Origin of the sequence: Gottschalkia acidurici 9a, from assembly GCF_000299355.1 — a bacterium.
Taxonomy (GTDB): Bacteria; Bacillota; Clostridia; order Tissierellales; family Gottschalkiaceae; genus Gottschalkia; species Gottschalkia acidurici.
The window spans coordinates 1,787,814-1,845,484 of the sequence record NC_018664.1 but is presented as its reverse complement, the minus strand read 5'-3'; the positions used below and the strand labels follow the sequence as shown (position 1 = coordinate 1,845,484).

The window sequence follows — 57,671 nt, the reverse complement described above, 5'->3', positions numbered from 1 at the left end:
TGGAACACCGTTATCTATAATACAGACTTTACTACCATCAGTTACTATATCTTTAGCTCCTGTCATTGCTATAACTGTATCTAAATTTGACGCAATATTTTTAATAATACCCTCATCAATAATAGTATCGTCCATAGAATCAACACCTTTAATATTACTAGACTCACCACCTATAGCTTTTATTTCTGCCATATTTCCACGTATTACAGAAAACTTAATTTCTTCTAATAGTCTATTAACAGTCTTAGTTCTTAATTCGGTTGCTCTTATACCTACAGGATCTAATATAACGGGTATATTCAAAGAGTTTGCTCTTTTTCCTGCCATTATCATAGATTCTATAGATCTTGAATTTAATGTACCTATATTAATAACTAATGAAGATGCTACTGAAACCATTTCTTCTACTTCATGCACATCATCAGCCATTACAGGAGAACCGCCTATAGCTAAAACTATATTTGCACAATCATTTGCAGTTACATAATTTGTAATATGGTGAACTAGAGGATTGTTATTTCTAACTTCTAATAGGAGCTTACTGACTTCTATCTTCATCTAAAATACCAGCTTTCTTATATAGACTATAAAAATGATTAGTAGGGCCAACACCTTTACCTATATCTAAAGAATGCTCTATTGCTAAACTTATATAGCTTTTCGCATTTCTAACTGAAGATATTATATCGTGCCCTAGAGCTAAGTTAGACGCTATAGAAGACGACAGTGTACATCCAGTTCCATGAGTGTTTTTAGTATCTATTCTTTCACCATGAAACAAATAAAACTCATTTCCATCAAACAATATGTCTGTAGCATCGTCTTCTAAATGACCACCCTTTATTAACACATTTTTACAACCAAAAGAATGCATTATTTTAGCTGCTTTTTTCATATCTTGTATATTATTAATCTCCATACCAGTTATAGCCGTAGCCTCTGGAAGATTAGGAGTAACTACTGTAGCAATAGGAAGAAGATTTTCTATTAAAGCTTTTTTAGCTTCAGGACTAAGTAAGTCAAATCCACTTTTAGAAATCATAACGGGATCTATCACTATATTACTAGGATTATATTCTCTTAATTTTTTTGAAATAGCCTTAATCGTAGGAACCTTAGACACCATTCCAACTTTAACTGCATCTACTTCTATATCTTCAAATATTACTTTAATCTGACCTTCTATAATATCATCTGTAATATCTTGTATTCCAAAAACCCCCTGTGTATTTTGAACAGTTATAGCAGTTATAACACTCATCCCATATACACCATGTGCTGAGAAGGTCTTTAAATCTGCTTGAATACCAGCTCCACCAGAACAATCAGATCCAGCTATAGTTAAAACATTTTTCATAATTTATACCCCCTTGAAATTTAGAAATTTATTTTTTGATAATAGAACTTTTAAAACCACATATGCAATTATACTTCCAACTACAGTACTCATCATAAAAGGTGTTATAAAGAAGAATACAGAAACATTTTGACCAAGTATAAAAGTAGATATAGGATATGCTATTAGTGCACCTAGGACACCTGTACCCAAGACTTCGCCAATTAATGCCCCACCTAAAGACCTGGTATATTTAAAAGCTAAACCTGATAGAAACGCACCTACCATACTGCCAGGAAATGCAAGTAGAGAGCCTGTACCCCATGAGACTCTAATAAGAGATGTTATGAATGCATTTATTACTGCATAAAATGGTCCTAAAGTTACCCCACAAACAACGTTTATTATGTGCTGAACAGGAAAACATTTAGATGGTCCAATAGGAATATATATTAGATTGGAACTAAGTGCTCCTATTGCAATAAGTAGTGAAGATAAAACTAATTTTCTTGTTTTCAAAAAAACTCCCTCCTTTATTTTATAAGCAAATAAAAAACTCCTTAAAGATATAGAGCAGATGATCCTATACCTAAAGGAGTTTAATGACAAACATAAATATAATAGTCTAAAGTATATTTATATAAAATAGACTTCCGCATGTTTTGTTATTTATTTTCCTACGCTGGTATTATCCAGATCAGGTATAAGGGTCAAAGACTTAGGGGTCTTTTTCTCAGCCGACCATATTCAGCTCCCCATATTAATAGTTTATATAAATTTTAACATTAAGAAAGATGTAAATCAAGCAAACTGAAAAATATATATAATATAGAAAAATAATATTAATTTAGTATAAAGAATAAAGGCAATATATTAGTTAGTAAAAGCAAGAACTGTGTGATATAATCTAATCGGAAGACATGAAATAAAGATACATAAATACGGTTGGAAGATGTTGAAATTAGTTATATATTATGATAAAATTTTAACTTGGTATGAGTAAAAATATAAAGGACAAGGAGAGAGCACAAGAATGAGAGAGTATAGTGTATTCGATATACTTGGACCTATAATGATAGGACCGTCAAGTTCACACACAGCAGGAGCAGCTAGATTAGGTAAAGAGGCTAGAAATATAGTTGGGGATGATTTTAAAGCTATAAAATTTTACTTACATGGCTCTTTTGCTGAAACTTATAAAGGTCACGGAACTGATAGAGCACTAGTAGCTGGAGCTCTAGGAATGGAACCAGATGATGAGAAACTTAGAGATGCTTTAAATATAGCTAAAGAAAAAGGCATAGATATTGAATTTATACCTACGGATTTAGGAGAAGACAAGCACCCTAATACAGTTAAGATGATATTTACGAAGAATGATGGAAGTGAAGTAGAAGTATTAGGATCATCTATAGGTGGGGGAAATATACAAATATTATAATACTAAAATAAAAACTCTTTAGGAGGTCAATAGATAATGTTTAACTTTAGATATGGACATGAGTTAATTGAATTAACTAAAAAGCATAACAAAAAAATATCAGAAATTACAATAGAGAGAGAAATCGAATTATACGGATTAACTAGAGAACAAGTAATAGATAGAATGAAAGCTAACTTAGAAGTTATGAGATCTTCTGCTACAAAGGGATTGAACGAAGAGGTTAAAAGTGTTGGTGGAATTATAGGTGGAGATGCTAAAAGAGTTATGGACTACATTAAGTCAGGTAAGAAAACTCTTTGTGGAGATACAGTTAATAAAGCAGCTGCAATGGCTTTATCATCATCAGAAGTAAATGCTTCTATGGGAAAAATATGTGCTTCAGCAACGGCAGGATCGTGTGGAATAGTACCGGCTGCTGTATTGACAGCTGCAGAAGTATACGGATCAACTGAAGAAGAAATAATAAATGCACTATTTACAGCTTCAGGAGTAGGTATAATAATAGCTACTAACGCAACTGTTTCAGGTGCAGAAGGTGGATGTCAGGCTGAGTGTGGAGCTGCTGCTGCAATGGCTGCTGCTGCGATGGTAGAAATGGCTGGAGGTACACCAGAACAAGGATTACATGCAGGAGCTGCTGCCATTAAAAATATATTAGGACTTGTTTGTGACCCAATAGCAGGACTAGTTGAAGCACCATGTGCTAAGCGTAACTCATCAGGAGTTGTAAATGCTATGATATCAACAGACCTTGCAATGGCTGGAGTAAAAAGCGTAATTCCATTTGATGAAGTTGTAGAAGCTATGTATGAAGTGGGTAAATCATTACCAATGGAATTAAGAGAAACAGCACTTGGTGGAGTTGCTGCTACTAAAACTGGTAAAGAATTAGAAAGAAAAATATTTGGTGATAGAAACTAATAAGAAGAAAACAGTCTCGACATAGACTGTTTTTTATTTTTCTATTTAATTGAAACAATCATTATACCAAAAATTATTAATGCAGCTCCGAATATTCTGGTAGGTGTGAGTTCCTCGCCTAAAAACAAGGTAGATACTAACATAGTCACTAGTGGCGAACTAGCCATTATAGTAGTTACTACAGATATATTTCCTTTTTTTATTGCAGCATAATATGCTAAGTCTCCAACTAGAGTAGCAAGAAGAGCTTCTATTCCAATTAACACCAATGCATTAAATGATAAACTTTTTATTTGATTAAAATTATCATTCACTCCTAATAAACTCGCTACAAAAACAGATGCCATTAAAGTTCTTATTATTAAACCAGGTAAAGGATTAACATTACTCAAACCTACTTTAGCAAAAACTGGAGCTATTCCCCAACAGATCATTCCAAATATAGACAACCAAAAAACCACAAAAATTCCTCCCTCAAACTGGTACATATATAAACCTACTAGTTTAATAATTATTCTCTAATTTAATAATTATGACTAACTTAAATTAAACTAAAGAACATGTATATTTTTATTAGAAAGTAGGAAAATATATAACTAGTGTAATATAAAATGAAGTCAGATAGGGACTATATGGAGAATGATAAAAATGAAAAGAAAACATTGTTTATTATTTACATTAATAATAACTTCTCTTTACCTAACATCATGTAATGTTAAAAGTTCTGAAAAAGAGCTAGATATAGATAAAGAAAGTATAAAAACTAAGATAATTACAGACGATATAGAAAAAAAGGCATCTAGTAAATCTGAAAAGTCCGAAAAAGTAAATAAACTTCCATGGGAAAAAAATGAGGAGTTTAAAAAAGCTATAGAAAAAATAGAAACAAGAGTTCTGATGAGTGCATATCGTACAGTTTTAAGAGATCCTCTACCCGGTGAAGAGTATAATGTGCATCTAGCTGCTAAGTCACTTGCTGGTATAGTTGTACCTCCTGGAGCTGTATTTTCTCAAAATGCTAGTATAGGACCTTACACTGAATCTAAAGGATACAAAAAAGGTCCAACTTATATGGGACCTAAAATAACTACAACTGAAGGCGGAGGAGTATGTAAGATTGCATCTACTCTATATAATGTAGCAATATATAGTAACTTAGAGGTAGTTGAAAGATACAATCATACAATGCCAGTTCCATATGTTCCATATGGTCAAGATGCTACTGTAGCCTATGGGTTTAAAGATTTAAAGTTTAAAAATAATACTGACTTTCCTATACTTATATGGGCTGAAGGTATTGAAAACAGACTGTATATTGGATTTTATGGTAAGGAAAAGCCTCCTAAGGTAGAATGGCATCATGAAACCTTAGAAATAAGAGAAGCCAATATTCAGTATATAAATAATCCTAAACTAAAGAAAAATGATGAAAAGATGATTATAGAAGGAATGGATGGAGCTTTAATAAAGTCTTGGGTAACTATTGAAGATGAGACGGGAAACATAAAAACTAAGAACTTAAGAAATAGCTCATATTTACCAATGCCATATGTAATAGAAACAAATAAAGAAAAGTAGAATATACCTCCAATATTTCTAATAACAATGTCTATGTGAGAAATTATTGGAGGTAAAAATATGACTAATAATAATCGATCGTTTAAGTTATTTTTAACTAGTCAAGTCACTTCAAGCTTAGCAGCTTCTTTTCATTTTATTGCTGTAGCTGCATTACTTATTAAATTAACTGGATCGGGTACATCTGCTAGCTTTGCAGTGGTTTGTACTCCAATCACAAGTTTTTTATTATCACCTTTTGCAGGAAGTATTGGAGATCGATTTAATGAAAAATATATACTCGCAATCTTAGAGTTTTTAAAAGTTATAATAGCAATAATATTTATACAAAGTCAAAATATCATGACCATATATCTCTTGATGCTATTAATAGCAGCTATTGAAATCTTATGCGGACCTCCTAAAAAGAAAATAATTACTAAATTATTAAAAGCTGAAGACATAATGACAGGTAACTCTATACTGACAGGAATAACTGGATTTACTTTTATATTAGGACCAATTTTATCAGGTATTATAATAGATAAGCTAAATATAAATATTATCTTTCAAATTAATATAATTCTTTATTTACTATCTTCGCTAATACTGTTATTTGTTAAGAATAAAACATATAAATCTAAGCTATACGGAAAAGAAATTAAAGTTAGTATGTATGATGATATAAAAAAAGGATTTGAATATTTTAAATCTAACAGTAACCTAAAAGAAATAGTAATTATTAGCACAATAGTTAACATAGCTATAGCATCCATAAATGTAGCTTTTTATCCTTTTGCCTTTGACATATTAAATGTAGATAGTAAAACATGGGGAATTATGATGTCTGTCTTTTATGGAACAAATTTAATAACTATGTTTATATCTATATCATTAAAGAAAATAGTTAATAAGTTACAAACGTTAATAATATATAGTATCTTAGTGTCACTAGCTATAGTTTGGATATTATATAGTCTATCAAATAGCTTAAGTATAGTGTTATTATTACAATTTATAGAAGGCTCGCTTATATCTTTTATTACTATAATTATAAATACAAGACTCCAAGTTACTGCTAATAGACAATTTATAGCACGTGTATCAGGGATAAATGATGTTTTTAATAATATAGGAAAATTAACTGCAATAGTTTGTACATATGGTATACTATCATTTTATTCTGCTAGAGTTGTTTTTATATTAAACTTTGCTATTATATTCACTTATGTCAACTATAAAATATTTGTATCAAGGAAGAATTAAGGGTACTTGCACTAAAAGAAACAAAGGTCATACAATAGTATGTAGTTTATATCATGTATGAAAGGTGGTAATATATTTGAATAATCAAAATGAGACTCCGTTATTTGATGCAGTAAAAAAGTATGTAGATGATGGGGTTACACCATTTCATGTACCTGGACATAAACATGGTAGAGGAATAAGTGAATTAAGAGACTATATAGGTTCAAAAGCATTAAATATGGACGTAAATGGAATGGCAGATTTAGACTATTTTAACAACCCTACAGGAGTTATATATGAATCTGAAAAGTTATTGGCAAGTGCATTTGGAGCAGAAGAAGCCTTTTTCTTACTGAATGGAACAACATCTGGAATACATGCTATGATAATGAGTGTTTGTAAGCCCGGTGACGAGATAATAATACCTAGAAATGCACATAAATCAGTGATTGGTGGAATAATATTGAGTGGTGCAAAACCAGTATATATATATCCGGAGGTTAATGATGAAATAGGTATAGCAAATGGAGTAACTGTTGAAAAAGTTGAAAGAGCTATAGAGTCACATCCAAATGCAAAAGCAGTTCTTATAATAAATCCCACATATTATGGTTACACATCAGACATAAAGTCAATAGTAAAAATTGCTCATGAAAAGAATATGTTAGTACTAGTCGATGAGGCTCATGGACCCCATATGCATTTTCATGATGCCTTACCATTAACAGCTATGGAATCAGGTGCAGATATGAGTGTAATAAGTATGCATAAAACATGTGGTTCACTTACCCAAAGCTCTGCTCTTCTAATAAGGAATAAGAAGATTAGTCCAAGGAAAGTAAGAGATATTTTAAATTTAATATATACATCAAGTGGTTCATATTTATTAATGTGTTCTATAGATATAGCTAGAAAGCAAATAGCTATTAAAGGAAGAGATATGCTAGAAAATACTTTACAAATAGCTAGATGGGCACGTGAAGAAATAAATAAAATAGATGGCTTATATGCATTTGGAAAAGAACTAATAGGAAAGTCAGGTTGCTTTGACTTTGATGAAACAAAACTTAGTATAAACGTTATAAAAATGGGATATACAGGCTATGAGCTTGAGTCTATACTTAGAGAAGAATATAACATACAAATAGAGCTGGCAGATTTAAATAATATACTTGCTATAATCTCTATAGGTGATAGATTAGAAGATATAGAGAAGCTAGTTAAAGCTTTAAAGGATATATCTTTAAAAAATAAAAAGCAAATCTATAATAAAGTAGAGTATATACCTGCATATACGTCTAATATGATTTCACCAAGAGAAGCATATTATATGAATAAGAGATTATTGAAGCTTTCTGAGTCGGAAGGAAAAATAGCTGGTGAGATGGTAATGGCTTATCCTCCAGGAATACCTGTAATTTGTATTGGCGAAGTAATAACTAAAGAAATAATTGATTATATAAATATATTAAAAAATGAAAAGTGTCAGTTGCAAGGAACTACGGATCCTTTAGTTAATCATATTAAAGTTTTAGATTTATGATTCAAGTAACTAAGAAAATTATTTATAACTCACTTGATTATATAGGGTATAATAGTACTGACTAATGAAAATAAGGAGAGATAAAATTGTCAAGAATACTTGAAAAATTAGAACCTAAAGAGGTATTTGGATTTTTTGAAGATATATCACAAATTCCCAGAGGATCTAAAAATGAAAAAGATATAAGTGATTATTTAGTTGACTTTGCAAAGCAAAGAAACTTAGAAGTTATACAGGATGAAGCACTAAATGTAATAATTAGAAAATCAGGAACTGTTGGATACGAAAATTCACCAATAATAATATTACAAGGACACATGGATATGGTTTGTGAGAAAAATATAGGGACAGATCATGACTTTATGAAAGATCCTTTAAAACTTAAAATAGAAGACGACTTTATAATGGCATCTGGAACAACTTTAGGTGCGGATAATGGAATTGCAGTGGCATACGCTTTAGCGTTACTAGATTCGAAAGATATACTTCATCCCCCACTAGAAGTGCTTATAACTACAGATGAAGAAACAGGCATGACTGGGGCAATAGAGTTAAATCCTGATAATTTAAAAGGAAGAATTCTTTTAAATATGGATTCAGGGGAAGAGGGTATTCTTTTAACTAGCTGTGCAGGTGGAATAAGAAATTCAATTGAAGTTCCTGTAGATAGAGAAAATATAGATGATAGTTTTATAGGATATAATATAAAAGTAAGAGGATTAAAAGGTGGTCATTCTGGATCAGAAATAGACAAAGAAAGAGGAAATTCTAATAAAATAATGGGTCGTGTATTAAACAAACTAAACTCTAGTATACAATTTAAATTGGTTGAGATAAGTGGTGGTGCAAAATCAAATGCTATACCTAGAGAATCAGACTCTCTAATTTTAATAAAAGAATCAGACGAGAAAAAGCTTGAAGAAACTATATTATCTTTAGAAAGAACAATAAAAAATGAATTTAAAGCTTCTGATCCGGAAATAAGAATATATTTAGAAAAAGATGAAAAAATATATAAAGAAGCTTTTTCAGATAAATGTACTAAAAAAATTATAGCTTCTTTAGTGTTACTTCCAAATGGGGTTCAATCTATGAGTATGGATATAGAAGGACTAGTTCAAAGTTCTAACAATGTAGGAGTGGTAACTACTACGGAGAGATCAGTTACAATAGAAAATGCTATAAGAAGTTCAATAGATTCACTAAAGTTTGAAATAGTAGAAAGAATAGACATGTTGGCAAATTTATTAGGTGTAGAATCTGAAAGTGGAAGTAGTTATCCATCATGGAGTTACAAAGAAGACTCTTACATAAGAGATATATTTATAAAATCATTTAAAAACAAATATGGAAAAGATCCAAAGGTAACAGCGATTCATGCAGGACTTGAATGTGGCCAGTTCAGTGAAAAGTTTAACGGTGAGATAGATATGATATCTTTTGGACCAGACATGTTTGATATACACACTCCAGATGAAAAGTTAAGCATATCTTCTACTAAGAGAACGTGGGATCTTCTATTAGAAATATTAAAATCAATTAAGTAAATTTAAAAACTCGATGTATTAATTAAATTATGGTATAATTTTTAAGTAAAGATTAAAACTATTAGTTAAGAAATAAATTCATGAGAAGAAGGAGATTATAAGATGAGTGAAAACAAAACAAATGATTGTGGATGTGAAGAAGAACTAAGTATAATGCATTTAGTTCTTGATGATGATACAGAATTAGACTGTCATGTTCTAGGAATATTTGAAGTAAAAGATAAAGAATATATAGCACTAGTTCCACAAGATGAGGAAGAAGTATTATTATATGAATACAAAGAAACAGAAGATGGTGTAGAGCTAGATAACATAGAAGATGATGAATATGAATTAGTGGCTCAAGCATTCGATGAAATATTTGAAGAAGGATTTGAAGATGAAGGATGCGGATGCGGAGAAGGATGCGACTGCAACCATTAATTAACAAAAGCACTATCAAAATACAGATAGTGCTTTTATTATATCTATACTAAATGAGAAAAATATATAAATACTATATACTAATTCTTTAAAGTTTTAGGAGGATGAAAATGACAAGGGAAATAGAATTTGCTCAGGATTTAATTAACTTTATATATGATAGTCCGAGTGCTTTTCATGTTGTTGAAAATATTAAAAATATACTATTAGATAAAGGATTTCAAGAATTAAAACTAAGAGATAGATGGAATGTTCAGAGAGGAAGAAAGTATTTCACTACAAAAAATGATTCATCTATAATTGCGTTTACAGTGGGAGAAGGAAGCTTAGAGGAGCATGGATTCAGAATTATAGGATCACATACAGACTTTCCTAACTTCAAAATCAAACCAAATCCCGAAATAGTGTCAGAAAAATCATATTTAAAATTAAATACAGAGGTATATGGTGGACCTATTTTAAATACATGGTTAGATAGACCACTTTCTATAGCTGGAAGAGTCACATTAAAATCTGAAGACGTTCTATATCCAGTAAGTAAAAATATAAATATAAGAAAGCCTTTGATGATAATTCCAAACTTATCGATACATATGAATAGAAATGTAAATGAAGGAATAAAGCTTAGTAAGCAAAAAGACATGTTACCATTAGTCTCAATGATTAATGATAATCTAGAGAAAGATAACTTCTTAATAAACTTATTATCTGAAGAATTAAATGTAAGCAAAGAAGATATAATTGATTTTGATTTATATTTATATGAATTTGATAAGGGATCCATAGTAGGTTTAAACAATGATTTTATATCTTGTGGTAGACTAGACAACTTAGCAATGGTACATGCAAGCATAAATGCTTTGTTAGAAGCCGGAGTTTCAAAATCTACAAATGTAGCAGTTTGCTTTGATAACGAAGAAATAGGAAGTAGCACAAAGCAGGGAGCAGATTCACCTATGCTAAAAACTATATTAGAAAGAATATCTATCTCACTAGGAAAAGACAAAGAAGATTTCTATAGATCTCTTTACAGCTCTTTTATAATATCTGCAGATATGGCTCATGCAGTCCATCCAAATTCACCAGAAAAACATGACTTAACTAACAGGCCTATATTAAATAAAGGTCCAGTAATAAAAATAAGTGCTAATCAATCCTATACCACGGATAGTGATTCTAATACTGTGTACGAGCTTATATGCAAGAACTCAGGAGTACCAGTTCAGAAGTTTGTCAATCACTCAGATCAGAGAGGCGGATCTACTATAGGACCTATAAATTCTACACATCTAGATATACGTTCGGTAGATATGGGAAATCCTGTATTGGGTATGCATTCTATAAGAGAGCTTGGTGGAGTAGATGATCACTATTATACGAAAAAACTTTTGAAGAGTTTTATAGGATATAGTTTAAAAAATGATTAAGATTACAAGAATAGAGAGACAAAAAAATAATAAAGAGAGATATTCAATATATATAAATGAGGAATATGGCTTTAGTGTTCATGAAGATATCTTAGTTAGATATACGCTTGCTAAAGGAATGGAACTAGAAAAAGAATTTATAGATGAAGTATTGAGAAAAGAAGAACAATCACAGGCTAATAACTATGCACTAAGGTTATTAAGTTATAAAATGAGAACGGAAAAAGAAATATGGAATAGAATGATAGAAAAAGAATATCCTAGAGAAGTTATAGAAGCTACGATAGACTATTTAAAAGAATTAAAATATATAGATGATGAAGAATATACTAGAAAATTTATTAAGGATAAAGTAAACTTGAAGAATATAGGAAAAGAAAGAATAAAAAGAGAACTATTCAATAAAGGAATAGATAGTAAAACAGTAAATATAGAGTTAGAAGAATTGGTAGATGACGAAGAGCAATATGATAAAGCTATGGAGATAGCAGTAAAAAAATTAAATACAACTTATAAAAATGATGATAAAAATGCTAGATATAGAAAATTAGGTGGGTTTCTTCAAAGAAGAGGATATTCAATGGACATAGTCATGAGGATTTTAAGAGAGATTCTATAGTTTTCTATATACGAATGAGGTGATTTTATGAACTATAAATTAGTGGCTATAGACTTGGACGGTACACTATTAAATGATGAGAAAAAAATAACAGATGAAAATAAAGCAATATTAAATGAACTGTCCAATAGAGGAGTAGAAATAGTAATAGCTACGGGACGTAGATATTATTCAGCTAAAGAGTTGATATCCCAATTAGATATAAGTCCTATAGTTATGGCAAATAACGGTACTATAGTTAGACATGTAAATGACGATAGCTTAATAACGACTAGATACTTTGATAAAAATGATTTTTTTAACCTTATAAAGGAAAGTAGGGAGCGAAAATTACATGCTATAGCTCATGTGGATCATTATAGCGAAGGCTATGATGTGTTACTAGAACTAGAAAAAAATGATAAGAGATATCGTGACTATTTAGGAGACATAGCTAATAGATATAAAGTAATTGATGATTTTTTGAAATACTCAGACCCTAAAGCATTAGCTATTGTTTATGCGGGAGAGTTAGAAAAATTAAAAGATTTTCATAAAAGCTTAATAGAAAATTACAAAGGAAAGTATAATCCATATCTTATGTATAGTTTTAAAAAAGTAGGTCCTATGTTAGAAATCATACATGCTAAGGGCTCAAAGTGGATATCCCTAATAGAATACGCTGAGAGTAAAGGGATACAGAAAGAAGAAATTATAGCTATAGGTGATGATAATAACGATATAGAAATGATAGAAAATGCAGGACTAGGGATAGGTATGAAGAATGCAACTAAAGAAGTTAAAAAAGTATCTAATATTATAACTTCTAAAACAAATGATGAGAGTGGAGTAGGTTATACTTTGAAAGAAGTATTTAAATTATAGAGGTCGATTTTAAGACCTCTTTATTTTTTTATAAATTTTCATTGACATATGGGGTAAATAATAGTAAAATACAATAAAACACATCATCGCTTTAATTAGATGAAGTGATAAAGCAAGGGGTTGAATATCATATGTTTAAGTTTCAAACTCCTCAAGGAGTAAAAGACGAGTTATTTAACGAATACGAAAAAAAGCAGAGAATAATTAAACTTATAAATGACACTTTTAAAAGTTTTGGATATAGAGAAGCATTTACACCTACTATTGAATATTATGATATATTTTCATCTATAAAGAGTACAGTTTTGAAAGATGAAATGTTTAAACTTATAGATAAATCAGGTGAAATACTAGTTCTTAGACCAGATGTAACTATACCGATAGCTAGGATGGTAGCAAATAACTATAGAACTTGTAAGAAAAATTTTAAAGTATTTTATAATCATCAAGTATTTAGAATGAACAATGAAGATAGAAGAGAGTTTGCACAAACAGGGGTAGAGTTCTTTGGAAGTAATAGACCAGATGCAGATGCAGAAATAATTAGTATAGCTATAAAAAGCTTACTCAAAGTAAATATAGATTTTCATATAGAAATAGGTCATGCAAATTATTATAAAGGTTTGTTAGAAGAGATGAATATAGATAGTGAAGAAGTAGCTTTACAACTTAAGGAGCTAATTGAAAATAAAAACTTTGTAGAGTTAGAAAGGCTAACTATAGACCTGAACTTAGATGAAAAAGTAAAGAATGTTATGGTTCAAATACCGAAACTATATGGAGACTTTGAAGATGTACTAAAGTTAGCTAAAGAGTTATGTTTGAATGATAAGATGTGTAAAGCTGTAGATGATTTAAAAGAAGTTTATGAAATTATTAAAGACTACGGGTATGATAAATATATTTCTGTAGATTTAGGACTTATCAATCACTTAGATTACTATACTGGAGTAATCTTCAAAGGATATATGGCTAAACATGGTGACATTATCTTGAGTGGTGGAAGGTATGATAAACTTACAGAAAATTATGGAGAGCATATACCAGCTACAGGGTTTGGTATAACTATAGATGAGCTTATCAATGGGATGGAAAAGCAAAATGGACTGGACACTAATAATTATTATATAGATTATAAAGTAATATATAAAACTGAAGATAGAAAAGAAGCATTTAAACTAATGGAATTATTAAGAGACAGTGACTTTATAGTAGAGAGCGATACATTAAATGAATCATTAGAAGAAATAACGAGAGACGATTCAGATATAAAGAGAATTTTAATACTTGATAAAGATGAGCTGGAGATTATAGATAGGGAGAACAATGCTAGACTAAACATAAAGTTAGAAGAATTTATTAAAAACTTATAAACAAGGGCAGGTGATACTTTGGAATATTTAAATATAGCTATAGCAAAAGGAAGACTAGGAGATAAAGGATACGAATTGCTTAAAAAAATAGGTTTAGAATGTAGAGAATTTGAAGAAGATTCTCGAAAACTTATATTAACTAGTGAAGAAAATAAAGTTAGATATGTTTTAGTAAAGGCAGTAGATGTTCCTGTATATGTTGAAAGGGGAGCTGTAGATATAGGGATAGTAGGGAAAGATACTATAATGGAAGAAGAAAGAAATTGTTATGAAATAGCAGATTTAAACTTTGGTAAATGCAAATTTGCTGTTGCAGCATTAGATGGATATACGATAGATCCATCTAAACCATTAAGAGTAGCATCAAAGTATACTAATGTAGCAAGAAAACACTTCCTATCTAAAGGGATGCAAGTAGATTTGATAAAATTAAATGGTTCGGTAGAATTGGCGCCACTAATAGGACTGTCTGATGTGATAGTGGATATAGTAGAGACAGGAAGAACACTAAAAGAAAATGGGCTAGTAGTTATAGAGGATATACATCCAGTGAGTGCTAGAATGATAGCAAATAAAGTTAGCTTTAAAATAAAAAACAATAGGATTAAGAAGATCATGGATGATTTAAATAAGTTAATTGAAAAGGAGAGTTGAAAATGATAAAGATAATAAATACTCTAGATGAAAATGGAAGTGTAGAAAAGGAAATAGAAACTCTTTTAAATAGAAGCCAATTAGAATTTGGAGAAGTAAATAAGTCAGTGGAAGATATAGTACTAAATGTTAGAGATAATAAAGACAGTGCTGTCTTAGAATACACAGAAAAATTTGATGGAGTACGTCTAGAAAGTCTACTGGTAACGGAAAAAGAAATAGAGGAAGCATATAATGATTGCGATAAAGAACTTATAGAAGCGCTAGAAGAAGCAAAACAAAATATATGGGATTATCACTCAAAACAACTTAACAATTCGTGGATAGATAATAGTAAAAAAGGAATAATGTTAGGTCAAGTATATAATCCAATCGAAAAGGTAGGTATATATGTACCAGGGGGAACAGCTCCATATCCTTCAACTGTTCTTATGAACGCTGTGCCAGCTAAAGTTGCAGGAGTTGAAGAAATAGTTATGGTAACCCCTCCAGGAAAAGACGGAAAGGTAAACAAACATATACTAGCATCAGCTAAGATAGCAGGTGTAGATAAAATATTTAAAGTTGGAGGAGCACAAGGAATAGCTGCACTAGCTTTTGGAACAGAGACTATTCCTAAAGTATATAAAATAGTAGGACCGGGAAATATTTATGTTGCAATAGCTAAGAGATTAGTTTACGGATATGTTGATATAGATATGATAGCAGGACCAAGTGAAATATTAGTTATAGCTGATGAAACTGCAAATCCAGAGTATGTTGCAGCAGACCTATTATCACAAGCAGAGCATGATACACTAGCTTCATCAATACTTGTGACTACTTCAGCTGAAATAGCTGAACAAGTTAAAGAAGAACTGAGAAAACAAACAGAAGTATTATCAAGAAAAGATATAATAGAGAAGTCTTTAAAAGACTTTGGAGCTATAATAGTTGCAAAAGATTTAGAAGAGGCTATTAAACTTTCAAATGCAATAGCACCAGAACATTTAGAACTAATGGTTCAAAATCCATTTGAAATAATAAGTGAAATCAAAAATGCAGGAGCTATATTCCTAGGACAGTACTCACCAGAGCCACTTGGAGACTATTTTGCAGGACCAAATCACACACTACCGACAAGTAGTACTGCTAAATTCTACTCCCCATTAAGTACGGATGATTTCGTTAAAAAATCAAGCTTAATATACTATAATAGAGAAAACTTAGAGAAGAACAAAGATAAGATAATAAAAATAGCAGAATCAGAAGGTTTAACGGCACATGCTAACTCCATAAGAGTTAGATTTAAGTAGGGAATCAAATTTAATGTTTCCTATGAGTGGTGCGAGATGAGCTTATGCTCGGATAATAACATAGTTAATCTTAAGCAGGTGATTGGACACTTTAAATTGACCTCATCTGTTTAAGATCTTAATGAATCAAGTGTTAACAATATAGCAAGAAAGGAAGAAATATAAATTGAGAACTTCAACAAAGTTAAGAAAGACTTCAGAAACGGATATTAAAGTAAGTCTTAATATAGATGGAACGGGAAAAAGCAATATAAACACAGGAATAGGCTTCTTAGATCATATGCTAATTCTTTTCTCAAAGCATGGATTATTTGACTTAGAAGTAAAGTGTGAAGGTGATTTACACATAGATGGGCATCACACAGTAGAAGATATAGGAATAACTTTAGGGCAAGCTTTTAAAGAAGCAGTTGGAGATAAAAAAGGAATAGTTAGATATGCAGATACACTTACACCGATGGACGAATGTTTATCACTAGTAGTATTAGATTTAGGAGGAAGAGCATATCTTGCTCTTGATGTAGAGTATTCGAGAGATAAAGTAGGAGACTTTGATACTGAATTAGTAGAAGAGTTTTTTAGGGGATTTGTAAATCACTGTGAGATAAATCTGCATATAAAAATGCTAAGCAGTGGAAATACACATCATATGATAGAGTCTATATTTAAAGGGTTTGGAAGAACACTTGATAAAGCAACTAGAATAGATGAAAGAATTGAAGGAGTTATGTCTACAAAGGGAGTGATTTAGGATGATATCCATAATTGACTATGGAGTAGGAAATTTAAATAGTGTACACAAGGCATTAGAAAAATTAGGTTTTCAAGTTAATGTAACTAATAATATTCAAGAAATTAATAATTCAAAAGCAATAATACTACCAGGCGTAGGTGCATTTAACGATGCCATGGAGAATTTAAAAAAATCTAATTTAATTCAGTGTATACGAGAAAATGTAGACAAAGGAAAGCCACTCCTAGGAATTTGTTTAGGAATGCAATTATTATATGAAAAAAGTTTTGAAGATGGAGAATGGGAAGGACTTGGTTTTTTAAAAGGTGAAGTAGTTAAGTTTAATGAAGATGTTAAAATTCCACATATGGGATGGAATAGACTTAAGATAAATAAAAACAATGATGTTTTAAAATATATAAAAGAAGAAGACTATGTTTATTTTGTACACTCATATTATGCAAAATCAAATTTTGATGAGGTAATAGCATATAGTGATTATGGAGTGAAGGTACCAGGAATTGTTTCACGTGGAAATATATATGGTATGCAGTTTCACCCAGAAAAGAGTGGAGATGTAGGTCTAAACTTATTAAAAGCTTTCGGGGGGATGATAAAATGATAATATTTCCTGCTATAGATATGAAGGATGGAAAATGTGTAAGACTTAAGCAAGGAATGTTTGATGAGGTAACTGTATTTGGAGAAAATCCAGTAGAAATGGCTAAAAAGTGGGAAGAAAAAGGTGGAGAATTTCTTCATTTAGTAGATTTAGATGGAGCTAAAGATGGAGTTCCTAAAAACTTAGATATAATTAAAGAAATCTGTAAAAATATAAATATACCTATACAATTGGGTGGTGGAATAAGAAATAAAGAAACTGTAAAATTACTTCTAGAAGCTGGAGTAAATAGAGTCATACTAGGTACAGTGGCAATTAATAATATAGGTCTATTAAAAGAACTAGTAAATGAATATGGTGAGAAGATAGTAGTCTCTATAGATGCTAAAGATGGATTAGTAGCAGTAGATGGATGGATAAATGTAAGTGAAGTAAAATCTATTGATTTAGTGAAAGAATTAGAATCTATAGGAGTAAAAACTATAGTATATACAGATATATCTAAAGACGGTATGATGGCAGGACCAAATTTCGAAATATATAAGACTCTACAAGAATGCGTAAATATAGATGTAATAGCTTCTGGTGGGGTAAGCAGTATAGAAGATATAAGAAAATTAAAAGAGATGAATATGTATGGTGCTATAGTAGGTAAAGCACTTTATACTGGAGATATAGAACTAGAAAAAGCATTGGAGGTTTAAAATATGTTAACTAAAAGAATAATTCCGTGCTTGGATGTACGAAATGGTAGGGTAGTTAAGGGAACAAAATTTAAAGATATTAAGGATGTAGACGATCCAGTAGAACTAGCAAAATACTATAACGAACAAGGTGCAGATGAATTGGTATTTTATGATATAACGGCTAGTCATGAAGAAAGAAGCATAATGCTAGATATAGTAGAGAAAACAGCAAAAGAAGTATTCATTCCATTTACAGTTGGTGGAGGAGTAAATACTATAGATGACTTTACTACTATATTAAGAGCAGGAGCAGATAAGATCTCTATAAACTCATCAGCAGTTAAAAATCCAGAACTTATAAAAGAGGCAGCATTAAAATTTGGTTCACAATGTGTGGTTCTTTCTATAGATGCTAAAAGAGTAGAAGAAGAGGGTAAATGGAAAGTGTTTATAAATGGAGGAAGAACAGATACTGGATTAGATGCTATAGAGTGGGCTAAGAAGGGTGTAGAACTTGGAGCAGGAGAGCTGGTAATAAATAGTATAAACACGGACGGAGTAAAAGACGGATATGATATAGAGCTTATGAGAGCAGTAGCAAAAGAAGTGAATGTTCCTATAATAGCTTCAGGAGGAGCAGGAAAAAGAGACCATTTTTATGATGTATTAAGTGAAGGTGAGGCTGATGCTGCACTAGCAGCTTCTGTATTCCACTTTAAAGAAATACTAATACCAGAACTTAAAGATTACCTAAGTGAAAAGGGTATTTCAATGAGAAAGGAGTAATCCTATGGAATTTTTAAAAAATTTAAAGTTTGATGAAAAAGGATTAATTCCAGCTATAGTGCAAGATATAGAAACAGGTGAAGTTTTAATGCTTGCTTATATGAGTGAAGAATCTCTAAAGAAAACTATAGAAACTAAGAAAACATGGTTCTTTAGTAGGAGTAGACAAAGTTTATGGAATAAAGGAGAAACTTCTGGTCACACTCAAGAAGTAGTTTCCATAGACTATGATTGTGATGGAGATACAATACTCATAAAAGCAAAACAAAATGGAGTTGCTTGTCATACAGGAGCCTATTCTTGTTTTTATAGAAATATATTAAAAAATAATTAGGAAACAGGTGAGAATATGGATAGTGTAGATAATATAATAAGTAAATTATATAGTGTAATTGAAGAAAGAAAGCAAAACCCTGAAGAAAAGTCTTATACCACATATTTATTTAGGGAAGGTATAGATAAAATACTTAAAAAGGTAGGAGAAGAAAGTAGTGAAGTTATAATAGGAGCCAAAAATAACAGCAAAGAAGAAGTTATATATGAAACTTCAGACTTGGTTTATCATATGCTTGTACTACTTGTAGAGATGGGAATAAGTATAGATGATATAAAGCAGGAATTATATAAAAGACATTCTAAGTAATTGAAAAACTACCAAATGATAAATGTGCATTAGAATATAATATCTAAAAAGTTTATTATACAGTAAAAGATGATTCCTAGATCAAACAGGATTCATCTTTTTTAATTATGCATTATACTTACAGGATAATTTACAAGGTCGATTTGCTAGTTACAGCTATAAATTAATGCTATATTCAAAAAAATAAGTATGATAGATATTAAGGACATTTTAAATATGAGCTATAGCTTAAAAACGAAGCATTTATTAAACTTATATCTAGCACTTGAAAAGGATATGATATAGTAGGTTAATTAACTTTTATAAAGACTATAAATATCAGTTCAGAAATACTTTAGTTATGTAAATTTAATATGGTGAGAATCTTGAGGTTAAAGTAGATTAACTTATAATTGGATTCACAATAGTTAGTTGAGGAGCCAATCTTTATCTTAATAACTAATTTTGTACCACATTGAAGTAACCAAAAAATCCGAAGAATCCAAACAACCCAAACAATTTAGGATTGTTCATATATAATCCCAGTAAACCTAGCAATCCTAATAAACCTAAAAATCCTAATTTATTTACTTTAGTAATTTTTTTCATAAATAATCTTTCCTCCTATATCGCTATATAGATATATTATTAATAGAGTTGTGAATATATAACATAATATGATAAAAATAAGTCATCAGATAGTTTCAATATGATTGCAGAGTTAAGGTATATAGATACAACTAGAAGGTTACATGGCTAGAATCATAAGATAAAGAAAATAATTCTAAGATATAGGGAGAGAATGTAAAGCCCTCTCCTCCACTAAACATATCTTTATTAAATATCATACAGTATTAAAGTATCTAAACATTGTTAATAGTTATATTAAAATCAATATATACTGTTAGTGATAAGTCGATTAATACTATAACAGTTAAAATTACTATTGAATGTGTAAAAATAAATGTTTGTGACGATGGTTTCGTGTAGGGAACATATAGATGTCTTTCTTCGGTATCTATACGAATCGTAATGTTTAGAATAATATTTTAACCCTCCATCCATAACTGAATATGATTAAGGAATTAAAACTCTAGCTAATTATGATTAGGGTTTATCTTTATGCTTAGAATCAAAAGAGGTTTAACCAATGAATCATCAATTAATTTATTTGTAGTTAGAAAAAGTATTAAAACTAAAAGGATATAGTCCTAATACAATTGAATGCTATGTAAATCGCACTAGAAGATTCATAGATTATTATCAAAATGATTTAAAGCTAGTTTCCAGTAAAAATATAAAAAAATGAATATTCTATCTACTAGAAGAAAAGAAATGTTAAGCATCATATGTTAATACATTCAAAGTCCATTAAATAGATTGTAGGAGGTTCTAGGGTTATTATGTCGAATATGGCATATATGGATAATTAATTACATTCTTAAGTCAAAATTAGTATGTTTAAATTAAGAACATATTGATTATCTAAGTAAACAACACATAACTGAATATTCCCAGCATTGACTGTTAGGAAAGTATAGTCAACATCGGGAATATGATTAGTTATGTGAAATTTATGAGAATAGAGAATTAAGTTTAAAGTAGTCTTTACAATCAAATTCAGAATAGTAAGATATTATGAAATGAAAGGAGGAAAGATGAATTGAATAAAACTAAAGGAATTAAAATACTTAAGAATATAATTTTTGCAATATTAATATTTTTTATTGTTGTGGTAGGTATTATTTTATTTATAAATTTACTAGTTAGACCTACTGCAGAACATAAGAGAAATATATCTAAAACTAATGCAAAAATAATAGTAGATATTAATGATAAGAGTAAAACTAGAACTCCTATAATTAGAACTTACAAGGAAGAAGAGTATAAGAAGTTTAGTAAAGATAAAATTAGAAGAATAAAGGGTGTGATTTCTGGAAAAGTAGAGGGAGATATTCCAGCGGTCCATCTTAAAGGGGATAAAGATATTATATATATATCTTTTATAAAAGATGAAGAAAAAATAGTTCCAGATTATATACCTGAAATAGAAATAGAAATTCCAGAAGATGAAGTTAGCACTGCTCCTTATAGTACTGAGAATGCTAAAATTATAAAAGATAAACTAAAAAACGAAGATGGGAAATATAGCTATAAACTGAAGAGATATAGAACCCAATATGAGAAATATTTTATGCATTATAATATTATCAGAATTTATTATGAGGTAGATGGAGAAAGATATATATCTACTTTTGGATTAAATGCAACTAATGCAGATGATGGAGCAAATTTTTTGAGAACGAAACATTAGACCAACCCAAAAGGCCAGAAATGTAAGAAATCCACTTAAGCGAAATTGCTATGTACGTTTAATTATTATATTCTGTAATGTGGAAGCTTCAATTGATAGGCCACAGAAGAAAAAATATTTTAGACGAGTTTCTCCTATTTAAATTAGTACATTTAAAGGTCTTAGATATGCTGTAGCAGGTTTTAGGATGAACATGTGGAATATGGCATATATGAATAACTAACTTGAATTCTTAAGTCAAGTAGTATATTCAATATAGGGGTATATTGACTGTTAGGATCCTACAGTTAACATTACTAATATGAATAATTATGTGAAATTATATGCAGATATTTACATGTTAATAAATTTTCAAGTCAGTTGAACTTTAATAATAATATAAACCAACAAAAAGAATGATTAAATAGTGAAAATAATTAAAGAAACTTTAAATGAATTAGAAGAAATAACTTCAATAGTTCAAACAACAATTAACAAAATATATCCTAAATATTATCCAAGTGAGGTAGTAAAATTTTTTCTCAATCATCACTCTGTAGACAATATTAGAAAAGCTTTAAATACAGAAACTATATTTCTTATTGAGCTTGATCAAAAATTAATTGGAACATGGTCAATTTTTAAAAATGAGATCAAAAGGATGTTTATTCTTCCAGAGTTTCAGGGATTAGGGTATGGGTCGAGACTTTTGGATAAACTTGAACAAAAAGCAATACAAGAAGGTCACTATACAGTTGAGCTTGACTCATCATTACCTGCATATAGTTTATATGAAAAAAGAGGATATGCTACTGTAAAATATAATAAAATCATCACATCAAATGATCAAGTACTTTGCTATAGCGAAATGTCAAAAATACTTAGTAATTCAGGATTTTTAATTGATTATAATAATCGAGTATTTACTTCGATTTCAAATAGTGATAATGGTGAAGCTTCTAATAAAACTACTTTTAAGTATAAACAAGAAAAGAATGTTATTTGGGCAGAGTATTTTGGCGGTGATATAATTAGGGGATACTTAGTCGGTACTTGTGACACAGAAGGAAAACTTGAATTTTGCTATCAACATATAAACATCAACAATCAAATACGAACAGGTAGATGCAATTCGAAGCCACAGATATTACCTGATGGAAGAATAAAATTAATTGAAGAGTGGGAATGGACAAATGGTGATAAATCTAAGGGAAATTCAATAGTAGAAGAAATTTAAAGAATAAGTAATACCTAATTAGAAATTAAAGCTTGATTTAGCAATGAAAATAAACATTATTTCATACTATAACAATTTGTAACTCTGTTAACTTCTTTAATATATATTTTGTTTAAATAGAACTTGTTATATATAATATTAATAAATAGTTATATTACAAAAATTAAGTATGATGAAAAAAATACTATTTGCTCAAGACAAGAGGTGATAAAATGCCGTGTGTACATAACTTTGGAATAATTGAAAACCTTGAAGATTTTAATGAAGATGAGTTTGAACCTGAAAAGTATAATTGTATTTTTATAGAAGATGACTTTTTAGGCGAAATATATCATGCAGGTTTTAAAGAAAAATTAGATAAACTTGAAACGTACTTTCATAACTTAAATCGACCAAATACAAGCCTTGCGTTCTATGGTACAACTTTGATACCGCAAACATCTCTCGAATATTTTCTTAGTATCACTATAAATGAAAATATTAAACATAATTCAAAAGAGCTTGAAATGTTGATTGAAAAGATATCTACTGCAATTAAAGAAAACAAATGGATGATTCATTATGGAATTTAAGTTATACTTAACGGCTACTTATATACGTAAGACTTAGATTTTAAATTATAGTATGTCTTACTAAAATATTCCGGAATTAAAAGTATTACCGTTAAAATATTTAATAATATCTATAGAGTAAAAAAGACTACTGGATATATTAGAGATTAAAAGCTATAATATATAGGAATTGAGGAAAGACAGAGTTCATAATATAAAATATAACAACTACTGATTTAATAACACTAAATTATAATATTAAATGTAAGTGTATTATAATTTATATAAGTAGAGTATATTTAATTAACTGGAGAAGAGAATAATATGAAAAAAATAAAAAACAATCACTATATTAGATTATTTATAGTTATTTTTGCTTTACTACTTGCATTCATTACATATAAGTATAAACAAAATAAAAAGAATGATATATATATTCCTGTTTTAATGTATCATAATATAGAACCAAATCCTGAATTTAAAAAAATAACTTATACAATAAAACCAGAACTATTTGAAAGTCATATGAAGGCTTTAAAAGAAAAAGGCTATAATACAATAACTGTTACTGAGTTAAATGATTTTATTAAAAATAAAAAAGAACTTCCTAAGAAACCGATACTGATTACCCTAGATGATGGAAAAACGAATAATTATGAATATGCGTATCCTGTTCTAAAAAAGTTGAATATGAAAGGAAATATGTTTGTCATAACCCATACTGCGGAGGAACATAAAAATGAGCAGTACTTAGACTGGAATAGACTAAAAGAGATGTATGATAGTGGGGTAATGGATATACAAGGTCACACTTATAATCTTCATCATAAAATTGATAATGATCCAGTAATATTTAATAAATTATATAGAGAAAGTGAAGATGAATATAAGGAAAGGATACTAAATGACTTTAAATTATCAAAACAACTTATAGAGGATAATATAGGAAATAAAGTGATATCTTTAGCCTATCCATATGGAGAGTATGATGATGAAATTGAAGAGATAGCAAAACAAGCAGGATATCAACAGACATACAGTACAGATACAGGAATCATGAGTAAAAAAGACTCACCTTACTTAGTAAAAAGAATAAATATAGATGGACTATGTTCTACAAGAAGATTAATATTTGAAATAGAAGCACTTAAAATACTTAAGAGTATATTTCATTAATAATATAGAAATAGTTTGTTTTAATAAAATAAGAGATAGTATTTATTTAATAAAAAGATACTATCTCTTATTTTTATTTTTTGACATTAAAAAAATATATGAGCATAAATATAAAGTAAAACTTAAAATAGATATGACTAGCTTGGGAGGTGGAAACTTGAGTAGTAAAGAAAAGAAAATCATTAATTATGTTAAAGATATAAGTAAGGCAGGCCTAATTAGTATAGGAATAACTTTGATATCTATAATAATACAAACTTTTCTTATGATATACACCAGTATTTCAGAAAACATATTACCTATAACAAATTCTATAATAATGATACTAAGTGTTACTATAGGAGCTATATATATATCTTTAAAGACAAAGCAAAAAGGATGGTTAAATGGAGCGATAGTAGGACTTACATATATGGCACTAATGGTACTGTTAAACATAGGTTTAGTAAATGACTTCGTTTTAAATAGTTATGTACTAATAAAAAGTGGGATAGTTTTAATAGTAGGTGTAATAGGTGGAATGATAGGAGTCAATCTAAAATAGGACTTTATTTAAAAAACATACTATGTTATAATTACTATAGTAAAAGAGTAGTAAGTTAATAGGAGGCATAGATATGAAACATATAAAAACTTTAAGTGGAAGTAACATGAAAAATGGTTTAGAAAACCGTGGATGTGGAGAATGTCAAACTTCATGTCAATCAGCTTGTAAAACTTCTTGTACAGTAGGAAATCAAACTTGCGAACAAAAATAGTTGTACATAAAGGTAGTGGGCAACCACTACTTTTTAATTTTGTCAAAATGAATTAGGAGGAAGTTTTATGGTAAAGATGCATAAATTCGAGCTTAATAGTAAAAAAATAGTACTAGATATAAATAGTGGGTCAGTTCATGTGGTTGACGACTTAATCTGGGATATAATAGATTTATATGAAAATAACGATTTAGAATATATAGTAAAAAATTTAAAAGATAAATATTTAGAAGAAAATATAAGAGAAGCATACGAAGAGATAAATACGTTAAAAGAAAATGACTTATTATTTAGTGAACCGGCTGACATAAGTAAATTTAAATATAATGAAGAAAATATAGTAAAAGCCCTTTGTTTACATGTAGCCCATGACTGTAATCTAAGATGTAATTATTGTTTTGCATCTCAAGGAGACTTCCATGGTGAAAGACTATACATGCCTTTAGAAGTTGGGAAAAAAGCTTTAGAGTTTCTAGTTAAAAGTTCAGGAAATAGAAGAAATTTAGAAGTAGACTTTTTTGGTGGAGAACCATTAATGAATTTTGATGTTGTAAAAGATCTAGTAGCTTATGGTAGAGAATTAGAGAAAGAATATAATAAAAACTTTAGATTTACAATAACTACAAATGGTATATTACTAGACGAAGATAATATGAACTTTATGAATGAAAATATGGACAACGTAGTTTTAAGTTTGGATGGAAGAAAAGAAATAAATGATAACATGAGACCAACTAGCAATGGTAAAGGAAGCTTTGATGTTATAACACCTAAATTCCTAGAGTTCGTTAAACTAAGAGGAGACAAATCTTACTATCTAAGAGGAACTTTTACAAGTAAAAATATAGATTTTTCTAAAGACGTACTATACTTAAATGAACTGGGCTTTGATAGTATATCAGTTGAACCAGTTGTGGCAAGTCCAGAACATGACTATGCATTACTAGAAGAACATTTAGAGAAAATAATGAAAGAGTATGAAGAGTTATCAGCTAAATATATAGAATCAAAAAAAGAAGGTAAAGGATTTAGCTTCTTCCATTTCATGATAGATTTAAATCAAGGACCTTGCTTTATAAAAAGAGTTGTGGGATGTGGTGCAGGAGTTGAATACTTAGCAGTAACACCTGAAGGAGATTTATTCCCATGTCATCAATTTGTTGGTAATGATGATTTTAAAATTGGAAACATTTACGATGGTATACAAAATACTAAACTCATAGATGAATTTAGACAAGCTAATGTATTTACAAAAGAAGAGTGTAATGGTTGCTGGGCTAGATTTTATTGTAGTGGTGGATGTCATGCTAATGCCTATAACTTCAATAAAGATATAAAAAAACCTTATACAATAGGCTGTGAAATGGAAAAGAAAAGAATAGAATGTGCTATATCTATCGCTGCTAATTTAAACTAGGGGGACAATGTAAATGATCATAGAATATGAAGGTGTAAAGCCAGAAATACATGAAACTTGCTTTGTAGCAGATAGCGCAGAAGTAATAGGTAGAGTAACATTAGGAGAAAATACTAGTATATGGTACGGATGTGTATTAAGAGGCGATGAAAATGTTATAAAAATTGGTAAGAATACAAACATTCAGGATGGAACAGTAATACACATAAGTAAAGATTATAGTACGGAAATAGGAGATTATGTTACAGTAGGGCACAAAGCTATAGTACATGCTTGTAAGATCGGAGATAATGTTTTAGTTGGAATGGGAGCAATAATATTAGATGGAGTGGAAATAGAAGATAATGTCCTAATAGGAGCAGGAAGTATAGTTACACCTGGAAAAGTAATACCAGCAGGATCACTAGTATTAGGTTCTCCTGCAAAGGTAGTAAGGAAACTTAGCGAAGAAGAAATTGAACAGTTAAAACAATCAGCATTAGACTACTGTACTTATGCTGAAAAACATAAAAAATAAAATACGAAAAGGAGGAGTTGGCATTGAAAAGAAGAAACTATGTGATTCTTGGAATAGTATTTATATTAGTTGTTATTTCTTCATATACAGCTATATTTGGTTTAAGCTTAGGAAAGTATAAAATCCCTCCGATTAAAGAAAAGATGCAACTAGGACTAGACTTAGCAGGGGGAGTATATGTAGAACTAGAGGCACAGACTAAAGATACTGGAAAAGAACTAGCAAAGAAAATGGAACAAAGTAAGTCTATAATCAGACAAAGAGTAGATACTCTTGGAGTTTCAGAGCCAAACATAGTTATTCAAGGAAAAGATAGAATAAGAATAGAATTGGCAGGAGTAAAAGATACTGAGCAAGCTTTCCAAATGATAGGTAAAACAGCTCAATTACAGTTTATAGATCCAGATGGAAAGGTCATATTAACGGGAAAGAATATTAAAAAGTCTGATGTTGCATTCCAACAATCAAATACATCAGCTAATACACCAATGGTATCTTTACATTTCGATGAAGAAGGAACAAAGGCTTTTAAAGAGGCTACAGGAAGACTTTCAAAACAAACTGAACGTGGAAAGAATATATTATATATAGTACTAGATGGTAAAACGATATCTAGCCCAGCTGTAGGAACAGAAATAACTAATGGACAGGCAGTAATAGAAGGTGGTTTTACTATAGAATCAGCTACAGAATTAGCTAACTTAATAAGAGCAGGAGCACTTCCAGTAGAATTAAAAGAAGTACAAACTTCAGTTATGGGACCATCTTTAGGATTAGAAGCATTAGATAAAAGTATAAAAGCTGGATCAATAGGAATAACGATCATGTTTTTATTTATGTTACTAGTTTACAGAGTGCCAGGATTTATAGCAGATATATGTTTAACTATTTATATACTTATAGTATTAACAATAATGAGTATATTAGAAGTTAAGTTAACACTACCTGGTATAGCAGGACTTATATTATCGATAGGAATGGCAGTAGATGCTAATATAGTAATATTTGAAAGAATAAGAGAAGAGATAAAAGCAGGAAAAACTGTTAGGATTGCGGTTGAAAAAGGATATAGTAGAGCACTGACAGCAGTTATAGACTCTAATACTACAACTCTTATAGCAGGAGTAGTTCTATATTATCTTGGAACAGGACCGATAAAAGGCTTTGGAGTTACACTAATAATTGGACTAGCTGTATCTATGTTAACAGCAGTATTTATAACTAAATATTTACTAAGATTAGTTGCAAATACTGAATTAGGAAAAAATAAAAAGCTATTTGGAGCGTAAAGGGGGTAGAGTATTTTGAACTTTATTAAGCATAGAAATATATTTTTTATAATATCTATAGTTACAATAGTTATAGGTATGGCTTTAATAGGAGTTAGAGGACTAAACTATGGTATAGACTTTACTGGAGGAACGTTAATTCAAATAGATCTAGAAAAACAAGTTCCAGTAAATGAAGTTAAAAAGATAGTAAGTGAATTTGATAAAAATGCTAGTGTAATACATGCTGGAAAAAATAAAGAAGAAGTAATAATAAAAAGTAGTCTAAGCTTGAGCAGAAAAGAGTCTGGTGAGATATTTAATAAGTTTAAAGAAAAATATAATTTAAAAGCTGACCAACCAAAGCAAGTTCAGGCTATAGGCGCATCTATGGGAAACGAAATAAGAAATAAAGCTCTGCTTTCTATTGTGATTTCATCTATAGGTATACTTATATATATAACTTTTAGATTTGAAATAGATTTTGGATTATCGGCAATTATATCCCTTGTTCATGATATTCTATTGATGTTTTCTATCTATTCCATATTTAAGTTTCCGATAGATAGTACTTTTATAGCAGCTATACTAACTATAATAGGATATTCAATAAATGATACAATTATAATATTTGATAGAATTAGAGAAAACTTGAAAATCACTAACACTAGAGACTATGAGAATTTAATTAATAGTAGTATAAAACAAACTATTAGAAGAACTTTAGGAACGTCATTTACAACATTGGTAACTATAACTCTACTATATGTATTAGGGGTAGAAGCTATAAAAGAGTTTACTTTACCTTTAATAATAGGTATATTAATAGGAACTTACTCTTCAATATTCGTAGCAAGCCCAATATGGTATATTTTAAAAACTAAAAAATCTCAAACTAACTAATAAAAAGTACTCCTTTTTGGTAATCTATAATAGATCCAAAAGGGAGTTTTATTATACAAGGAGTGTATATATGGAAGGGTTTAGGATAACTACAAAGTATAAAAATATTAAAAGATATAAAGAAATTCTTTCTATATTATCAAAATACGGATTTGAAATGGTAGCAGAGATTATAGGTGAAGGCATACCTTTTAAAAGAATAAGAGATAAGTTTGTAAAGAGGTTGTCAAGAGGTGAAAGAATAAAATTAGCTTTACAGGAGCTAGGACCTACATTCGTAAAATTAGGACAAATATTAAGTACAAGATACGATCTGATACCAGAAGATATAGTCGAAGAACTAATGTCATTGCAAGATAACGTAAATGAGTTCAGTGTTGAAGAGGTTAGAAAAGTATTTAATACTGAAACAGGATATTTTATAGAAGATGTATTTGATGAGTTTCAGGAAAAACCTCTAGCAGCAGCATCAATAGGTCAGGTTCACAAGGGTAAGTTAAAGACAGGAGAAAGTGTAGTAATAAAAATACAGAGACCAAATATAAAAGAAGTAATAGATAATGATATAAGTGTTCTTAGAAGTATGGCTAGGATAATAGATGATAAGTTTAATAAAGAAGGAATAATTAAGGCGTCAGATATAATAAGAGAATTAGCATACTCTTTAAACAGAGAGCTTGACTATACATATGAAGCACATAATGCACATAAATTTAGAGAAAATTTTAAAGAAAACAAAAATATATTAATACCTAAAATCTATTGGGACTATACTACTAGAAAGATACTTATAATGGAAGAAATAAACGGTATAAAGGTAATTGATATAAAAAGCATAGAAGAAAGAGGATGGAATAAAGAAAAGATATCGGAAATTGGTGCTAAACTATTTATGGAGCAAGTTCTTCTATATGGATTATTTCATGGTGATCCGCACCCGGGAAATATATTAGTAGTAAGTGAAGATGTGATTAGTTTTATTGATTTTGGAGTAGTTGGTTATTTAGATAATTTAATGCTAGAACTTATAATAACTTGTTTAAAAGCAGCAAGTGATAAAAATATAAATAAAATAGTAGAAGAACTATCGGACATAGATATGATTACATCAGAGACTGATGAAGTATCCCTAAAGAGTGATATATATAATATAATAAATTTTTACTTTGATTTACCTATAAATAAAATTGATTTTGCAGAAGGATTAAATGAACTGCTGATAATTCTTTATAAGCACAAGTTAAGAATTCCTCCTCAACTCACTTTACTTGTAAAATCTATAGTTACAATAGAAGGAACAGCTAGAATATTAAATCCTCAATTTGACTTTATGAATATATCAAAAAAAATAATAAAAGAGGTAAATCTAAAGAAGTTAAAAGACCTTAACTTTTTGGATGGAGCAAAGGTTATTTCGAATGCCTATGATTCATTAAAGAAAGCGCCTAAACAACTTTTTTCACTATTAAATAAAGCTGAAAAGAATAAAATTAAAGTTACTTTGAAGCACGAGGGACTAGAAAATTTAGAAAAAGAAGTAAATACTATGACTAATAAGTTATCATTAAGCCTTATGATATCATCACTTATACTAGGATCCTCTATAGTTATACACGCAGGAATGAAACCAAAAATATTTGGTGTATCAGCATTAGGTATAGTAGGATATATAGTAGGATTAATAATAGGATTCTTATTTATAATATCAGCAATAAGAAGTTGGAAAAGTAAGTCTAAAAGGGGGAACTAGATTTTGCAGAAATGGTTATTAAGAAATGTCAAAGCAGATTATAAGAAAATATCGAATACACTTGGAGTGAGTGAGCTTATTTGCAGAATAATGCTAAATAGAAATATAAGTGGTTTTGAACTAATGGATAGTTTTATAAATCCAAGCATGGACAAATTTCATAATCCTAGACTTATGAAAGATATAGAGTTAGGTGTAAGTATTATGAAAAAAGCTATTGAAAATAATCTTAAAATAAGAATATGCGGGGATTATGATCAAGACGGAAACTCATCTGTTCTAACATTATATAATGGATTGAAAAGATGTGGAGCAAATGTAGATTACGTTATTCCTCATAGGGTTATAGATGGTTATGGTATTAATGAAAGAATTGTAGAAAATGCTAATAAAGATGGTATAGATGTTATTATTACTTGTGACAATGGTATATCAGCAATAGACTCTGTGAAACTTGCAAAAGACCTAGGAATGAAGGTTATAATAACAGATCATCATGATGTTCCTAACACTTTGCCGGAGGCAGATGCAGTTATAAATCCTAAGAGAGTTGATTGTAATTACCCATTTAAAGAATTATGTGGGGCTGGAGTTGCTTTAAAGTTTATTCAAGTACTTTATGAAGAAATGAACGTTCCTATAGAGGAATCTTATAATCTACTAGAATTTGTTGCAATGGCTACAGTTTGTGATGTTGTAGACTTAGTAGATGAAAATAGAATTATAGTTAAAGAAGGCTTGAAAAGAATAAATGAGACTAAAAATATAGGTATAAGAGCACTAATAAAAGCTACAGGATTAGAAGGAAAAACTATAACAACTTATTCATTAGGGTTCGTAATAGGGCCATGTATAAATGCATCAGGAAGATTAGACAGTGCAGATATAGCAGTGGAGCTTTTCTTAACAGATAGCCAAGAAAAGGCTGAAGAATATGCTAACAAACTCCATAAACTAAATGAAGAGCGAAAATCTATGACTATTGAAGGTGTAGATAAAGTTATACAAAAAATAGAAGAAAGTAATATTATAAAAGATAAAATAATAGTAGCATATGAACCTAGCATACATGAAAGTATAGCAGGGATTATAGCAGGAAGAATAAAAGATAAGTATAACAAACCAACTATAATAATAACAGACTCGACAGAGGAAGGTATTTCTAAAGCTTCGGCAAGATCTATAGAAGAATATAATATGATTGAAGCGATAGCAAAATGTAAAGAACTTTTAAATAAGTTTGGTGGGCATCCAATGGCCGCGGGTTTTTCTCTAAACTCATCAAATATAGATAAATTGAGATATGAATTGAATGGTACAACAACTTTAACAGAAGATGATTTATTACCAAAGCTATATATAGATGCTCATGTACCTATAAATGTAGCATCGATAAAATTAGCAGAAGAATTAAATATGTTAGAGCCATTTGGAAAAGGAAATCATAAGCCAATATTTGCTGACAAAGGCATAATAGTCAAAAAAATTGATATTCTAGGTAGAGACTATAAAATTATAAAGATGTCACTACAAAATAAAAAGGGCAGGATAGTAACTGGAGTATACTTTGGAGATATAGAATTAATGCAAAAGTATATTATAAATAAGTATGGAGAAGAAGAGTTAAATAGAGCTTTTAATGGACAAGCCAATAATGTAGAACTTGACATAACTTATCTGCCTTCTATAAATGAGTACAATGGCAATAGATATCTGCAAGTTGTAATACAAGATTATAGATAAGTAGATGATTAATAAACCATAATGTTTAAGGAGAATTTAAATGGAAAAGCATAATGTTAACTGTATGATATGTGGAGAAGAACTAGAGTATAAATCAGAAGATAAATACTTAAAGTGCATGTATTGCGCGGAAGAGTATAAAAGTAATGTAAGTTGCAAACATGGACATTATGTTTGTGACAATTGTCATTCTGAAGATTCAATTGAACTCATATATAACTATTGCTTAACAACTAACAAAGCAAATCCAATAGAGATGTCTATAGAACTCATGCAAAATAGCAGAGTAAACATGCATGGTCCAGAGCATCATTTTCTAGTTCCAGCAGTGCTATTAAGCTCATACTGCAATGCTTCGGGAAAAAAAGATATAAAAGAAGAAAAGCTTAAAGTTACTAAAGAAAGAGCTGAAAAAATTCCGGGAGGAATATGTGGAAACTACGGAAGCTGTGGTGTGGGAGTTGGAACAGGATTATTTATAAGTGTGATAACAGAAGCGACACCATTAACAGAAAAAAACTGGGGTTTAGCAAATGAAATGACAGGAAATACTCTAATAAGCCTCGGAAAAATAGGTGGACCAAGATGTTGTAAAAGAAATTCGTTTATAGCCATAAATGAAGCCAGTAAATTTTTAAATGAAAGATTCAATATTAAATTATATGACTATAAAAATGATAGAGTTATTTGTAAATTTAAAAAAATAATAAACAATGTATAGGAAAAAGATGTCCTTTTTGCTAAATAAATAAAAGCTTACTTATGATCAAAATATTATAATATAAAAGTGGAATTTTACTCATGAATTTAGTTAATAATATATATTATAAGAAAAGGCAAAACAACAATGTCTTTTTAACAAATAAATATATAAAAAGGAGCGATGACTAAATCATGAGTATTAAAATAGATGAGGCTGCTGTAAATGAATTAAAAGGAAAAGGTATAAATGAAATAAGAATATTTCAGACATATGATACAGGTATATATTCAACACTAGTAGAAAATAAGGTAGTAAGACTTAATAAGCCAGAAGTTACAGATAATTATACTAAACATACAGTAAATAATATAAATGTATACCTACAAGATAACCTTAAAGACAAAACAGACATAACTGTTAGCTTAAGAGATGCAATGACTCATCCACAGCAAAATTTTTACGAAGTTTCATGGAGTTAACTAGAATTAAAGTACTAAAAAGATTATTCTTAAAGTTTTAAGAATAATCTTTTTTTATAAGAAAGTTATGTTCGAAGTTAAAATTACTGATATAATAAATACAAATAACTTTAAATATAAAAACATGAATAGAAACAGCAGGAGGAAAATGAATGAACTTAAAAGACAAGCTTATAAATATTTCAAATTTTCCAAAGGAAGGAGTAGAATTTAAAGATATAACTTCACTACTGAGAGATAAAGAAGCCTTTAAAGAATGTATAATTCAGATGGCTAATTACTGTAAGGGAAAAAATGTGGATATGATAGTTGGAGCAGAAGCAAGAGGATTCTTAATGGGTGCTCCATTGGCTTATGAAATAGGATCAGGTTTTATACCAGTTAGAAAAACAGGAAAGTTACCAAGAGAAACTATAAGTCATGAATATGCACTTGAATATGGAACAGATAAATTAGAAATACATAAAGATGATATTTCAAAAGGAGATAAAGTTTTAATAGTAGACGATCTATTAGCAACAGGTGGAACAGCACTAGCTTCGATTAAAATGGTTGAAGAGCTAGGAGGAGAAGTTGTAGGAGTGATATTCTTAATAGAACTTACAGAGTTAAAAGGAATAGAAAAACTTAAAGGATATGATGTTAAATCGATAGTTAAATTTTAACTTTTCAGTATAAAAAATCACTTGGATTTTAACTTTGCTTTATACCTAAGTGATTTTTATTTATTTAAATATCCTTATAATAAGAATTTTTACTAGGGATTTTTTTAAAATTGTTTTGGTTATGTATTGAATGTGCTATACTATATTTATATAATTTTGGACTAGAGTACACTTTATTGAGAGGTTGATAGAGATTGTTAGAAAAACTGCTGGCTAAAATAAAAAGATATAATTATCAAGGTGACATAGATGAAGTAATAAAGGCGTATCATTTTGCAGAGCAAGCTCACGAAGGTCAATTTAGAAAATCAGGAGAGAAATACTTTATACATCCTGTAAATGTTGCTATGATTTTAGCTGAACTCAATATGGATACAGCTACTATTGCAGCGGGATTAATGCATGATGTGCTTGAAGATACTGATGTTACTTATGAAACTATAGTTGAAGAGTTCAGTGAGGAAATAGCTAATTTAGTTGATGGTGTCACCAAACTGAAAAAACTTAAATATAAAACAAAAGAAGAAAATCAAGTTGAAAATTTAAGGAAAATGATAATAGCTATGTCTAAGGACATAAGAGTTATAATAATAAAACTAGCTGATAGACTTCATAATGCAAGAACACTTGATTTTATGTCTGATGCTAAACAAAAGGAAAAAGCACTAGAAACTTTAGATATATATGCACCTATTGCAAATAGACTAGGTATGTCTAAAGTAAAGTGGGAGCTAGAAGATCTTTCATTAAGATATATAGATCCTAAAGGATACTTTGATTTAGTAGAAAAAGTATCTATGAAAAGAAAAGAAAGAGAAAAATATATAAGAAAGATTATAGTGTCACTAAAAGAAAAGCTCGATGAAATGGAGATACCAAATGAAATAAGCGGTAGGCCTAAGCATTTTTATAGTATATATAGAAAAATGGTCTATCAAAACAAGACCTTCGAACAAATTTTTGATTTGACCGCTATAAGAGTAATAGTAGATACAGTTAAAGACTGCTATGGTGTTCTGGGGATAGCACACACATTGTGGAAGCCTATACCGGGAAGATTCAAAGATTATATAGCTATGCCAAAACCTAATATGTATCAATCTCTACACACAACAGTGATAGGTCCCCAAGGCGAACCTTTTGAAATTCAAATTAGGACTTGGGAAATGCATAAAACAGCGGAATACGGTATAGCTGCTCACTGGAAGTACAAGGAGGGTGTGACTAAAAATTTAGGATTCGAAGGTGGATTCTCATGGTTAAGACAACTTCTTGAACTGCAGAATGATTTAAAAGATCCTAGTGAATTTATGGAGTCACTGAGAATAGATCTTTTTAATGATGAGGTATTTGTATTTACACCAACTGGAGATGTAATAAATTTACCAGCAGGATCTACTCCTATAGACTTTGCATATAGAGTTCATACAGCAGTAGGAAACATCTGTGTAGGAGCTAAAATAGATGGTCGTATAGTTCCACTAGATACAAAATTAAAAAACGGAAATATAATAGAAATTCTAACATCACCTAACAGTAATGGGCCAAGTAGAGATTGGCTAAAAATAGTAAAGAGCACTCAAGCTAAAAGTAAAATAAAACAATGGTTTAAAAAAGAAGATCGTGATGAGAACATAGTTAAAGGTAAAGAGATGTTAGAAAAAGAAGTAAAAAAATTAGGTTATAAGACAAACGAGATACTAAAAGATGAATGGCTAAAAGCTATCGGAGAAAAAATGAGCATAAATACAGCAGAAGATGTATACGCATCGGTAGGGTATGGAAATGTTACTGTATCTCAAGTAATGACAAAATTAAGAGAGTTTCATAAGGAACATTATAAAAGCAAGATAGAAACGAAAGAAGATTTTGTTAAGGCTAATGTAAGTACTAATGAAAATAAAAGCTATAAGCCAACTCAAGGAGTTACAGTAAAAGGTATAGACAACTTGAAAGTAAGATTTTCTCGATGTTGTAGCCCAGTACCCGGTGACGATATAGTGGGTTATGTAACTAGAGGAAGAGGTGTGTCTGTTCATAGGAAAGACTGTCCAAATCTAGAAAGTCTGGATATAGCTGAAAGATTTATAGATGTAGACTGGGCCACAAATGAAAAAAGCTCATATTCAGCTGAAATACAAGTAAAAGCAACAGATAGAACTGGATTGCTTACAGAAATAACTCAAATATTATCAGATGCAAAACTGTCAGTAACATCTTTAAATGCTAGAACAAGCAAAGAAAAAGTAATTATTATGAATATGACACTGGAAATAAAAGATATAGATCAATTAAAAGAACTTATGAAAAAGATAAAAAGATTAAATGGAGTAATGGATGTATATAGAGTTATTACTTAAGAGGAGTGAAAGTAGTGAGAGTAGTTATACAGAGAGTATCTGAAAGTAGTGTGGTTGTGGATAACAATACTGTAGGATCTATAGGTAAAGGTATACTAGTACTACTAGGAGTAGGTCATGATGATACTCAAACTGACATAGATTATTTATGTGAAAAAATTGTAAATTTAAGAATATTCGAAGATGATAATAGTAAAATGAACTTATCTCTATTAGATATAGAAGGTGAGCTTTTAATAGTATCCCAATTTACACTAATGGGAGATATAAGAAAAGGCAGAAGACCAAATTTTACAGATGCAGCAAAGCCAGATATTGCTGAGAAGGTGTATTTAGACTTTATTGAAAAATGCAAGTCTTATGAAGGGATAAAAAAGATACAAACAGGAGTATTTGGTGCAGATATGAAAGTAAATTTAATAAATGATGGACCAGTAACCATTTTAATAGACAGTAAGAAACAATTTTAGGAGGTAGAATATGATAATAGAAAAGATGCCACTAGGTTGTTATTCGGCAAACTGCTATATCCTTGTATGTGAGGATACCAAAGAGGCTGTAGTAGTTGATCCAGGTGGAGATTCTGATGTAATTATGAACTTCATAAAAGATAAAGACTTACAGTTAAAATATATTATATTAACTCATGGTCATGGAGATCATATAGGAGGAGTGTTAGATTTAAGAGAAGTTTATAACATACCTGTATTAATTCATGAAAATGACGAAGAGCTAATAGCAGATCCAGATAAAAACTTATCTACACTTTTACCTATGAATGATATATCTTTTAAATCTGATAGAAATTTAAAAGATGGTGATATTATAGATTTTGGTAAATTAAGACTAGAAGTTATTCATACTCCAGGTCATTCACAAGGATGTATATGCTTAAAAGCAGAAAATAATATAATAACTGGAGATACTTTATTTAGAGGATCTGTTGGAAGAACAGACTTATATGGTAGCTCTAGCAATATATTAGAGTCAATAAAAAATAAACTGCTTATATATGATGATAGTACTATAATATATCCAGGACACGGTGAAAATAGCACTATAGGATATGAAATAGAAAACAATCCTTTTTTATAATATATAAGATATGCTAAGAATATTTAATTATAAATAGAAATAAATAGAATACTCCTAAAGATATGTGGAAAGATAATACTAATTGAATTTGTATAAAACATTTTAGGAGGTATTTTCTATGTATGATTATGAAAATTACATTTTTGACTTTTATGAAAATCAAGTTTCTAATATGTCTATAAACGATATATTTTTATTAAAAGATATGGGATTGCGTGAGAACGAATTAGCACAGGAACTAAAGATACCAAAGTCTTATATAAATGAATTAATCTATGAGCATAGAAAGGATTTTTAGATGAAATCGAATAAGATTTACGTTTACTTACAAGGTCATGACTTTAAATATGATATTTCTGCATTAATAAAAGTATTTTATACTGACAGTGAAATAATATTTATAGAAGAAAAGGCTTTGGTGGATAACCAAGGCCTTTTAATAGAAAGTATATTAAATAGTGATGATAATACAGCATTTTCAAGCTTATCAAAAGATGGACAAGTAGTAGCAGAGTCTATAAAAGATATAAATAAAATAGATATAAAAGATAACGATACTAAAAAGATTATAAAAGCAGCAACAAAGCAAAGTATTTTTGAAGTACTGCATAAAACAAACGATATAAAGGTACCATGGGGAGTTCTTACTGGTATAAGACCTACGAAAATAGTTCATAGTCTTTTAGATAATAAAATTGATGAAGATACAATAAGATATATATTAGTAAATGAATACAGAGTAGACTTAGAAAAAGCAAATCTAATTATAAATATAGCCATAACAGAAAGAAAATTTATATATCCATTAGATGAAAGAAAATATAGTCTATATATAAGTATACCGTTTTGTCCTACAAGATGTCTTTACTGCTCCTTTCCATCAAATGCTATAGATAAGTCTAGTGATTTAGTAAATATATATACTGAGAAATTGATGCATGAGATAGAGAAAGTTTTTGAAATTATGCAAGATAAAATCATAGATACTGTGTATATAGGTGGAGGAACACCTACTGCAATACCAGTTAAAAATTTAGATAATATTATAAAAAAGGTTTATTCTGTATTTGGAAGTAACTTAAGGGAGTTTACAGTTGAGGCAGGAAGACCCGATACTATAACCTTAGAAATGTTAGAAATGCTTAAAAGTAATAATATAAAAAGAATAAGTATCAATCCACAAACTATGAATCAAGATACATTAAGAACTATAGGTAGAGAACATAAGTCACAAGAAATATTAGATTCATTTAGATTAGCTAAGCAATTAGGATTTAATATTATAAATATGGATTTGATAGTTGGGTTACCAGGAGAGGATAAAACTCATATAGAAAATACTATGAGGTATATAGAAGAGTTAAAGCCAGAAAACCTTACAGTACATACTATGGCTGTAAAAAGAACGTCTAGACTTAAAGAAGATATAGATAAATATTCTCTAACTAGTCAGAATTCCATTGAAGAAATGCTAAATGTAACAAAACACTATGCAGAGAAGATGGGTATGAAACCATATTATATGTATAGACAAAAGCAGATTCTTGGTAACTTTGAGAATGTAGGCTATTCAACTGACGGTAATGAGTGTATATATAATATGCTTATAATGGAAGAAAAGCAAACTATAATAGCGGTTGGAGCTGGAGGAGTATCGAAAGTTTATTTTCCACAAGAAGATAGACTAGAAAGAATTCCGAATGTTAAGGATTTAAGAGAATATATAAATAGAGTAGATGAAATGATAGAAAAAAGAAAAATATTTTAATTCATAATCTCGTTCTTGAATGGTTAAGAACTGAGGTGTTTTTATTTTAAAGGAGGATTTACATGTTAACGAAAGCACCTAGAGGAACAAAGGATGTACTACCATCAGAATCTTATAAATGGCAATATGTAGAGAATGTATTTAAAGATGTATGTAAAAATTTTGGATATAAAGAAATAAGAACACCAGTGTTTGAGCACACTGAACTATTTGAAAGAGGAGTAGGCGAGACTACTGATGTTGTTCAAAAAGAGATGTACACATTCTTAGATAAAGGGGAAAGAAGTATAACTTTAAAGCCGGAAGGAACATCTCCAGTTGTACGTTCCTATATAGAAAACAAGCTATACGCAGATGCACAACCAATAAAGGCTTACTATATTACTCCTTGCTTTAGATACGAAAGACCTCAAGCAGGTAGACTTAGAGAATTTCACCAGTTTGGTGTAGAGGTATTTGGAAGTCAAGAAGCTTCTTTAGATGTTGAAGTTATGACTTTAGTATCTACTTTCTTAAAAACATTAGGACTTAAAAATATAGACCTTCATATAAACAGCATAGGCTGTCCAAGTTGTAGGGAAAACTATAATAAAATATTAAAAGAATACTTAGGTTCTAGACTAGATGAATTATGTGAAACTTGTAAGTCAAGATATGAAAAGAATCCTATGAGGATATTAGACTGTAAAAATGAAACTTGTAAAGAAAAAACTAAAGATGCGCCTCTTATGATAGACAACTTATGTGACGAGTGTTCAGAACACTTTGAAAAAGTAAAAGAATATTTGAAGCTTGCAGAAGTAGATTTTGTAGTAGACGCTAAAATAGTTAGAGGATTAGATTACTATACTAAGACTGCATTTGAATTTATATCTAATGATATAGGATCACAAAGTACAGTTAGTGGTGGTGGAAGATACGATAGATTAGTTGAAGAACTTGGGGGAGTCTCTACTCCTGCAGTTGGATTTGGACTAGGAATTGAAAGACTACTACTAACTTTAGAAAATAATGGGATAGAAATACCAAAACAAGATAGTGTAGATATATATATAGTAAGCATTGGAGAAAATGCTGATAAAGAAGCATTTAAGCTACTATCTAAGTTAAGAATGAATGGAATATCTGGAGACAAAGATTATTTAGGAAGAAGTATAAAGGCACAATTTAAGTATTCAGATAAAATAAATGCAAAGTATACTGTAGTTATAGGAGACGATGAGATAGAAAAAGGAATAGTGTCTCTTAAAAATATGAGTACAGGAGAGCAAAAAGAAGTTAATATAGATAGTTTAGCAGAAGAGCTAAAGAAATAAGGTCAAGATATTGACACAAGGAGGATTTTAACGTGGCAGAAAGCATGGGTAACTTAAGAAGAACACATATGTGTGGAAATTTAAGAATAGAAAATGAAGGTGAAGAAGTTATACTTATGGGATGGGTTCAAAAGAGAAGAAATCTGGGATCCCTAATATTTGTAGATTTAAGAGATACTACAGGAATTATGCAGGTAGTATTTGATAGCGATGTTTCAGAAGAGGCTTTTAATAAGGCAGATAAAATAAGAGGAGAATATGTATTAGCTATAAGAGGTAAGGTTTATAAAAGACAATCTATAAACAAAGAAATACCTACTGGAGAAGTTGAAGTATTTGTAGAAGAGTTAAAAATATTAGATAAAGCAGAAACACCACCTATATATATAAAGGATAACGATGAAGTTGCTGAGAATATGCGTTTAAAATATAGATATTTAGATTTAAGAAAACCATCTATGCAAAACAAATTAAAAACTAGACATAAAGCTACAAGGATAATAAGAGAATTCTTAGATGACAATCATTTCGTGGATGTAGAAACACCTATGCTTACAAAACCTACTCCAGAAGGTGCCAGAGACTACTTAGTACCTAGTAGAGTAAATGCAGGGAGATTCTATGCATTACCTCAATCACCACAAATACTAAAGCAATTATTAATGGTTTCAGGAATGGATAGATACTATCAGATAACTAAGTGTTTTAGAGATGAGGATTTAAGAGCAAATAGACAGCCAGAGTTTACTCAGGTCGATATAGAGATGTCTTTTGTAGATGTGGAAGACATTATAGAAATAAACGAAAAGCTTATACAAAAACTATTTAAAGAAATAAAAAATATAGATATAGAGTTACCATTACAAAGAATGAGTTACGCTGAAGCTATGGAGAGATTTGGTTCAGATAAGCCAGACATAAGATTTGGATTTGAACTTAAAAACTTAAGTGATATAGTAGCTAATAGTGAATTTAAAGCATTTAGTGAAAACATTAAAAATGGTGGAGAAGTAAGAGCTATAAATATAAATGGTTATGGAAATGAGTTTAGTAGAAAAAACATTTCGAAACTAGAAGATTTTGCAAAAACTTATGGTGCTAAGGGGTTAGCATGGATAAAGATAACTGATGAAGAAGTAACTTCTCCAATAGCTAAGTTTTTAAGTGAGGAAGAACTAAATAATATAGTAGAAAGAATGGATGGTAAAGCTGGAGATTTAATCTTAATAGTAGGAGATAAACCATCAGTAGTGTTCACAGCACTTGGAAACCTAAGAGTAGAAATAGCAGAAAGACTTAATATAATAGATGAAAATGACTACAAATTATTATGGATAACAGAATTCCCTCTATTTGAATATGATGAAGAAGAGGATAGATATGTAGCTAAACATCATCCATTTACTCATCCAGTAGATGAAGATATAGAATTGCTTGAAACAGCACCTGAGAAAGCAAGAGCTAAGGCTTATGACATAGTTATAAACGGAGACGAAATAGGTGGTGGAAGTATAAGAATAAATAATTCTGAGCTTCAAACAAAGATGTTTAAGGCATTAGGATTTACAGAAGAAGAAGCTACAGATCAATTTGGATTTTTACTAGAGGCATTTAAGTATGGAACTCCACCACATGGGGGAATAGCTTACGGATTAGATAGATTAACAATGATATTAACAAATAGTGATAATATTAGAGATGTTATAGCATTCCCTAAAACACAAAATGCTACTTGTCTACTGACAAATGCACCAGCAGAAGTAGAAGAAAGTCAGCTTAAAGAGATCCATATTAAATCGGTAGTAGAGAAAGATCAATAAATGTCGATTTTTCAATTAAAATGCTTTATTTAAAGCTGCAGAGAATATATAATAATATATAGTATATACTCTACAGTGAAGGAGTTGTAAATAGATGTTACATTCATTTTCAAGAACAGAAATCTTAATAGGAACAGAAGCACTAGAAAAACTAAAAAATAGCAAAGTAGCTGTTTTTGGCATAGGTGGAGTTGGAACTTTTGCAGTTGAAGCTCTTGCAAGATCAGGAGTAGGTGAACTAGTTCTAGTAGATGATGATGATATATGCCTTACAAATATAAACAGACAAATACATGCTACTAGGAAAACAGTTGGAAAAGCTAAAGTAGAAGTAATGAAAGAAAGAATACTGGATATAAATCCGGATGTAAAAGTAACTATTTACAAAAAGTTATACAACAGTGAGACGGCAGAAGAACTATTATCAGATGATTATGATTATGTAATAGATGCTATAGATATGGTATCAGCAAAACTAGACTTAATAGAAAGATGTAAGAACAGAGATATACCAATAATAAGTGCAATGGGAGCAGGAAACAAGCTTAACCCTACGATGTTAGAAGTAGAAGATATATATAAAACAAGTATATGTCCTTTAGCGAAAGTTATGAGAAGAGAACTTAAAAGAAGAAATATAAAAGACTTAAAGGTAGTTTATTCTAAAGAGAAGCCAATAACACCATTAGAAATAGGTGGAGGATGTAAAACTAATTGTATTTGCCCAAATAAAGATGAAAATAGCAGATCTTGTACAGTTAGAAGACAAATTCCAGGCAGTGTTTCTTTTGTGCCTTCAGTATCAGGTCTTATAATAGCTTCAGAAGTTGTAAAAGATATTACAAAGGAGAGATCTTCATGCAACAAAAAGGATATGTAGTAAAAGCAGATGATGAAATGGCACAAGTGATTATAAAGAGAGAGTCTGCTTGTGGTCATAGCTGTGATACTTGTGGTGGAGGGTGTAGTAGTCCCAGTATATCTTTAAATATAGAAAACAAACTAGGAGCAAAAACAGGAGATTATGTATTAATTGAAAGTAAATCCTCAACTATATTAAAATCAGCATTTATAGCATATATAATACCCCTTATACTAATGATTATTGGTGTGTCTATAGGTATGAAAGTATTTAATAATATGGGTTATGAAAACTATGAAACGCTATCATTCTTAACAGGATTAGTATTTGTTGTAATATCATATTTTTTATTAAAGTATGTAGATAATAAATATTTTAGAGATAATGACTCTTTACTAGAAATGGTTGAAATATTAGACAAATAAAAAAACTTCCATGTAGATTTAAATCTACATGGAAGTTTTTTTAGATTAACTATCTTTTTTTAATAACTCACTCTCATCTTTCTTTTCTCGTAAGTAATTTACTATAGCTCTGTTTAATGCAGATGAAACTATAACTCCAGAAGCAAGAGCAAGTGCTACGAGTAGTGTTTGACTACCCGAGTCAGCAGCATTTAAAAAGTTTTTCTTTGTTAGAGCTAGCATAGTATAATATATACCTGCACCAGGAACTAGCGGTATGATTCCAGGAATAATGAAAGTAGTAGAAGGCTTTTTAAATATTTTAGCAGATATTTCCCCCAATATTCCTACAGAAAGAGCACCAACAAATGATCCAGCTATAGAAGATGATGATAAATTTTTTGTTACAAGAAATATAATCCATCCAATAGTACCATTTATTCCTGCTTTGACTATTGTATCTTTAGGACTATTAAAAATTACTGCAAATCCCGCCGTAGAGAGAAACGCATATAGAAATTGTTTAATATAGAACATGTTAAATCCTCCTATAAAAAGTAAGAATAATAATTTAGCACAATACCTACACCTGATGCTATAGATAATGCACTTATCACAGCTTCCGAAGCCCTAGATAATCCTGCAAGAAAATCACCAGATATAGAATCACGAGCAGCATTAGTAATTATATAACCAGGAACTAGAGGCATTATAAAACCTATTATTATCAGATCTAAGTTTAAAGCAAAGTTGAAGCGTATAACCAAAACTGTAAGCATAGTTCCAACAGCAGAAACTATAAAATCTTTAACAAATCCTACTACATCAACATTATCTAAAAGAACACTTTTCATATAAATAACTATCATGCTTATAATAAATGCCCATACGAAGTCACTGAAGACACCACCAAATAGAAGGGCAGAAAATCCACCTGCAAACCCTCCAAAGAGTGAATGCGTGAACTTTGAATAATTACTTGTATTATCTATTTTATCTAGACAATCAATAGCATCATCTATACTCATATCAGAACTTAAGAAGTTTCTAGAAAAGTCATTTACTAAAGCTATTTTATTTAAATTTATACCCTTAGGTTTAGTTCTTTTTATGTAAGTCATAGCATCATCGCCATATCCTATAGTTAAAAATATACCTGTTGGAATAACAAAGACATCTACATAATTTACACACTTTATAGTGCTACAAAGTCTGACAATAGTGTCTTCAACCCTATAGGTCTCAGCACTACTTTCTAACATTATTCGTCCAGCTAGCATGGTCATATTAATAACTTTTTTTACAACTGCACTGTCGCCCATTAAGAATAACCTCCTATCTTATAATTATTATAGAACATATTTCATTTTAATTAAATTATATTTTTATAATATACCACTAATGACAGTAAAAAAACGATTTAAAATGTTAAGTTGTAATTAAAGTAACTAATAAAATAGTCTATGAGCAAAAGTATGTTAAAAAAACTACGAAAAAGAATAAGAATTATGAAAAAAAATGTCTAATTTAAGACGCCACAAACGTTTTCAGAAAGAGATATAGAATAAATTAATACATATCAAAAGATTATAGAAAAAATCAATAACACCAAGAAAATGTGATTTAGGCCTTTATTTAATCAAATTTAAGTGTTATATTATATATGAATTGATTTTCAAACAAATATATACAAAATAATAAAGAATAATAAAAATAACTTAATTGAAGGGGGACATTTTAACATGGATTTCAGAAACTTAAAGAAGACAGATCCAGAAATATTCGGAGCTATCGAGAAAGAATTAGAAAGACAAAAAGAAAACATTGAGCTTATCGCTTCAGAAAACATCGTAACAAGATCAGTTATGGAAGCAATGGGTAGTTATTTAACAAACAAATACGCTGAAGGATATCCAGCAAAAAGATACTACGGTGGATGTGAATTTGTTGACGTAGTAGAAAACTTAGCAATCGACAGACTTAAAGAAATATTTGGTGCTGACCATGCTAACGTTCAACCACACTCAGGAGCTAACGCTAACTTAGGAGTTTACTTTGCAACTCTAAAACCTGGAGATAAAGTTCTAGGAATGAACTTATCACACGGTGGACACTTAACTCACGGAAGCCCTGTAAATATATCAGGTACTTACTATAACTTCATAGACTACGTAGTTGAAGAAGGATCAGAAGTTGTAGACTATGACAAAATAGAAGAAATCGCAGTTAAAGAGCAACCAAAAATGATCGTTGCTGGATGGAGTGCTTACGCTAGAAAGTTAGACTTCGCTAGATTCAGAGAAATAGCTGATAAAGTTGGAGCTTACTTAATGGTAGATATGGCTCACTTTGCTGGACTAGTTGCAGCTGGACTATATCCAAACCCAGTACCACACGCTGACTTCGTTACAAGTACAACTCACAAAACTCTTAGAGGACCAAGAGGTGGAGTTATCCTTTGTAAAGAAAAATATGCAAAAATGATAGACAAAGCTATATTCCCAGGACTACAAGGTGGACCATTAATGCACGTAATCGCTGGTAAAGCAGTTGCATTCGGAGAAGCTTTAAAGCCAGAATTCAAAGCTTACCAAGAGCAAGTTGTTAAAAATGCTGCAGTTTTAGCAGAAGAATTACAAAAACAAGGATTCAGAATCGTTTCAGGTGGAACTGATACTCACTTAATGTTAGTTGACGTTAAAGCTGTTGGATTAACTGGAAAAGAAGCAGAACTTCTATTAGACGAAGCTAAAGTAACAGTTAACAAAAACACTATACCATACGATCAAGAAAGCCCATTTGTAACAAGTGGTGTTAGAATTGGTACACCAGCTGTTACAACTAGAGGATTCAAAGAAGCTGAAATGAAAGAAATCGCAGAAATCATCAAATTAATATTAATAGACAAAGATAAAGAAGCAGCTATAGCAAAAGTTGACGCTCTTATAGCAAACTTCCCACTATATGCTACTGAAGATTCATTATTCTAATAATAGAATATAACATAAAAAGCAGTCTAAAGATTAGTCTTTAGGCTGTTTTTTTATATCATAAATCTAAAGATATTTTAAAAAATTCACTTTTGGTATAAATTAATATATATTAGGAAAATATAAAGTAAAATAAAATAATTTAAAGGTGATGAAATGTTTAAATATGGTTTTATAATAGTTCCATCTATTATAATTGGTTTTGTATCAAGGCTATCTATGTTAAAGGTCGATCATAGACAATATCCAAGTTATCCACAAGGGTTCCTTACTCATCTAACATTAGGGCTTATAGCATCGGCACTTGGATCTGTTGCAGTACCATCTATAATTTCAAACGAATTTGCAGCAGTTACTTTCTTGTCATTAGCAGCGCAGCAATTTAGAGATGTAAGAAACTTAGAGAGACAGAGTTTAGATAATATGGAACCTACGGAATTAGTAGCGAGGGGAACTGCATATATAGAAGATATAGCAAAAGCTTTTGAAGCAAGGAACTATGTAACTATGATAGTCTCTTTAACATGTAGTATAGTAATCTATATCATGTTCATACTAAATATACCTAAAATGTACTGTATAATAGTTGGAATAATAGTTAGTATAGTAACAATTTTAATTTTAAATAAGCTTATATCAAGACAAACACTACAAGATATGGCAGATGTGAAAAAAGCAAAGATTACATTTGATGGTCCACTTCTAAAAATAAATAATACTATAATTATGAATATAGGGTTAGAGGCATCAAGAGAAATATATCTTAAAAGTGGTATAGCAGTTGAAATAATACCACACAATGATAATGGTGTAGTAACTTTAGCTAACATAGGTCAAAGGCAGGCTATACTTCATAATGCAGCAGAATTACTAGGAATAAGAAAAGATGTCGATGAGCCAGACTTTTCTCCTATAGCTCGAAGGGATCCAGATACGGGTAGAGTTCTATTATCATTAGTGGCGATGCATCCTGATGAAGATGCTCTTCTGGACGTGGTGAGAGGAACTATAGTTCTAGAGAGTGCAAAAAGAAAACCTCTAAATACTAAAGTTGCTAGAAGAGCATCTGATTAAGGAGGTGTGACTATGGATGTAGGTATAAAAGATAATATACTGGCGATAGTGACCACAAGAAAAGAAAAAGTTTCTTCAGGAAGTGTTCCTATATTTTATGCAGATAGCGAAGAAGAAAGAAATAAAGTATCACTTTTAATAGCAAAAGTAACTATGGCGATGGTTCATGATTTGGAAAATGGATGTTATGTTATAGTTAAACATTAATTTGAGAGATTGACTTAAAAAGCAATCTCTTTTTTATATGACAAGTAATAGGAGTATTCTATAAAAAAGATTTGAAACTGAATTAAAATGGATTTAAAGGTAGACTATAGAAAAACTATAGTCTACCTTTAAATATATAATTAAATACGTACATTTTAATCTTAAATTGCAATACTTATAGAAGTTATATCTAATAAATGGTAAATACATGGTATAATAAACTATAATATAAGGTAAGAACAAGAAAAATGAAAAGGAAGCGATAAAATGAAATCTGTTTTAGTTATGGGTGGCACATCATTTGTAAGTAGTTTTTTAGCAAAACATCTTATTGGACAAGGATATAATGTAGATATTCTTACAAGAGGGCTTAAATCAATTGATTATGACGGCTTTAGAGAACAACTAATCTGTGATAGAAAATCAAAGAATGAAGTTCAAGAGGTCTTAGAAGGAAGAAAGTATGAGTTTGTTTTTGATATATCTGCATATACAAAAGCTGATGTAGAAATACTACTGACTTCTATTGATAAAAATGAGTTGAAAAAATATGTATTTTGTTCATCAGGAGCGGTATATGAACCGAGTAGTGATACTATAAAAGAATCCTTTAAAAAAGGAGAAAATTCTAATTGGGGAAAATATGGTATCGATAAAAAAGAAGCAGAGGACTTTATTATAAATAGTGGTATACCGTATACTATTTTTAGACCTCCATATATTTATGGGGAAAACAATAACCTCTATAGAGAAATATACTTTTTCGATAGAATTATCAATAATAAGGAAATTCCCATTCCTTTTGGAAAGGATACTAAAACCCAATTTATACATATTAATGATTTAGTTAGAATATTTGAAAGTGTAATGTATAATGAAAGTTCTTCAAATATATATAACGTAACAAATCCTGAACTTATTTCATGGGATTACTTTATAGCAAAATGTGGTGAAGTCATAGGTAAAACTCCTATAATGAAAAAAATAGATGTAAATCAAGTGAAGTTAGAATCAAGATCGTACTTCCCATTTAGAGATGTAACTTACGTACTTGATACAGAACAACTGATGAAAAGTAAACTTTATAAACCTACAATTTCATTAGAAGAGGGATTGAAACGAGCTTATGAATGGTATATAGATAAAAAACCAAAGTTAAATGATGTTAAAATGATGGATAAAGTTAATGAACTGTTAGGGAATTAATTAAATATAATTACATTTCACATCTAAATTTTATTAATTTATGTTGCGTGAATTTCTAATTAATAGCTTATATAAGAAAATATTTTATGATGAATATGTTCTCGTATTTCTGCGGGATTGTTTATTTTATAGAATTTAAATATAGAAATTATATAAATAGAATCATAATATAAAGAAAATATTCCTAATCAGATACACTGTGACTCGATAGTTTAGAAAAACTTTAAATAAATATATAGAAATGAAAAGGAGAGCAACCGATGAGGAGGTACTTAAAACTAAGCTTAATAATATGTTTTTTAATCATATTACCAGGCAAACTATTTGCACAACAAGGGGAATTAGTAGAAATTCAATTAGATCAAAAGAAACTTGTATTTCCTGATGCAAAACCTTTGCTAATAAAAGATGAGAATAGAGTACTTGTACCAGTTAGATTCGTAGGAGAACAATTAGGGGCAGTCGTATATTGGGATAAAGAAAGTGAAGAAGTTCATATATTTTTAAATAATAAGGTAATATTGGTAAAAATGGGTAGTGATTATGCAACTATAAATAATAATAGAATTACTCTTGATAGTGTAGCTAGGATAATAGATGGAAGAACCTATGTACCGTTAAGATTTATTTCGGAATCATTAGATTGCAGTGTAGATTGGGATGGTTATAGATATATAGCGTATATTACGACAAAAGAAAATACAAGACCTATTATAGAAAAACCTATATCAATTACTGCTACAGGAGATATGTATATAGATGAGCAGGCAGTTCTAGCACTAGATAGCAACTTTAACTTAGATGAATATCATAGAGCTATCTACTCATATACCTCAGATTGGTCTAAAATCGAATTTATAATAGATTTTAGTGCAAGTGGAGGTATAGCCAGTACAAATATTGATGGAGAAATGTTCAAACCTGGTGAAACACAGGATGCATTTAAAAAAGTATTAAGATATTATTTTAGTGATAAAACTAATGATGTTTGGAGATATTTAGAGCAAATAGTTAGCAAGAAGAAAAGCTTTAAAGATATTAAAGAGTTTGGAGATAGAAGTATAACAGTAATAAAACCAGATGAAGATGATAGAATTTTTATATTTATAAACTAACTTGTTATACTAGATAAAAAATTAATATCTAATAAGATAAATATTGAAATTTACAAACTCAGACTTATTTCAGAAAGTAAGAATCAGTACCTATGTGCTAATTATAAAAATATTAAATCCTTGATATTAGAGACGTTAAAGGCAAAAGAGATATGTACACATTTATAAATGGTAGTGAAGATCATATTATACTTTATATTAATAATAGTCTCATTTTAGTAACTAGAAGATTATATATAATAGAAGAGGTGATACCTATGAATTTTGAAACTTGCTTTCAAATATCTTCTGCAATATTGATGGAAGGGGCCTTAGGAGAGAGATTAAAGCGAGAGTATAGTGTAGAATTTGATGATAAAGTCGCAATGGCTGGATTAGTTTATAATACTCATTCAAGGGAAGCAATGGAAAGCATCTTTAAAGAGTATGTGACAATAGCTGAAAAGTACAAGTTGCCATTTATTGCAACCACACCAACGCGTAGAGCAAATTTAGAACATGTTATGCAATCGGAATTTGATGAAAAAATTATTGAGGATAACGTACGTTTTTTACAAAAAATCAAGACTTATGCAAGTACAGATATGTTTGTAGGTGGACTAATGGGGTGCAAAGGAGATGCTTATAAGGCAACAGAAATTTTATCTATACAAGAGGCTCATAAGCTTCACTCATGGCAAGCAAACTTATTTAAAAATTCAGGAGTAGATTTTTTATTTGCAGGAATTATGCCTGCATTATCTGAAGCTATTGGTATGGCAAAAGCAATGGAGAATACAGGGTTAGCATATATTATTAGTTTTATGATTAGAAATAATGGAAGGCTCATAGATGGAACCACTATTCATGATGCAATTTTAAGTATAGATAATGAAACTTTAAGAAAGCCAATTTGTTATATGGCAAATTGTGTTCATCCAATAGTTTTGAAAAAAGCACTATCCTGTTCTTGTAATGAAACTAAATTAGTAAAAGAACGCTTTAGAGGTATACAAGCAAACACTTCTCAATTGTCACCAGAGGAGTTAGATAATAGCGATGATTTAAAGACTTCTGATAGCATTAGCTTGGCTTGCAACATGATGGAGTTAAACGATTACCTTACTCCTAAAATTTTTGGTGGATGCTGTGGTACTGATAATACACATATAGAAGAAATAGCTAAAAGATTAAAAATGGTTGATTTATAGAAAGTGATTATAAATATGAGAATTTAAGCGTTATTTAATTAATTTAATAAGTACAAAATCATAATTAGAATAATTCATAGTATTACGATAACTTCAGAATATATAAACTAAGAATTAGGAGGTTGGTTACTGTAAGTGAAGATAACAAAAAGTTACTTAAATATCTAGGAATTATGTTTATATCAGTATTGATAACATATAAACTCCCCCATGATTCTTACTCTATTATTGAACATATTATAATGCCAATAGAATATAAGGATAGTGTGGTTTATCTTTCGGGAATAATACCACTAGTATTGTTGTTCATTAGTATTAAAGGGATATTTAATTTAAAAAGAGCGGAAGGTAGAAATAAGTTGTTATTGTTTTTGATGATAATAACTGTAATAATGCCAATGATGAAGTGGTCTTTGGATATTACTAGGACAGGTTACTATTGGATAAAGAAGGATAGTTTAAGATCCGTAGATATTGGAGATTCAAAAGTTAGTTTATCAGGCTCTAATGATAAGCTAACTATGACTTTGAACCTAGAACTAATAGATTATGGTATGACACAAAATAACTTTAAAATTAGGGTGTATTTACCCAAAGCTTTGAAGACTTATAATAATCAAGATTTTTATGAACTTGAAAATGAATATCTGACTAATGGGAATAGGAGAAAAAGGACTATAAGAGAAGAAATAGTTTTAAACTTGAATGATAAGAATGGGATGGAAAAATTATTTGATTCTAAATGGCACTGGGAAGATTTAAAGTATGAACTATATAATGAAGATGAAGTGGTTGAAATTATAAAGCGTGGGTTATAAATGCATAAAAATAAATAGTATATTAAAGAGTATAATATAGTAGTGAAGAAAGAATATTCAACTTTGAATGGAATATATATAGGAATTTTGTTAATAATGAAGAAAATTAAATAATTTTAATATTTAAAGGGGAGATTATAATTAGTTCTATAGTCTACCCTGTTTTTTATATAAAAAACTATAGTGATAATAAGATTAAATGATATGATCTTGATTTATTATAAAATAATTTCATAACTATTAGGTTCAAGAATGTACGCAATAGATTGAACAATATTATAGACTGAAATTATTTTGCCATAGGTTTATAATTTGTTGTATAATAGATAAACTAGACATAGGGATATTTCGTGGTGGGTTTAAAGTTACTACGCAATATAGAGTTATAAAAAGTGGCAGAAAATGTTGTATTGTAGCCATAGGTGGCTATTGATAGATTGATTTTTATTAAGATTAGTGCTACTATATGTAAATGTGATTTAAAACTATATATGTAGGCTTTGGAGTGAATCAGTAATTTATTATAGAAGGGGATAATATGGAGCTAAAAAACATAGAGCAGAGCATAAATATTGTAGAAGAAGTTATGAAAGGAAGTATAGCTGAAGAATTAGAAATTGAACCGGGAGACATATTAGTTTCAGTAAATGGACAGGAAATAAAGGACATTATAGATTATAAATATATAATGACAGATGATTTTGTTACTATTTTAATACAAAAGCAAGATGGAGAGGTTTGGGAGTTAGAAATAGAAAAGGAGTATGATGAAGATATAGGGATATCATTTACTAATCCTTTAATAGATAAAGCTAAAAGCTGTAGAAATAACTGCATATTTTGCTTTATAGATCAATTACCAAAAGGTATGAGAGAAACCCTTTACTTTAAAGATGATGACTCCAGACTTTCATTTCTACAAGGAAACTTTATTACCCTTACTAATCTAAGTGATGAAGAAATAGATAGAATTATAAAATATAGAATTAGCCCTATAAATATTTCTGTTCATACTACCAATCCAGAGTTAAGGAAAAAAATGCTAAACAACAAGAATGCTGGTAGGGTTTATGAAATACTTAAGAAGTTTAATGAAGTTAATATAGAAATGAACTGTCAAATAGTATTAGTACCAAACGTAAATGATAAAGAAGAGCTATCTAGAACTTTAGATGATCTGTATAAGCTTTACCCTAATGTAAATAGTGTTGCCGTAGTTCCAATAGGCATAACTAAGTATAGAGATGGTTTGAAAAAGGTAGACATATTTAACAATAAAACATCAAATGAACTATTAGATCTCATAGAAAATAAACAAAGTGAATTTTTAAAGTCTATAGGAACTAGATTTGTTTTTGCCTCAGATGAATTTTTTGTTCTAGCTAATAGAGAAGCACCAAAGCATGATGATTATGAAGGGTTTGCTCAAATAGAAAATGGTGTGGGGCTTATGAGGTCTTTTCAGTCAGAGGTAGAAGATGAGCTTGAAAAAATAGAAGGAAAACCAACTTTGAATAAAGAATATATAATACCGACAGGTACAATAGCATATGAATTTATGAAAAAAATAACTAGTCTGGTAATGGAAAAGTTTGATGGTTTAAATATAAAAGTGATTCCTATAAAAAATAATTTTTTCGGTGAAACTATTACAGTAACAGGACTTATTACAGGAAATGATTTAATAGATCAATTAAAAAATGAAGATCTAAAAGATGGAATATTAATAACTAAAAGTATGCTGAAGGCAGATGAGGATATATTTTTAGATAATGTAACTTTAGAAGAGCTGAAGGAAAGGCTAAATACTCAAGTTACAGTGGCAAAAGTTGATGGTAAAGAATTTGTTGATATATTTAGAAAATAAGGAGAGGTGATATTTGTGGCAAGACCAGTAGTAGCGATCGTAGGTAGACCGAATGTAGGAAAGTCCACTTTATTTAATAGAATTGTAGGAGAACGAATATCTATAGTTGAAGATAAGCCAGGAGTAACAAGAGATAGAATATATGCAGAGGCAGAATGGCTAAACAAATATTTCACATTAATAGACACAGGTGGAATAGAGCCTGAAAGTAAAGACATCATATTATCTCAAATGAGAAGACAAGCTGAGATAGCTATAGAAACAGGAGATGTAATATTATTTGTAGTAGATGGCTTAGAAGGACTTACATCTACAGATAGAGAAGTTGCAGAGATGCTTAGAAGATCAGGAAAAGAAGTTTTATTAGTATGTAATAAGATAGACACTCCTAAAAACCCAGATAGTATATATGAATTTTATGAACTAGGATTAGGATCACCTATAGTAATTTCTGCTGGACAAAGTCTAGGATTAGGAGATCTTTTAGACGAAGTAATAGGGCACTTCCCAGAGGATAAGGATACTGAATATGAAGATGATGTTATAAAAGTTGCTGTTATAGGAAAGCCAAATGCAGGTAAGTCTTCTCTTATAAATAAAGTACTTGGCGAAAATAGAGTTATAGTAAGTGATATAGCAGGTACAACAAGAGATGCAATAGATACTCCATTTACAAGAGGAGAAGATAAATATGTACTAATAGATACTGCAGGACTTAGAAGAAAGAAAAACGTAGATGAAAGCATTGAGAGATATAGTGTAATAAGAACACTTATGGCTATAGAGAGATCCGATGTATGTGTTATCATGATAGACGCTACAGAGGGAGTAACGGAACAGGATGCTAAGATAGCAGGATATGCTCATAACAATGGAAAAGCTTCTGTAATAGTAGTAAATAAATGGGATGCAATTGAAAAAGGGGATAAAACTTATTTAGATTTTGAAAAAGAAGTTATGAATACTTTATCCTTTATGACTTATGCTCCTATAATATTTATATCAGCTAAAACAGGTCAGAGAGTAAATAAGCTTTTTGACTTAATAAAGATAGTTTCAAATAATCATGCTATGAGGATAACAACTGGAGTTCTAAATGATATTATAAATGAAGCTGTACTCATGAATCAGCCGCCTACAGATAAAGGAAAGAGATTGAAAATATACTATGGTACACAAGTAGCTTCTAAACCTCCTAAATTTGTAATATTTATAAATGATAAAGAGCTTATGCACTTTTCATATGGTAGGTACCTAGAAAACCAAATTAGAAAATCATTTGGATTTGAAGGTACACCGTTACAATTTGAGTTTAACGAAAAAAAGGGGGACTAATATGAAAGATGTTATCTTAATTATAATTACATCTTACTTACTAGGTAACTTTCAAACTTCGTATATACTAGGGAAAATAATTAAGAAAACAGATATAAGAGAATTTGGAAGTGGAAACGCGGGAACAACTAATGCTTTAAGAGTATTTGGAAAAAAATTTGCAATAGCTACACTCCTTTTAGATGCACTAAAAGGAGTTATAGCCGTAATTATAGGAAAATATATTTTAAACGATATGGGCGCACTAATATCAGGTATCTTTGTAGTTCTAGGGCATAATTGGCCAGTATTTCTCAAATTTAAAGGTGGAAAAGGAATAGCCACTACCATTGGAGTGGCGCTTGTAACATTACCAGTACAAGGAATAATATGTATAGCTATAGGTATTTCTATAATCATAAAAACTAAATATGTATCTTTAGGTACTATGTTAGCAGTTGCAATATGGCCTATAGTATATCTTTTTACCAAACGACCATTTGACCATAGATATTTTATATTTACTTTAATACTAGCTCTTATGGCAATATATAAACATAAGAGTAATATATCAAGACTCTTAAGAGGGGAAGAAGCTAAGTTAGGTAAAAAAGTTTAGTAAAAGGGGAGAAATAAAATTGAAAGGTAAAATTTCTGTACTAGGTGGTGGAAGTTGGGGTACAGCCCTAGCACTTTCACTAGCTAAAAAAGGACATGATATAGATATATGGATGAGAGATAAAAAGCAATGTGAAGATATGAACTATACTAGAGAAAATATAAAGTACTTACCAGGAGTAGTTATTCCTAATAATATAAGAGCTACTAATGATCTAGAAAAAGCAATATCTAATAAAGAAATACTAATATCAGCTGTACCCACTCAATCTGTTAGAGACAATATTAAAAATATGAAGCAATATATAAATAAAAATCAAATAATAGTAAATGTCTCTAAAGGAATCGAAATAGGTAGTCTGTGTAGAATATCTGAAGTAGTAAAAGAAGAGCTTCCAGATAATGAGTATGTTGTATTATCTGGTCCATCTCATGCAGAAGAAGTTGCAAGAGACTTACCAACTACACTAGTAGTAGCTTCAGATAA

60 protein-coding genes, 2 pseudogenes and 1 riboswitch (2 of these 63 cut by a window edge) are annotated in these 57,671 nt (G+C 29.9%); of the genes and pseudogenes, 55 read left to right on the top strand and 7 right to left on the bottom strand.

Annotated elements, in window-relative coordinates:
* The 3 genes in view from thiM to thiW are tightly spaced (at most 3 nt apart) and all read right to left on the bottom strand, a layout consistent with a single transcriptional unit that may run on beyond the window.
* Positions 1-558: the 5' portion of a hydroxyethylthiazole kinase gene (gene thiM, locus CURI_RS08870; RefSeq protein WP_041701718.1), read on the bottom strand. The gene continues 249 nt to the left of window position 1, outside the view; 558 of the gene's 807 nt are visible here — the first part of the coding sequence; the start codon lies at positions 556-558; its stop codon lies beyond the left edge, outside the window.
* Positions 539-1,357, bottom strand: coding sequence for a bifunctional hydroxymethylpyrimidine kinase/phosphomethylpyrimidine kinase (gene thiD, locus CURI_RS08865; RefSeq protein WP_014967915.1), 819 nt, complete (start codon positions 1,355-1,357; stop codon positions 539-541). The genes thiM and thiD overlap by 20 nt, the downstream gene beginning before the upstream one ends.
* A gap of 3 nt (positions 1,358-1,360) precedes the next feature.
* Positions 1,361-1,855: an energy coupling factor transporter S component ThiW gene (gene thiW / locus CURI_RS08860; RefSeq protein WP_014967914.1), complete on the bottom strand. Its 495-nt coding sequence runs from the start codon at positions 1,853-1,855 to the stop codon at positions 1,361-1,363.
* A 138-nt stretch (positions 1,856-1,993) separates the two neighbouring features.
* Positions 1,994-2,104, bottom strand: a riboswitch (TPP riboswitch).
* Positions 2,105-2,369: 265 nt separating this feature from the next.
* On the opposite strand from thiW, the pseudogene sdaAB reads away from it, so the two are divergent.
* Together sdaAB and sdaAA are read left to right on the top strand one after the other, a co-directional pair.
* A pseudogene (gene sdaAB, locus CURI_RS08855) lies at positions 2,370-2,774 on the top strand (L-serine ammonia-lyase, iron-sulfur-dependent subunit beta); the annotation flags it as partial.
* A gap of 39 nt (positions 2,775-2,813) precedes the next feature.
* Positions 2,814-3,701: an L-serine ammonia-lyase, iron-sulfur-dependent, subunit alpha gene (sdaAA, locus tag CURI_RS08850; protein ID WP_014967912.1), complete on the top strand. Its 888-nt coding sequence runs from the start codon at positions 2,814-2,816 to the stop codon at positions 3,699-3,701.
* A 41-nt stretch (positions 3,702-3,742) separates the two neighbouring features.
* Here sdaAA and CURI_RS08845 read toward each other — a convergent pair whose 3' ends face one another.
* Positions 3,743-4,162 carry an EamA family transporter gene (locus tag CURI_RS08845; protein ID WP_014967911.1) on the bottom strand — a complete coding sequence of 140 codons (420 nt, stop codon included), beginning with the start codon at positions 4,160-4,162 and terminating at the stop codon, positions 3,743-3,745.
* Between the two features lie 187 nt (positions 4,163-4,349).
* Here CURI_RS08845 and CURI_RS08840 point away from each other — a divergent pair, with 187 nt between their 5' ends.
* The 17 genes from CURI_RS08840 (at position 4,350) to hisE (ending at position 19,721) form a co-directional block, all read left to right on the top strand.
* The gene (locus CURI_RS08840) at positions 4,350-5,279 is read left to right on the top strand and encodes a VanW family protein (RefSeq protein WP_014967910.1); all 930 of its coding nucleotides are present in this window, start codon (positions 4,350-4,352) and stop codon (positions 5,277-5,279) included.
* 60 nt (positions 5,280-5,339) lie between these two features.
* The gene (locus tag CURI_RS08835; RefSeq protein WP_014967909.1) at positions 5,340-6,524 is read left to right on the top strand and encodes an MFS transporter; all 1,185 of its coding nucleotides are present in this window, start codon (positions 5,340-5,342) and stop codon (positions 6,522-6,524) included.
* A 76-nt stretch (positions 6,525-6,600) separates the two neighbouring features.
* Positions 6,601-8,049 (top strand): aminotransferase class I/II-fold pyridoxal phosphate-dependent enzyme, encoded by a 1,449-nt coding sequence (locus CURI_RS08830; protein WP_014967908.1) that lies wholly within the window; start codon positions 6,601-6,603, stop codon positions 8,047-8,049.
* Positions 8,050-8,135: 86 nt separating this feature from the next.
* The gene (locus CURI_RS08825) at positions 8,136-9,596 is read left to right on the top strand and encodes an aminoacyl-histidine dipeptidase (protein WP_014967907.1); all 1,461 of its coding nucleotides are present in this window, start codon (positions 8,136-8,138) and stop codon (positions 9,594-9,596) included.
* Positions 9,597-9,698: 102 nt separating this feature from the next.
* Positions 9,699-10,019, top strand: coding sequence for a DUF1292 domain-containing protein (locus tag CURI_RS08820; protein ID WP_014967906.1), 321 nt, complete (start codon positions 9,699-9,701; stop codon positions 10,017-10,019).
* A gap of 110 nt (positions 10,020-10,129) precedes the next feature.
* A complete protein-coding gene (locus CURI_RS08815; RefSeq protein WP_014967905.1) occupies positions 10,130-11,446 on the top strand; it encodes a M18 family aminopeptidase in 1,317 nt (438 codons plus the stop codon).
* Positions 11,439-12,065, top strand: a complete 627-nt coding sequence (locus CURI_RS08810; RefSeq protein ID WP_014967904.1) for a RecX family transcriptional regulator — start codon at positions 11,439-11,441, stop codon at positions 12,063-12,065. Before CURI_RS08815 ends, CURI_RS08810 begins: the two co-directional genes overlap by 8 nt.
* 27 nt (positions 12,066-12,092) lie before the next feature.
* Complete coding sequence (locus tag CURI_RS08805; RefSeq protein WP_014967903.1) at positions 12,093-12,929, top strand: HAD family hydrolase; 837 nt, start codon at positions 12,093-12,095, stop codon at positions 12,927-12,929.
* Positions 12,930-13,060: 131 nt separating this feature from the next.
* Complete coding sequence (gene hisZ, locus CURI_RS08800) at positions 13,061-14,302, top strand: ATP phosphoribosyltransferase regulatory subunit (RefSeq protein WP_014967902.1); 1,242 nt, start codon at positions 13,061-13,063, stop codon at positions 14,300-14,302.
* 18 nt (positions 14,303-14,320) lie between these two features.
* Entirely contained in the window at positions 14,321-14,956 is a 636-nt protein-coding gene (gene hisG / locus CURI_RS08795; RefSeq protein ID WP_014967901.1) for an ATP phosphoribosyltransferase, read from the top strand.
* Between the two features lie 2 nt (positions 14,957-14,958).
* Positions 14,959-16,251: a histidinol dehydrogenase gene (hisD, locus tag CURI_RS08790; RefSeq protein ID WP_014967900.1), complete on the top strand. Its 1,293-nt coding sequence runs from the start codon at positions 14,959-14,961 to the stop codon at positions 16,249-16,251.
* Positions 16,252-16,417: 166 nt separating this feature from the next.
* A complete protein-coding gene (gene hisB, locus CURI_RS08785) occupies positions 16,418-17,002 on the top strand; it encodes an imidazoleglycerol-phosphate dehydratase HisB (protein ID WP_014967899.1) in 585 nt (194 codons plus the stop codon).
* A 1-nt stretch (position 17,003) separates the two neighbouring features.
* Positions 17,004-17,606, top strand: a complete 603-nt coding sequence (hisH, locus tag CURI_RS08780; protein ID WP_014967898.1) for an imidazole glycerol phosphate synthase subunit HisH — start codon at positions 17,004-17,006, stop codon at positions 17,604-17,606.
* Complete coding sequence (hisA, locus tag CURI_RS08775; protein WP_014967897.1) at positions 17,603-18,310, top strand: 1-(5-phosphoribosyl)-5-[(5-phosphoribosylamino)methylideneamino]imidazole-4-carboxamide isomerase; 708 nt, start codon at positions 17,603-17,605, stop codon at positions 18,308-18,310. Before hisH ends, hisA begins: the two co-directional genes overlap by 4 nt.
* 3 nt (positions 18,311-18,313) lie before the next feature.
* A complete protein-coding gene (gene hisF, locus CURI_RS08770; RefSeq protein ID WP_014967896.1) occupies positions 18,314-19,078 on the top strand; it encodes an imidazole glycerol phosphate synthase subunit HisF in 765 nt (254 codons plus the stop codon).
* Positions 19,079-19,082: 4 nt separating this feature from the next.
* Positions 19,083-19,412: a phosphoribosyl-AMP cyclohydrolase gene (hisI, locus tag CURI_RS15875; RefSeq protein WP_014967895.1), complete on the top strand. Its 330-nt coding sequence runs from the start codon at positions 19,083-19,085 to the stop codon at positions 19,410-19,412.
* Positions 19,413-19,427: 15 nt separating this feature from the next.
* Positions 19,428-19,721, top strand: a complete 294-nt coding sequence (hisE, locus tag CURI_RS15870; protein ID WP_014967894.1) for a phosphoribosyl-ATP diphosphatase — start codon at positions 19,428-19,430, stop codon at positions 19,719-19,721.
* Positions 19,722-20,159: 438 nt separating this feature from the next.
* Here hisE and CURI_RS15395 read toward each other — a convergent pair whose 3' ends face one another.
* The gene (locus CURI_RS15395) at positions 20,160-20,309 is read right to left on the bottom strand and encodes a DUF3796 domain-containing protein (protein WP_081580431.1); all 150 of its coding nucleotides are present in this window, start codon (positions 20,307-20,309) and stop codon (positions 20,160-20,162) included.
* A gap of 586 nt (positions 20,310-20,895) precedes the next feature.
* Between CURI_RS15395 and CURI_RS16555 the strand changes: the two are divergent.
* From CURI_RS16555 to CURI_RS08645, 25 genes and pseudogenes are all read left to right on the top strand, one after another.
* Positions 20,896-21,009, top strand: a pseudogene (locus CURI_RS16555) (integrase); the annotation flags it as partial.
* Positions 21,010-21,363: 354 nt separating this feature from the next.
* Positions 21,364-22,014, top strand: a complete 651-nt coding sequence (locus CURI_RS08755) for a hypothetical protein (protein ID WP_014967893.1) — start codon at positions 21,364-21,366, stop codon at positions 22,012-22,014.
* A 406-nt stretch (positions 22,015-22,420) separates the two neighbouring features.
* The gene (locus CURI_RS08750) at positions 22,421-23,230 is read left to right on the top strand and encodes a GNAT family N-acetyltransferase (protein WP_014967892.1); all 810 of its coding nucleotides are present in this window, start codon (positions 22,421-22,423) and stop codon (positions 23,228-23,230) included.
* 212 nt (positions 23,231-23,442) lie between these two features.
* A complete protein-coding gene (locus CURI_RS08745; protein ID WP_014967891.1) occupies positions 23,443-23,802 on the top strand; it encodes a hypothetical protein in 360 nt (119 codons plus the stop codon).
* Positions 23,803-24,105: 303 nt separating this feature from the next.
* Positions 24,106-24,957 carry a polysaccharide deacetylase family protein gene (locus tag CURI_RS08740; RefSeq protein ID WP_014967890.1) on the top strand — a complete coding sequence of 284 codons (852 nt, stop codon included), beginning with the start codon at positions 24,106-24,108 and terminating at the stop codon, positions 24,955-24,957.
* 157 nt (positions 24,958-25,114) lie between these two features.
* Positions 25,115-25,501: a TIGR04086 family membrane protein gene (locus CURI_RS08735; RefSeq protein ID WP_187287393.1), complete on the top strand. Its 387-nt coding sequence runs from the start codon at positions 25,115-25,117 to the stop codon at positions 25,499-25,501.
* A 73-nt stretch (positions 25,502-25,574) separates the two neighbouring features.
* On the top strand, positions 25,575-25,715 hold the full coding sequence (scfA, locus tag CURI_RS15390) for a six-cysteine ranthipeptide SCIFF (RefSeq protein WP_014967888.1): 141 nt from the start codon (positions 25,575-25,577) through the stop codon (positions 25,713-25,715).
* 67 nt (positions 25,716-25,782) lie between these two features.
* Positions 25,783-27,132, top strand: coding sequence for a thioether cross-link-forming SCIFF peptide maturase (gene scfB, locus CURI_RS08730; RefSeq protein ID WP_014967887.1), 1,350 nt, complete (start codon positions 25,783-25,785; stop codon positions 27,130-27,132).
* A gap of 13 nt (positions 27,133-27,145) precedes the next feature.
* A complete protein-coding gene (locus CURI_RS08725) occupies positions 27,146-27,649 on the top strand; it encodes a gamma carbonic anhydrase family protein (RefSeq protein WP_014967886.1) in 504 nt (167 codons plus the stop codon).
* Between the two features lie 23 nt (positions 27,650-27,672).
* On the top strand, positions 27,673-28,938 hold the full coding sequence (gene secD / locus CURI_RS08720; protein WP_041701712.1) for a protein translocase subunit SecD: 1,266 nt from the start codon (positions 27,673-27,675) through the stop codon (positions 28,936-28,938).
* A gap of 15 nt (positions 28,939-28,953) precedes the next feature.
* Complete coding sequence (gene secF, locus CURI_RS08715) at positions 28,954-29,820, top strand: protein translocase subunit SecF (RefSeq protein ID WP_014967884.1); 867 nt, start codon at positions 28,954-28,956, stop codon at positions 29,818-29,820.
* Between the two features lie 70 nt (positions 29,821-29,890).
* Positions 29,891-31,570, top strand: a complete 1,680-nt coding sequence (locus CURI_RS08710; protein WP_014967883.1) for an ABC1 kinase family protein — start codon at positions 29,891-29,893, stop codon at positions 31,568-31,570.
* Between the two features lie 3 nt (positions 31,571-31,573).
* A complete protein-coding gene (recJ, locus tag CURI_RS08705) occupies positions 31,574-33,313 on the top strand; it encodes a single-stranded-DNA-specific exonuclease RecJ (RefSeq protein ID WP_014967882.1) in 1,740 nt (579 codons plus the stop codon).
* A 40-nt stretch (positions 33,314-33,353) separates the two neighbouring features.
* A complete protein-coding gene (locus tag CURI_RS08700; protein WP_014967881.1) occupies positions 33,354-34,034 on the top strand; it encodes a DUF5714 domain-containing protein in 681 nt (226 codons plus the stop codon).
* A 173-nt stretch (positions 34,035-34,207) separates the two neighbouring features.
* A complete protein-coding gene (locus CURI_RS08695) occupies positions 34,208-34,495 on the top strand; it encodes a hypothetical protein (RefSeq protein ID WP_014967880.1) in 288 nt (95 codons plus the stop codon).
* Between the two features lie 152 nt (positions 34,496-34,647).
* Positions 34,648-35,160, top strand: a complete 513-nt coding sequence (locus CURI_RS08690; protein WP_014967879.1) for an adenine phosphoribosyltransferase — start codon at positions 34,648-34,650, stop codon at positions 35,158-35,160.
* Between the two features lie 194 nt (positions 35,161-35,354).
* Positions 35,355-37,520 carry a RelA/SpoT family protein gene (locus CURI_RS08685; RefSeq protein WP_014967878.1) on the top strand — a complete coding sequence of 722 codons (2,166 nt, stop codon included), beginning with the start codon at positions 35,355-35,357 and terminating at the stop codon, positions 37,518-37,520.
* 14 nt (positions 37,521-37,534) lie between these two features.
* A complete protein-coding gene (gene dtd, locus CURI_RS08680; protein WP_014967877.1) occupies positions 37,535-37,990 on the top strand; it encodes a D-aminoacyl-tRNA deacylase in 456 nt (151 codons plus the stop codon).
* Between the two features lie 10 nt (positions 37,991-38,000).
* The gene (locus tag CURI_RS08675; protein ID WP_014967876.1) at positions 38,001-38,615 is read left to right on the top strand and encodes an MBL fold metallo-hydrolase; all 615 of its coding nucleotides are present in this window, start codon (positions 38,001-38,003) and stop codon (positions 38,613-38,615) included.
* Between the two features lie 118 nt (positions 38,616-38,733).
* A complete protein-coding gene (locus tag CURI_RS08670; protein ID WP_014967875.1) occupies positions 38,734-38,913 on the top strand; it encodes a hypothetical protein in 180 nt (59 codons plus the stop codon).
* On the top strand, positions 38,914-40,383 hold the full coding sequence (gene hemZ / locus CURI_RS08665) for a coproporphyrinogen dehydrogenase HemZ (RefSeq protein ID WP_014967874.1): 1,470 nt from the start codon (positions 38,914-38,916) through the stop codon (positions 40,381-40,383).
* A gap of 62 nt (positions 40,384-40,445) precedes the next feature.
* Positions 40,446-41,699: a histidine--tRNA ligase gene (gene hisS, locus CURI_RS08660; RefSeq protein ID WP_014967873.1), complete on the top strand. Its 1,254-nt coding sequence runs from the start codon at positions 40,446-40,448 to the stop codon at positions 41,697-41,699.
* Positions 41,700-41,731: 32 nt separating this feature from the next.
* Entirely contained in the window at positions 41,732-43,519 is a 1,788-nt protein-coding gene (gene aspS, locus CURI_RS08655) for an aspartate--tRNA ligase (protein ID WP_014967872.1), read from the top strand.
* A 94-nt stretch (positions 43,520-43,613) separates the two neighbouring features.
* Positions 43,614-44,399, top strand: a complete 786-nt coding sequence (locus CURI_RS08650) for a tRNA threonylcarbamoyladenosine dehydratase (RefSeq protein ID WP_014967871.1) — start codon at positions 43,614-43,616, stop codon at positions 44,397-44,399.
* On the top strand, positions 44,378-44,806 hold the full coding sequence (locus CURI_RS08645; protein ID WP_014967870.1) for a SoxR reducing system RseC family protein: 429 nt from the start codon (positions 44,378-44,380) through the stop codon (positions 44,804-44,806). The genes CURI_RS08650 and CURI_RS08645 overlap by 22 nt, the downstream gene beginning before the upstream one ends.
* 45 nt (positions 44,807-44,851) lie before the next feature.
* On the opposite strand, the gene CURI_RS08640 is transcribed toward CURI_RS08645, so the two are convergent.
* Entirely contained in the window at positions 44,852-45,322 is a 471-nt protein-coding gene (locus CURI_RS08640; RefSeq protein ID WP_014967869.1) for a threonine/serine exporter family protein, read from the bottom strand.
* A gap of 11 nt (positions 45,323-45,333) precedes the next feature.
* On the bottom strand, positions 45,334-46,107 hold the full coding sequence (locus CURI_RS08635; RefSeq protein ID WP_014967868.1) for a threonine/serine exporter family protein: 774 nt from the start codon (positions 46,105-46,107) through the stop codon (positions 45,334-45,336).
* A gap of 420 nt (positions 46,108-46,527) precedes the next feature.
* On the opposite strand from CURI_RS08635, the gene CURI_RS08630 reads away from it, so the two are divergent.
* The 11 genes from CURI_RS08630 to CURI_RS08580 all read left to right on the top strand — a co-directional run.
* On the top strand, positions 46,528-47,775 hold the full coding sequence (locus tag CURI_RS08630; protein WP_014967867.1) for a serine hydroxymethyltransferase: 1,248 nt from the start codon (positions 46,528-46,530) through the stop codon (positions 47,773-47,775).
* A gap of 156 nt (positions 47,776-47,931) precedes the next feature.
* On the top strand, positions 47,932-48,849 hold the full coding sequence (locus CURI_RS08625) for a YIEGIA family protein (protein ID WP_014967866.1): 918 nt from the start codon (positions 47,932-47,934) through the stop codon (positions 48,847-48,849).
* Between the two features lie 12 nt (positions 48,850-48,861).
* Positions 48,862-49,056: a capping complex subunit for YIEGIA gene (locus CURI_RS08620; RefSeq protein ID WP_014967865.1), complete on the top strand. Its 195-nt coding sequence runs from the start codon at positions 48,862-48,864 to the stop codon at positions 49,054-49,056.
* 267 nt (positions 49,057-49,323) lie between these two features.
* The gene (locus CURI_RS08615; protein ID WP_014967864.1) at positions 49,324-50,262 is read left to right on the top strand and encodes an SDR family oxidoreductase; all 939 of its coding nucleotides are present in this window, start codon (positions 49,324-49,326) and stop codon (positions 50,260-50,262) included.
* Between the two features lie 260 nt (positions 50,263-50,522).
* A complete protein-coding gene (locus CURI_RS08610) occupies positions 50,523-51,377 on the top strand; it encodes a copper amine oxidase N-terminal domain-containing protein (protein WP_014967863.1) in 855 nt (284 codons plus the stop codon).
* Between the two features lie 257 nt (positions 51,378-51,634).
* Positions 51,635-52,567, top strand: a complete 933-nt coding sequence (locus tag CURI_RS08605) for a homocysteine S-methyltransferase family protein (protein ID WP_041702049.1) — start codon at positions 51,635-51,637, stop codon at positions 52,565-52,567.
* 122 nt (positions 52,568-52,689) lie between these two features.
* On the top strand, positions 52,690-53,385 hold the full coding sequence (locus CURI_RS08600; protein ID WP_014967861.1) for a hypothetical protein: 696 nt from the start codon (positions 52,690-52,692) through the stop codon (positions 53,383-53,385).
* A 538-nt stretch (positions 53,386-53,923) separates the two neighbouring features.
* Positions 53,924-55,252: a radical SAM protein gene (locus CURI_RS08595; RefSeq protein ID WP_014967860.1), complete on the top strand. Its 1,329-nt coding sequence runs from the start codon at positions 53,924-53,926 to the stop codon at positions 55,250-55,252.
* A gap of 15 nt (positions 55,253-55,267) precedes the next feature.
* A complete protein-coding gene (der, locus tag CURI_RS08590) occupies positions 55,268-56,587 on the top strand; it encodes a ribosome biogenesis GTPase Der (RefSeq protein ID WP_014967859.1) in 1,320 nt (439 codons plus the stop codon).
* A 1-nt stretch (position 56,588) separates the two neighbouring features.
* On the top strand, positions 56,589-57,185 hold the full coding sequence (gene plsY, locus CURI_RS08585; protein ID WP_014967858.1) for a glycerol-3-phosphate 1-O-acyltransferase PlsY: 597 nt from the start codon (positions 56,589-56,591) through the stop codon (positions 57,183-57,185).
* Between the two features lie 19 nt (positions 57,186-57,204).
* On the top strand, positions 57,205-57,671 hold the start of the coding sequence (locus CURI_RS08580) for an NAD(P)H-dependent glycerol-3-phosphate dehydrogenase (protein WP_014967857.1). Its footprint extends 562 nt past the window's final position; only the first 467 of its 1,029 coding nucleotides appear in the window; its start codon is at positions 57,205-57,207; the stop codon falls past the right edge of the window.

What these genes read in the sequence shown, in the direction of transcription:
- thiD (WP_014967915.1), bottom strand. Translation starts at nt 1,357, where the DNA reads ATGAAAAATGTTTTAACTATAGCTGGATCTGATTGTTCTGGTGGAGCT.
- sdaAA (WP_014967912.1), top strand. Translation starts at nt 2,814, where the DNA reads ATGTTTAACTTTAGATATGGACATGAGTTAATTGAATTAACTAAAAAG.
- CURI_RS08840 (WP_014967910.1), top strand. Translation starts at nt 4,350, where the DNA reads ATGAAAAGAAAACATTGTTTATTATTTACATTAATAATAACTTCTCTT.
- CURI_RS08835 (WP_014967909.1), top strand. Translation starts at nt 5,340, where the DNA reads ATGACTAATAATAATCGATCGTTTAAGTTATTTTTAACTAGTCAAGTC.
- CURI_RS08820 (WP_014967906.1), top strand. Translation starts at nt 9,699, where the DNA reads ATGAGTGAAAACAAAACAAATGATTGTGGATGTGAAGAAGAACTAAGT.
- CURI_RS08815 (WP_014967905.1), top strand. Translation starts at nt 10,130, where the DNA reads ATGACAAGGGAAATAGAATTTGCTCAGGATTTAATTAACTTTATATAT.
- CURI_RS08810 (WP_014967904.1), top strand. Translation starts at nt 11,439, where the DNA reads ATGATTAAGATTACAAGAATAGAGAGACAAAAAAATAATAAAGAGAGA.
- CURI_RS08805 (WP_014967903.1), top strand. Translation starts at nt 12,093, where the DNA reads ATGAACTATAAATTAGTGGCTATAGACTTGGACGGTACACTATTAAAT.
- hisZ (WP_014967902.1), top strand. Translation starts at nt 13,061, where the DNA reads ATGTTTAAGTTTCAAACTCCTCAAGGAGTAAAAGACGAGTTATTTAAC.
- hisD (WP_014967900.1), top strand. Translation starts at nt 14,959, where the DNA reads ATGATAAAGATAATAAATACTCTAGATGAAAATGGAAGTGTAGAAAAG.
- hisH (WP_014967898.1), top strand. Translation starts at nt 17,004, where the DNA reads ATGATATCCATAATTGACTATGGAGTAGGAAATTTAAATAGTGTACAC.
- hisA (WP_014967897.1), top strand. Translation starts at nt 17,603, where the DNA reads ATGATAATATTTCCTGCTATAGATATGAAGGATGGAAAATGTGTAAGA.
- hisF (WP_014967896.1), top strand. Translation starts at nt 18,314, where the DNA reads ATGTTAACTAAAAGAATAATTCCGTGCTTGGATGTACGAAATGGTAGG.
- hisI (WP_014967895.1), top strand. Translation starts at nt 19,083, where the DNA reads ATGGAATTTTTAAAAAATTTAAAGTTTGATGAAAAAGGATTAATTCCA.
- hisE (WP_014967894.1), top strand. Translation starts at nt 19,428, where the DNA reads ATGGATAGTGTAGATAATATAATAAGTAAATTATATAGTGTAATTGAA.
- CURI_RS15395 (WP_081580431.1), bottom strand. Translation starts at nt 20,309, where the DNA reads ATGAAAAAAATTACTAAAGTAAATAAATTAGGATTTTTAGGTTTATTA.
- CURI_RS08745 (WP_014967891.1), top strand. Translation starts at nt 23,443, where the DNA reads ATGCCGTGTGTACATAACTTTGGAATAATTGAAAACCTTGAAGATTTT.
- CURI_RS08740 (WP_014967890.1), top strand. Translation starts at nt 24,106, where the DNA reads ATGAAAAAAATAAAAAACAATCACTATATTAGATTATTTATAGTTATT.
- scfA (WP_014967888.1), top strand. Translation starts at nt 25,575, where the DNA reads ATGAAACATATAAAAACTTTAAGTGGAAGTAACATGAAAAATGGTTTA.
- scfB (WP_014967887.1), top strand. Translation starts at nt 25,783, where the DNA reads ATGGTAAAGATGCATAAATTCGAGCTTAATAGTAAAAAAATAGTACTA.
- CURI_RS08725 (WP_014967886.1), top strand. Translation starts at nt 27,146, where the DNA reads ATGATCATAGAATATGAAGGTGTAAAGCCAGAAATACATGAAACTTGC.
- CURI_RS08710 (WP_014967883.1), top strand. Translation starts at nt 29,891, where the DNA reads ATGGAAGGGTTTAGGATAACTACAAAGTATAAAAATATTAAAAGATAT.
- CURI_RS08700 (WP_014967881.1), top strand. Translation starts at nt 33,354, where the DNA reads ATGGAAAAGCATAATGTTAACTGTATGATATGTGGAGAAGAACTAGAG.
- CURI_RS08695 (WP_014967880.1), top strand. Translation starts at nt 34,208, where the DNA reads ATGAGTATTAAAATAGATGAGGCTGCTGTAAATGAATTAAAAGGAAAA.
- CURI_RS08690 (WP_014967879.1), top strand. Translation starts at nt 34,648, where the DNA reads ATGAACTTAAAAGACAAGCTTATAAATATTTCAAATTTTCCAAAGGAA.
- CURI_RS08675 (WP_014967876.1), top strand. Translation starts at nt 38,001, where the DNA reads ATGATAATAGAAAAGATGCCACTAGGTTGTTATTCGGCAAACTGCTAT.
- CURI_RS08670 (WP_014967875.1), top strand. Translation starts at nt 38,734, where the DNA reads ATGTATGATTATGAAAATTACATTTTTGACTTTTATGAAAATCAAGTT.
- hemZ (WP_014967874.1), top strand. Translation starts at nt 38,914, where the DNA reads ATGAAATCGAATAAGATTTACGTTTACTTACAAGGTCATGACTTTAAA.
- hisS (WP_014967873.1), top strand. Translation starts at nt 40,446, where the DNA reads ATGTTAACGAAAGCACCTAGAGGAACAAAGGATGTACTACCATCAGAA.
- CURI_RS08650 (WP_014967871.1), top strand. Translation starts at nt 43,614, where the DNA reads ATGTTACATTCATTTTCAAGAACAGAAATCTTAATAGGAACAGAAGCA.
- CURI_RS08645 (WP_014967870.1), top strand. Translation starts at nt 44,378, where the DNA reads ATGCAACAAAAAGGATATGTAGTAAAAGCAGATGATGAAATGGCACAA.
- CURI_RS08640 (WP_014967869.1), bottom strand. Translation starts at nt 45,322, where the DNA reads ATGTTCTATATTAAACAATTTCTATATGCGTTTCTCTCTACGGCGGGA.
- CURI_RS08635 (WP_014967868.1), bottom strand. Translation starts at nt 46,107, where the DNA reads ATGGGCGACAGTGCAGTTGTAAAAAAAGTTATTAATATGACCATGCTA.
- CURI_RS08630 (WP_014967867.1), top strand. Translation starts at nt 46,528, where the DNA reads ATGGATTTCAGAAACTTAAAGAAGACAGATCCAGAAATATTCGGAGCT.
- CURI_RS08625 (WP_014967866.1), top strand. Translation starts at nt 47,932, where the DNA reads ATGTTTAAATATGGTTTTATAATAGTTCCATCTATTATAATTGGTTTT.
- CURI_RS08620 (WP_014967865.1), top strand. Translation starts at nt 48,862, where the DNA reads ATGGATGTAGGTATAAAAGATAATATACTGGCGATAGTGACCACAAGA.
- CURI_RS08615 (WP_014967864.1), top strand. Translation starts at nt 49,324, where the DNA reads ATGAAATCTGTTTTAGTTATGGGTGGCACATCATTTGTAAGTAGTTTT.
- CURI_RS08610 (WP_014967863.1), top strand. Translation starts at nt 50,523, where the DNA reads ATGAGGAGGTACTTAAAACTAAGCTTAATAATATGTTTTTTAATCATA.
- CURI_RS08605 (WP_041702049.1), top strand. Translation starts at nt 51,635, where the DNA reads ATGAATTTTGAAACTTGCTTTCAAATATCTTCTGCAATATTGATGGAA.
- CURI_RS08595 (WP_014967860.1), top strand. Translation starts at nt 53,924, where the DNA reads ATGGAGCTAAAAAACATAGAGCAGAGCATAAATATTGTAGAAGAAGTT.
- plsY (WP_014967858.1), top strand. Translation starts at nt 56,589, where the DNA reads ATGAAAGATGTTATCTTAATTATAATTACATCTTACTTACTAGGTAAC.